55 protein-coding genes, 5 tRNA genes, 1 pseudogene and 1 riboswitch (1 of these 62 running past the window's edge) are annotated in these 57,671 nt (G+C 40.8%); of the genes and pseudogenes, 37 read left to right on the forward strand and 24 right to left on the reverse strand.

The window, feature by feature from the left end; genetic code table 11:
• The first annotated feature begins 88 nt into the window (after nucleotides 1-88).
• From AC1TO9_RS21155 to AC1TO9_RS21175, 5 genes are all read left to right on the forward strand, one after another.
• A tRNA-Asp gene (locus tag AC1TO9_RS21155) sits at nucleotides 89-166 on the forward strand.
• A 28-nt stretch (nucleotides 167-194) separates the two neighbouring features.
• Nucleotides 195-270 (forward strand) — tRNA-Lys (locus tag AC1TO9_RS21160).
• Between the two features lie 15 nt (nucleotides 271-285).
• Nucleotides 286-370, forward strand: a tRNA-Leu gene (locus tag AC1TO9_RS21165).
• Nucleotides 371-420: 50 nt separating this feature from the next.
• Nucleotides 421-494 (forward strand) — tRNA-Pro (locus tag AC1TO9_RS21170).
• A 15-nt stretch (nucleotides 495-509) separates the two neighbouring features.
• Nucleotides 510-580: transfer RNA gene (locus AC1TO9_RS21175), tRNA-Gly, on the forward strand.
• Between the two features lie 179 nt (nucleotides 581-759).
• Here the strand turns inward: AC1TO9_RS21175 and thiE are convergent.
• The 6 genes from thiE to AC1TO9_RS21205 are packed head-to-tail and all read right to left on the reverse strand — an operon-like array spanning nucleotide 760 to nucleotide 5,723.
• The gene (gene thiE, locus AC1TO9_RS21180) at nucleotides 760-1,449 is read right to left on the reverse strand and encodes a thiamine phosphate synthase (protein WP_482060446.1); all 690 of its coding nucleotides are present in this window, start codon (nucleotides 1,447-1,449) and stop codon (nucleotides 760-762) included.
• Nucleotides 1,439-2,260, reverse strand: coding sequence for a bifunctional hydroxymethylpyrimidine kinase/phosphomethylpyrimidine kinase (thiD, locus tag AC1TO9_RS21185; RefSeq protein ID WP_482060447.1), 822 nt, complete (start codon nucleotides 2,258-2,260; stop codon nucleotides 1,439-1,441). The genes thiE and thiD overlap by 11 nt, the downstream gene beginning before the upstream one ends.
• A gap of 58 nt (nucleotides 2,261-2,318) precedes the next feature.
• Nucleotides 2,319-3,113 (reverse strand): hydroxyethylthiazole kinase, encoded by a 795-nt coding sequence (gene thiM / locus AC1TO9_RS21190; RefSeq protein WP_482060448.1) that lies wholly within the window; start codon nucleotides 3,111-3,113, stop codon nucleotides 2,319-2,321.
• Between the two features lie 24 nt (nucleotides 3,114-3,137).
• Nucleotides 3,138-4,151 carry an ABC transporter substrate-binding protein gene (locus AC1TO9_RS21195; RefSeq protein WP_482060449.1) on the reverse strand — a complete coding sequence of 338 codons (1,014 nt, stop codon included), beginning with the start codon at nucleotides 4,149-4,151 and terminating at the stop codon, nucleotides 3,138-3,140.
• Nucleotides 4,152-4,165: 14 nt separating this feature from the next.
• The gene (locus AC1TO9_RS21200) at nucleotides 4,166-4,942 is read right to left on the reverse strand and encodes an ABC transporter permease (protein ID WP_482060450.1); all 777 of its coding nucleotides are present in this window, start codon (nucleotides 4,940-4,942) and stop codon (nucleotides 4,166-4,168) included.
• Nucleotides 4,923-5,723 (reverse strand): ABC transporter ATP-binding protein, encoded by an 801-nt coding sequence (locus AC1TO9_RS21205; RefSeq protein ID WP_482060451.1) that lies wholly within the window; start codon nucleotides 5,721-5,723, stop codon nucleotides 4,923-4,925. The genes AC1TO9_RS21200 and AC1TO9_RS21205 overlap by 20 nt, the downstream gene beginning before the upstream one ends.
• A 94-nt stretch (nucleotides 5,724-5,817) precedes the next feature.
• Nucleotides 5,818-5,921: riboswitch (TPP riboswitch) on the reverse strand.
• A 316-nt stretch (nucleotides 5,922-6,237) separates the two neighbouring features.
• On the opposite strand from AC1TO9_RS21205, the pseudogene AC1TO9_RS21210 reads away from it, so the two are divergent.
• The 3 genes and pseudogenes from AC1TO9_RS21210 (at nucleotide 6,238) to AC1TO9_RS21220 (ending at nucleotide 10,979) form a co-directional block, all read left to right on the forward strand.
• Nucleotides 6,238-8,973: pseudogene (locus AC1TO9_RS21210) on the forward strand (glycoside hydrolase family 9 protein).
• A 234-nt stretch (nucleotides 8,974-9,207) separates the two neighbouring features.
• Entirely contained in the window at nucleotides 9,208-10,074 is an 867-nt protein-coding gene (locus tag AC1TO9_RS21215; protein WP_482060452.1) for a VOC family protein, read from the forward strand.
• Between the two features lie 230 nt (nucleotides 10,075-10,304).
• A complete protein-coding gene (locus AC1TO9_RS21220; protein WP_482054443.1) occupies nucleotides 10,305-10,979 on the forward strand; it encodes a pectate lyase in 675 nt (224 codons plus the stop codon).
• Between the two features lie 72 nt (nucleotides 10,980-11,051).
• On the opposite strand, the gene AC1TO9_RS21225 is transcribed toward AC1TO9_RS21220, so the two are convergent.
• The 5 genes from AC1TO9_RS21225 to qoxA form a co-directional block, all read right to left on the reverse strand.
• Nucleotides 11,052-11,288 (reverse strand): DUF6953 family protein, encoded by a 237-nt coding sequence (locus tag AC1TO9_RS21225; RefSeq protein WP_482054442.1) that lies wholly within the window; start codon nucleotides 11,286-11,288, stop codon nucleotides 11,052-11,054.
• A gap of 130 nt (nucleotides 11,289-11,418) precedes the next feature.
• Entirely contained in the window at nucleotides 11,419-11,706 is a 288-nt protein-coding gene (qoxD, locus tag AC1TO9_RS21230; protein WP_482054512.1) for a cytochrome aa3 quinol oxidase subunit IV, read from the reverse strand.
• 4 nt (nucleotides 11,707-11,710) lie between these two features.
• The gene (gene qoxC / locus AC1TO9_RS21235) at nucleotides 11,711-12,307 is read right to left on the reverse strand and encodes a cytochrome aa3 quinol oxidase subunit III (protein ID WP_482060453.1); all 597 of its coding nucleotides are present in this window, start codon (nucleotides 12,305-12,307) and stop codon (nucleotides 11,711-11,713) included.
• Nucleotides 12,304-14,247 carry a cytochrome aa3 quinol oxidase subunit I gene (gene qoxB, locus AC1TO9_RS21240; protein ID WP_482060454.1) on the reverse strand — a complete coding sequence of 648 codons (1,944 nt, stop codon included), beginning with the start codon at nucleotides 14,245-14,247 and terminating at the stop codon, nucleotides 12,304-12,306. The genes qoxC and qoxB overlap by 4 nt, the downstream gene beginning before the upstream one ends.
• Before the next feature lie 69 nt (nucleotides 14,248-14,316).
• Entirely contained in the window at nucleotides 14,317-15,354 is a 1,038-nt protein-coding gene (qoxA, locus tag AC1TO9_RS21245) for a cytochrome aa3 quinol oxidase subunit II (RefSeq protein ID WP_482054439.1), read from the reverse strand.
• 447 nt (nucleotides 15,355-15,801) lie between these two features.
• On the opposite strand from qoxA, the gene AC1TO9_RS21250 reads away from it, so the two are divergent.
• From AC1TO9_RS21250 to AC1TO9_RS21280, 7 genes are all read left to right on the forward strand, one after another.
• Complete coding sequence (locus AC1TO9_RS21250) at nucleotides 15,802-17,544, forward strand: ABC transporter ATP-binding protein (RefSeq protein ID WP_482054438.1); 1,743 nt, start codon at nucleotides 15,802-15,804, stop codon at nucleotides 17,542-17,544.
• On the forward strand, nucleotides 17,525-19,351 hold the full coding sequence (locus tag AC1TO9_RS21255) for an ABC transporter ATP-binding protein (protein WP_482060455.1): 1,827 nt from the start codon (nucleotides 17,525-17,527) through the stop codon (nucleotides 19,349-19,351). The genes AC1TO9_RS21250 and AC1TO9_RS21255 overlap by 20 nt, the downstream gene beginning before the upstream one ends.
• A 144-nt stretch (nucleotides 19,352-19,495) precedes the next feature.
• On the forward strand, nucleotides 19,496-20,263 hold the full coding sequence (locus AC1TO9_RS21260) for an amino acid ABC transporter substrate-binding protein (RefSeq protein WP_482054436.1): 768 nt from the start codon (nucleotides 19,496-19,498) through the stop codon (nucleotides 20,261-20,263).
• A gap of 75 nt (nucleotides 20,264-20,338) precedes the next feature.
• Nucleotides 20,339-20,998 carry an amino acid ABC transporter permease gene (locus AC1TO9_RS21265; RefSeq protein WP_482054435.1) on the forward strand — a complete coding sequence of 220 codons (660 nt, stop codon included), beginning with the start codon at nucleotides 20,339-20,341 and terminating at the stop codon, nucleotides 20,996-20,998.
• 15 nt (nucleotides 20,999-21,013) lie between these two features.
• On the forward strand, nucleotides 21,014-21,769 hold the full coding sequence (locus AC1TO9_RS21270) for an amino acid ABC transporter ATP-binding protein (RefSeq protein ID WP_482060456.1): 756 nt from the start codon (nucleotides 21,014-21,016) through the stop codon (nucleotides 21,767-21,769).
• A gap of 299 nt (nucleotides 21,770-22,068) precedes the next feature.
• Nucleotides 22,069-22,929: an HAD family hydrolase gene (locus AC1TO9_RS21275; RefSeq protein ID WP_482060457.1), complete on the forward strand. Its 861-nt coding sequence runs from the start codon at nucleotides 22,069-22,071 to the stop codon at nucleotides 22,927-22,929.
• 2 nt (nucleotides 22,930-22,931) lie between these two features.
• On the forward strand, nucleotides 22,932-23,729 hold the full coding sequence (locus AC1TO9_RS21280; protein WP_482060458.1) for an alpha/beta fold hydrolase: 798 nt from the start codon (nucleotides 22,932-22,934) through the stop codon (nucleotides 23,727-23,729).
• A gap of 100 nt (nucleotides 23,730-23,829) precedes the next feature.
• On the opposite strand, the gene AC1TO9_RS21285 is transcribed toward AC1TO9_RS21280, so the two are convergent.
• The 3 genes from AC1TO9_RS21285 to AC1TO9_RS21295 are packed head-to-tail and all read right to left on the reverse strand — an operon-like array spanning nucleotide 23,830 to nucleotide 27,038.
• Nucleotides 23,830-25,584: a CotH kinase family protein gene (locus tag AC1TO9_RS21285; protein WP_482060459.1), complete on the reverse strand. Its 1,755-nt coding sequence runs from the start codon at nucleotides 25,582-25,584 to the stop codon at nucleotides 23,830-23,832.
• A gap of 21 nt (nucleotides 25,585-25,605) precedes the next feature.
• Nucleotides 25,606-26,328 carry a DUF4956 domain-containing protein gene (locus tag AC1TO9_RS21290; protein ID WP_482060460.1) on the reverse strand — a complete coding sequence of 241 codons (723 nt, stop codon included), beginning with the start codon at nucleotides 26,326-26,328 and terminating at the stop codon, nucleotides 25,606-25,608.
• A gap of 2 nt (nucleotides 26,329-26,330) precedes the next feature.
• Nucleotides 26,331-27,038, reverse strand: a complete 708-nt coding sequence (locus AC1TO9_RS21295) for a polyphosphate polymerase domain-containing protein (RefSeq protein ID WP_482054429.1) — start codon at nucleotides 27,036-27,038, stop codon at nucleotides 26,331-26,333.
• Between the two features lie 233 nt (nucleotides 27,039-27,271).
• On the opposite strand from AC1TO9_RS21295, the gene AC1TO9_RS21300 reads away from it, so the two are divergent.
• The 5 genes from AC1TO9_RS21300 (at nucleotide 27,272) to AC1TO9_RS21320 (ending at nucleotide 31,469) form a co-directional block, all read left to right on the forward strand.
• Nucleotides 27,272-28,501: a purple acid phosphatase family protein gene (locus AC1TO9_RS21300; RefSeq protein WP_482054428.1), complete on the forward strand. Its 1,230-nt coding sequence runs from the start codon at nucleotides 27,272-27,274 to the stop codon at nucleotides 28,499-28,501.
• Between the two features lie 538 nt (nucleotides 28,502-29,039).
• Nucleotides 29,040-29,651: a DUF2087 domain-containing protein gene (locus AC1TO9_RS21305; RefSeq protein WP_482054427.1), complete on the forward strand. Its 612-nt coding sequence runs from the start codon at nucleotides 29,040-29,042 to the stop codon at nucleotides 29,649-29,651.
• Between the two features lie 80 nt (nucleotides 29,652-29,731).
• Nucleotides 29,732-30,190, forward strand: coding sequence for a cupin domain-containing protein (locus AC1TO9_RS21310; protein WP_482060461.1), 459 nt, complete (start codon nucleotides 29,732-29,734; stop codon nucleotides 30,188-30,190).
• Nucleotides 30,191-30,239: 49 nt separating this feature from the next.
• Entirely contained in the window at nucleotides 30,240-30,725 is a 486-nt protein-coding gene (locus tag AC1TO9_RS21315) for a hypothetical protein (RefSeq protein ID WP_482060462.1), read from the forward strand.
• Between the two features lie 18 nt (nucleotides 30,726-30,743).
• Entirely contained in the window at nucleotides 30,744-31,469 is a 726-nt protein-coding gene (locus AC1TO9_RS21320) for an HAD family hydrolase (protein ID WP_482060463.1), read from the forward strand.
• Here AC1TO9_RS21320 and AC1TO9_RS21325 read toward each other — a convergent pair.
• The 3 genes from AC1TO9_RS21325 to AC1TO9_RS21335 all read right to left on the reverse strand — a co-directional run bounded on the left by AC1TO9_RS21325 (nucleotide 31,436) and on the right by AC1TO9_RS21335 (nucleotide 32,966).
• A complete protein-coding gene (locus tag AC1TO9_RS21325; protein ID WP_482054423.1) occupies nucleotides 31,436-31,669 on the reverse strand; it encodes a hypothetical protein in 234 nt (77 codons plus the stop codon). The genes AC1TO9_RS21320 and AC1TO9_RS21325 overlap by 34 nt on opposite strands.
• Nucleotides 31,670-31,756: 87 nt before the next feature.
• Complete coding sequence (locus tag AC1TO9_RS21330; RefSeq protein ID WP_482060464.1) at nucleotides 31,757-32,188, reverse strand: threonine/serine exporter family protein; 432 nt, start codon at nucleotides 32,186-32,188, stop codon at nucleotides 31,757-31,759.
• Nucleotides 32,189-32,204: 16 nt separating this feature from the next.
• Complete coding sequence (locus AC1TO9_RS21335) at nucleotides 32,205-32,966, reverse strand: threonine/serine exporter family protein (RefSeq protein ID WP_482060465.1); 762 nt, start codon at nucleotides 32,964-32,966, stop codon at nucleotides 32,205-32,207.
• 245 nt (nucleotides 32,967-33,211) lie between these two features.
• Here AC1TO9_RS21335 and AC1TO9_RS21340 point away from each other — a divergent pair, with 245 nt between their 5' ends.
• The 3 genes from AC1TO9_RS21340 to AC1TO9_RS21350 are packed head-to-tail and all read left to right on the forward strand — an operon-like array spanning nucleotide 33,212 to nucleotide 35,062.
• A complete protein-coding gene (locus AC1TO9_RS21340) occupies nucleotides 33,212-33,622 on the forward strand; it encodes a GntR family transcriptional regulator (RefSeq protein WP_482060466.1) in 411 nt (136 codons plus the stop codon).
• On the forward strand, nucleotides 33,615-34,313 hold the full coding sequence (locus tag AC1TO9_RS21345) for an ABC transporter ATP-binding protein (RefSeq protein WP_482054419.1): 699 nt from the start codon (nucleotides 33,615-33,617) through the stop codon (nucleotides 34,311-34,313). The genes AC1TO9_RS21340 and AC1TO9_RS21345 overlap by 8 nt, the downstream gene beginning before the upstream one ends.
• Nucleotides 34,310-35,062, forward strand: a complete 753-nt coding sequence (locus tag AC1TO9_RS21350; RefSeq protein WP_482054418.1) for a hypothetical protein — start codon at nucleotides 34,310-34,312, stop codon at nucleotides 35,060-35,062. Before AC1TO9_RS21345 ends, AC1TO9_RS21350 begins: the two co-directional genes overlap by 4 nt.
• Nucleotides 35,063-35,130: 68 nt before the next feature.
• On the opposite strand, the gene AC1TO9_RS21355 is transcribed toward AC1TO9_RS21350, so the two are convergent.
• The gene (locus AC1TO9_RS21355) at nucleotides 35,131-36,870 is read right to left on the reverse strand and encodes a methyl-accepting chemotaxis protein (RefSeq protein ID WP_482060467.1); all 1,740 of its coding nucleotides are present in this window, start codon (nucleotides 36,868-36,870) and stop codon (nucleotides 35,131-35,133) included.
• Between the two features lie 223 nt (nucleotides 36,871-37,093).
• On the opposite strand from AC1TO9_RS21355, the gene AC1TO9_RS21360 reads away from it, so the two are divergent.
• The 3 genes from AC1TO9_RS21360 to AC1TO9_RS21370 all read left to right on the forward strand — a co-directional run bounded on the left by AC1TO9_RS21360 (nucleotide 37,094) and on the right by AC1TO9_RS21370 (nucleotide 40,518).
• Entirely contained in the window at nucleotides 37,094-38,263 is a 1,170-nt protein-coding gene (locus AC1TO9_RS21360; protein WP_482054416.1) for a glucose-1-phosphate adenylyltransferase, read from the forward strand.
• A complete protein-coding gene (glgD, locus tag AC1TO9_RS21365) occupies nucleotides 38,260-39,363 on the forward strand; it encodes a glucose-1-phosphate adenylyltransferase subunit GlgD (RefSeq protein WP_482054415.1) in 1,104 nt (367 codons plus the stop codon). Before AC1TO9_RS21360 ends, glgD begins: the two co-directional genes overlap by 4 nt.
• Nucleotides 39,364-39,540: 177 nt before the next feature.
• Complete coding sequence (locus AC1TO9_RS21370; RefSeq protein ID WP_482054414.1) at nucleotides 39,541-40,518, forward strand: aldo/keto reductase; 978 nt, start codon at nucleotides 39,541-39,543, stop codon at nucleotides 40,516-40,518.
• A gap of 114 nt (nucleotides 40,519-40,632) precedes the next feature.
• On the opposite strand, the gene AC1TO9_RS21375 is transcribed toward AC1TO9_RS21370, so the two are convergent.
• Nucleotides 40,633-41,553, reverse strand: coding sequence for an AEC family transporter (locus AC1TO9_RS21375; RefSeq protein ID WP_482060468.1), 921 nt, complete (start codon nucleotides 41,551-41,553; stop codon nucleotides 40,633-40,635).
• A 503-nt stretch (nucleotides 41,554-42,056) separates the two neighbouring features.
• On the opposite strand from AC1TO9_RS21375, the gene AC1TO9_RS21380 reads away from it, so the two are divergent.
• Genes AC1TO9_RS21380 through AC1TO9_RS21390 form a run of 3 tightly spaced genes read left to right on the forward strand, consistent with a single transcriptional unit; the run spans nucleotide 42,057 to nucleotide 44,719 of the window.
• Entirely contained in the window at nucleotides 42,057-42,719 is a 663-nt protein-coding gene (locus tag AC1TO9_RS21380) for a TetR/AcrR family transcriptional regulator (protein WP_482054412.1), read from the forward strand.
• A gap of 45 nt (nucleotides 42,720-42,764) precedes the next feature.
• Nucleotides 42,765-43,967, forward strand: coding sequence for an MFS transporter (locus AC1TO9_RS21385; RefSeq protein ID WP_482060469.1), 1,203 nt, complete (start codon nucleotides 42,765-42,767; stop codon nucleotides 43,965-43,967).
• 14 nt (nucleotides 43,968-43,981) lie between these two features.
• Entirely contained in the window at nucleotides 43,982-44,719 is a 738-nt protein-coding gene (locus tag AC1TO9_RS21390; protein WP_482060470.1) for an alpha/beta hydrolase, read from the forward strand.
• Between the two features lie 181 nt (nucleotides 44,720-44,900).
• Here the strand turns inward: AC1TO9_RS21390 and yhbH are convergent, their stop codons facing one another.
• The 3 genes from yhbH to AC1TO9_RS21405 all read right to left on the reverse strand — a co-directional run bounded on the left by yhbH (nucleotide 44,901) and on the right by AC1TO9_RS21405 (nucleotide 47,469).
• Nucleotides 44,901-46,061 carry a sporulation protein YhbH gene (gene yhbH, locus AC1TO9_RS21395; protein WP_482054409.1) on the reverse strand — a complete coding sequence of 387 codons (1,161 nt, stop codon included), beginning with the start codon at nucleotides 46,059-46,061 and terminating at the stop codon, nucleotides 44,901-44,903.
• 132 nt (nucleotides 46,062-46,193) lie between these two features.
• On the reverse strand, nucleotides 46,194-47,045 hold the full coding sequence (locus tag AC1TO9_RS21400) for a DegV family protein (protein ID WP_482060471.1): 852 nt from the start codon (nucleotides 47,043-47,045) through the stop codon (nucleotides 46,194-46,196).
• 25 nt (nucleotides 47,046-47,070) lie between these two features.
• Entirely contained in the window at nucleotides 47,071-47,469 is a 399-nt protein-coding gene (locus AC1TO9_RS21405; protein ID WP_482060472.1) for a hypothetical protein, read from the reverse strand.
• A 356-nt stretch (nucleotides 47,470-47,825) separates the two neighbouring features.
• Between AC1TO9_RS21405 and AC1TO9_RS21410 the strand changes: the two genes are divergently transcribed.
• Complete coding sequence (locus tag AC1TO9_RS21410; protein ID WP_482054406.1) at nucleotides 47,826-48,203, forward strand: DUF423 domain-containing protein; 378 nt, start codon at nucleotides 47,826-47,828, stop codon at nucleotides 48,201-48,203.
• A gap of 88 nt (nucleotides 48,204-48,291) precedes the next feature.
• On the opposite strand, the gene AC1TO9_RS21415 is transcribed toward AC1TO9_RS21410, so the two are convergent.
• Nucleotides 48,292-48,852 (reverse strand): hypothetical protein, encoded by a 561-nt coding sequence (locus AC1TO9_RS21415; RefSeq protein ID WP_482054405.1) that lies wholly within the window; start codon nucleotides 48,850-48,852, stop codon nucleotides 48,292-48,294.
• A gap of 226 nt (nucleotides 48,853-49,078) precedes the next feature.
• Here AC1TO9_RS21415 and AC1TO9_RS21420 point away from each other — a divergent pair, with 226 nt between their 5' ends.
• The 6 genes from AC1TO9_RS21420 (at nucleotide 49,079) to sufB (ending at nucleotide 54,982) form a co-directional block, all read left to right on the forward strand.
• A complete protein-coding gene (locus tag AC1TO9_RS21420; RefSeq protein WP_482060473.1) occupies nucleotides 49,079-49,543 on the forward strand; it encodes a Dps family protein in 465 nt (154 codons plus the stop codon).
• A gap of 268 nt (nucleotides 49,544-49,811) precedes the next feature.
• Nucleotides 49,812-50,594: a Fe-S cluster assembly ATPase SufC gene (sufC, locus tag AC1TO9_RS21425; RefSeq protein ID WP_482054403.1), complete on the forward strand. Its 783-nt coding sequence runs from the start codon at nucleotides 49,812-49,814 to the stop codon at nucleotides 50,592-50,594.
• A gap of 24 nt (nucleotides 50,595-50,618) precedes the next feature.
• Nucleotides 50,619-51,926, forward strand: coding sequence for a Fe-S cluster assembly protein SufD (sufD, locus tag AC1TO9_RS21430; RefSeq protein ID WP_482060474.1), 1,308 nt, complete (start codon nucleotides 50,619-50,621; stop codon nucleotides 51,924-51,926).
• Entirely contained in the window at nucleotides 51,923-53,143 is a 1,221-nt protein-coding gene (locus tag AC1TO9_RS21435; protein ID WP_482060475.1) for a cysteine desulfurase, read from the forward strand. Before sufD ends, AC1TO9_RS21435 begins: the two co-directional genes overlap by 4 nt.
• The gene (gene sufU / locus AC1TO9_RS21440; RefSeq protein WP_482054400.1) at nucleotides 53,133-53,567 is read left to right on the forward strand and encodes a Fe-S cluster assembly sulfur transfer protein SufU; all 435 of its coding nucleotides are present in this window, start codon (nucleotides 53,133-53,135) and stop codon (nucleotides 53,565-53,567) included. Before AC1TO9_RS21435 ends, sufU begins: the two co-directional genes overlap by 11 nt.
• 17 nt (nucleotides 53,568-53,584) lie before the next feature.
• Complete coding sequence (gene sufB / locus AC1TO9_RS21445) at nucleotides 53,585-54,982, forward strand: Fe-S cluster assembly protein SufB (RefSeq protein ID WP_482054399.1); 1,398 nt, start codon at nucleotides 53,585-53,587, stop codon at nucleotides 54,980-54,982.
• A 594-nt stretch (nucleotides 54,983-55,576) separates the two neighbouring features.
• Here the strand turns inward: sufB and AC1TO9_RS21450 are convergent.
• The gene (locus AC1TO9_RS21450; protein ID WP_482054398.1) at nucleotides 55,577-56,623 is read right to left on the reverse strand and encodes an HD-GYP domain-containing protein; all 1,047 of its coding nucleotides are present in this window, start codon (nucleotides 56,621-56,623) and stop codon (nucleotides 55,577-55,579) included.
• Nucleotides 56,624-56,799: 176 nt separating this feature from the next.
• Between AC1TO9_RS21450 and AC1TO9_RS21455 the strand changes: the two genes are divergently transcribed.
• Nucleotides 56,800-57,671: the 5' portion of a bifunctional metallophosphatase/5'-nucleotidase gene (locus AC1TO9_RS21455; protein WP_482060501.1), read on the forward strand. It continues 568 nt past the right edge of the window; only the first 872 of its 1,440 coding nucleotides appear in the window; its start codon is at nucleotides 56,800-56,802; the stop codon falls past the right edge of the window.

A 57,671-nucleotide genomic window follows, 5' to 3' on the forward strand; every position in this document is an offset into this window, starting at 1 on the left:
CGGGGTGGAGCAGCCCGGTAGCTCGTCGGGCTCATAACCCGAAGGCCGCAGGTTCAAATCCTGCCCCCGCAACCAATTATATTTATGAGGAACCGTGGTGTAGTTGGTCTAACATGCCTGCCTGTCACGCAGGAGATCGCGGGTTCGAATCCCGTCGGTTCCGCCATTATAATTAATCAATGCTTACAAAATATGGGACATTAGCTCAGCTGGTAGAGCACCTGACTCTTAATCAGGGTGTCGAAGGTTCAAGCCCTTCATGTCCCACCATATACTTGCCTATGTGCGCGTGTGGCGGAATTGGCAGACGCACTAGACTTAGGATCTAGCGTCTCACGACGTGGGGGTTCAAGTCCCTCCACGCGCACCATTTTTTTAAATTAGAAGTAGTAGGCAAGGAAATGTAACCCTTCAAAACATCGGGACGTAGCTCAGCTTGGCAGAGCACCTGGTTTGGGTCCAGGGGGTCGCATGTTCAAATCGTGTCGTCCCGATCTCTAATATTACGCGCGGGTGTAGTTCAATGGTAGAACTCCAGCCTTCCAAGCTGATAGCGTGGGTTCGATTCCCATCACCCGCTTATATTGTTTTAAAGCTTGAAACCCTTGTCGCGCAAGGGTTTTTTCTTTGCAAAGAATTCGATATATCGCTGCCTCTCCATAACATTTATGGGGCAGATCATGGGGAAAATCTCAATCTTTTATTAAGTGTTGTTTATACAGTTACTTTAACAATCATCTCGCAATAAACTCGTAAGTGTTATCTCCGATTCCGATTCCGATTACGAGGGAGCACAATCTCGATCTCTCGAATGAAACGAGTAGCTGCATCTCGAACTGAATTAGCGCCAGCAATGGCTGATATGACAGATACTCCATCTGCACCCGCATGAATAACCGATGCTGCATTGTCGATCGTGATTCCACCTATACCTACTAGAGGAATTTGAATTCCCTTTGCGCGTAGTTCTTCTATCAGGGAAGTTCCCTGAACATCCTTTGCATCATCTTTGGATTGTGTCGGGAAGATAGGACCTATACCCAAATAGTTGGCTCCATCACGTAACGCCTGTTGAGCTTCTTCCAACGTGTGGGTAGATACACCGATTATCGCATCAGGACCTAACCTAGCGCGTATGGAGCCGGTAGGTTCATCATCCTGTCCGATATGGACTCCGTCTGCACCAATAGCAATGGCTAGCGAGATGTCGTCGTTGACGATGAAAGGGATATGGTGTTGCCTGCAGAGCTTCTGAAGTCTTGTTGCCAACTCAAGTTTAGCTTGACCCGTGAGGGCACCAGGACCTTTTTCACGAAATTGAAATAAAGTAATTCCGCCTGCAATAGCCTCTGATAATATGTCCACAGGGTTCTTTGGACAATTGATACTCCCCATAATGAAGTAGAGCTTAAGAGATCCGCGAATGGTATCCGAAGGATTAGTTAACATGATCTTCACCTCGCAGTCTTCTCTGATATGCAAAATGATTCGTCGGACCTTGTCCCGCACCAATGCCTAATTGATCTTCGATGGCCGCTTGGATAAAGGTTTTGGCTATTTGTGTAGCTTCAAGCACGGATGTTCCTTTGGCTAATTCTGCTGTAATGGCCGCTGAGTAGGTGCAACCTGTGCCATGAGTATGTCTCGTCTCAATTCTGATATTCTCCATATAAACGTAGTCCTGCCCATCATAGAGTAGATCTACAACTTGCTCTGTCGAAGCATCATGTCCACCTTTCATAATGACATAACGACTGCCCATCTGATGGATGACTTTGGCAGCTTCTTCCCGATCACTCAAGGTACGAATAGACATTTCGGTAAGTATTTCCGCTTCGGGGAGGTTAGGAGTCGTTATTTGAGCTAAGGGTAGTAAATATCGAATGATAGATTGAACTGCTTCTTGTTGCAAAAGAGGAGATCCTCCCTTAGCAACCATAACAGGATCTATGACCAAGTTATGCCAATGGTATTGCTGTACTTTATCTGCGACAATACGAATAATTTCCTCGCTAAACAACATCCCTGTTTTCACGGCGTTCGGCTGTAGATCGTTTCCGATCGCATCTAATTGCATCGTAAGAGCTTCAGAGCTCATAGGGAAGACCCCATGAACACCCAACGTATTCTGTGCTGTCACTGCTGTGATAGCAGACATTCCGTACACACCCAGTTCTTGAAATGTTTTCAGATCAGCCTGAATCCCAGCACCACCACCGCTGTCTGATCCAGCTATAGTTAAGGCTTTATATATGCTCATCTAGGATAACCCCTCTCGGTAGTCTAATTTGTAATTCGTTCTATGTGTAGATAGATGTCTATTGAAGCTTGTGGATTTTCGACCTTTGTTGGAAAGTTTCCGCAGACACCAATGCCAATTGGTTAAGGAATTCAATTTGAAAGCTTCCAGGACCAAGCGCTTCTGTCTTATTAGCAGCTAATTCTGCGGCTACTCCAAAGAAAGCAACGGCTTCGGTAATAGCTTCAATCGAATGTTGTTCACTTACAGCTAGAAAGGCAGCAATGACAGAGCCGAGTAAACATCCAGAGCCGGTGACTTTTGTCATGATAGGGTGACCATTACTAGCGAGGTATGTGGTTTGCCCATCTGTGATAACATCATCCGCTCCCGTAACCACAACGATACAACCTAGCTTATAAGCCGCCTTTTGTGACAGTTGAACCACGTTTCCTTCACCAGTTCCGGCATCCACACCTTTGATGGACCAACTCTCTCCAATCACATGGGCGACCTCAGCAACGTTTCCACGCAGTACAGTTAACTTTATTTCTTGGGAAACTCTTTGTGCAACAGCTGTACGATAGGAGGTAGCTCCAGCGCCAACAGGATCAAATACGATTGGAACATTATTTTCATTAGCTGATTTACCAGCCATGAGAATAGAGTCTACAATATGGGCATTGAGTGTACCCATATTTAGTAGGACAGCGTTAGCAATCTTCGCTACATCGCCAACTTCTTCATGAGCATCTGCCATAAAGGGAGAGGCGCCTAAGGCGAGTAGCCCGTTGGCTGTAAAATTGGTAACTACCGTGTTGGTAATATTGTGTACAAGTGGATTCTGTTGACGTACCCTTTGTAGAAATGTCATGATTAATTTCCTCCTTAAGATGAATTAGAAATTTATAAAGGCATCTTCCGCTTTTACAGTGTTAGGTAGCAGTTTATTTGTAATGAGCCATTGATTGACGTCGTCCCATGATTCAGGTGCTTGATATCCGAAGGCTTGTTCCTTTGCATCCATTAGTGGTAATAGAATCTGAAGACTCTTCGTTTCTATTTCTTTATCTAGCGGTGAAGTCTGATCTTCATGTTCAAAAAGTATGGATAGAGCTTCATCAGGATGCTGTTGTACATACTGTTGTCCTTGTCCAATGGCTGTCACGAACTTCGCGAGTAACTCTTGCTTGTCTTTCAAGCCCTGATCACTAGCGACAAGGACAAGCTCATAATAATCCGGAACACCATAATCCGTAGGATTCAAAGCGACTACAGCGTGACCTTGCTTAGCCAGTATTAGTTGTTCATGATTGATGAATCCACCCATAATAGCATCAACTCTGGCAGTGGAGATGGCTGGAATGAGATCATAACCTACATCGACCAAATGAACGTCTTCAGGATCGCCCCCATCATTTCGTATCATGGTATGTACCATAGCTTCATATAAAGGGATCGAAGAGTATCCAACGGTTAAACCAGCTAAGTCTTGGGGAGATTGAACCGTTCCAAGAGCAGGTAACATAAGATGATTCAAAGGATGTCTCACGATAGCAGCGATCGATTTAACAGGAATATTCTCACCGCGAGCCATAAGTACTTGTGGTTGATAACTTAGGGCTAGATCGACTTTTCCAGCAGCTACTAATTTCAAGGCATCATTGGTATCGGCAGGCATTTGGATATCTAGTTCTATCCCATTTTCCGCGAAATATCCATGTTCTTGTGCTGTATACAAGAAGGAATGAACGGCATTCGGATACCAATCGAGCATAATGCTCAGTTTTTGAGGCTTATTCTCTACGACTGCCGTTGGCTTGTCTGTTACTTGATTAGAGTTAGAAGTATTGCCACAAGCTGTCAGTGAAAAGAGTGCCATTGCCAGTAGAACAGGGATAATTCTTTTCATATTTATATTCATTGTCATTTCGATAAACCTCTCTTCTTTAGAAATTTGTTCTCTAATATTACGATTATCATAAATAAGGAAATCCCAAGTAAAGAAAGTAACAAGATGGACGCAAACATCTCATCTGTATGCATGTTGCTCGACATTCTTCGACTATAATAGCCTAGTCCCTTCGTACCCCCGAGCCATTCACCAATGGTAGCTCCAACGACACAATATACGATGGAGAGTTTCAGTCCCGAGAAGAAGGAAGGTAAGGCCATAGGCATCTCAATGGTGCGGAATAGTTCCCAGCGGTTGGCTCCCATCGTCATGAGTAACTCTGCATACTCGCGATCTCTCTTTTTTAGACCATCATAGGTGCTCACTACAATCGGGAAGAATGCAGTTAGGAAGACCACTGCTACTTTACTCCAAATCGTGTAACCGAACCACATAATGAAGATCGGTGAGAGTGCGATTAAGGGGATGGTCTGACTAATAATCAAGAACGGATAGAGTGCTTTCTCAAGTGGACGCGAAATATGCATACCTATAGCTAGAATAACGCCCCCACTAACAGATAATATAAAACCCAACATAACCTCCTTTAAAGTGGCGATTAAATGCCGACCGATCAATAGATGCCTATGTTCAAATAATGCCCGGGCAATCGAGGTCGGTGAGGGAATAATAAAGGAAGGTACCCAGCCTAAAGTGACAACCGATTCCCAAGTCAGCAGGAGTAGTGTTAAAAGAAGTACAAACCATCCATAATCGTGTGCCCAGCGTTTAAAAAGGCGTATTCTCATGTAATCGTCGCTCCAAGTCTTGCCTCAATTGTATAAAGTGAGGGTCATAGTTCATCTCGTAGTGCCTTGGTCTAGGTAAATTAACGGTCATTTCTTCTATACCTTGAGGACTGTCATGGGACATGAGGTAGATGCGATCACTTAATAGAATGGCTTCTTCCAAATCATGTGTAATGAAAAGGACAGTCTTATGTAGATCATCCCAAAGCTCTAGTAACCAACGATGCATCTCTCTTTTGGTCATTGCGTCAAGTGCACCAAAGGGCTCATCTAATAACATCAGATCTTGCCCTGTTACGAGTGTTCTGAGAAAAGCGACACGTTGTCGCATTCCACCTGATAATTCATCCGGATAGGCATGTTCATATTTCCCTAGACCGAAACGTTCTAGAGTGAACTGAATATCTGCTGTGATCTTCTCTTTATTGCGCTGATCCAGTTCGCGATGAAGTTTTCGATTAAGCTCCCATGGGAGTAAACAATTGTCTAGAACGGTTCTCCAAGGCAGGAGTAGGTCCTTCTGGGGCATGTAAGCCACTGTCCCTAGACGATTGGATGTTCTTGTGCCATGTATATATATTTCTCCGTCCATAGGCTCTAACAGTCCTGCAATCAGCTTAAACAGAGTGCTCTTCCCAGAACCACTAGCTCCTATGACAGAAATGAATTCACCCGCTTGAACATTCATAGACAGTTCCTGAATAATAGGGGATTCGTTCGTACTTGCAAAAGAGTAAGTTAAATTTTGTAATGATAATATCACGGTGATCACCTCGCTCATTGTAAATAAATAAAGACCCAACCATTTCCGAAAGGAAATGAGTGGGTCAAAAAGTTCATTCAGGCAAATAGGTGTGCAAATATATGCATGAGTTGAAGATTTCGTTCCACTTCCCTCCGCTGGTATAATCCAGATCAGGTTCCAAGGGTCCGGAACTTCGCGTTCCATCTCAGTCGTTAGACTCCCCTAGTGAAAAACAAGGTCTTATTTAATTGATAACCTATTTAATATAACACAATTTACAAATAAGTATAGACTCTATTACATTGTAAAGCTAATTTAGATTTTTGATGTGAAGATGTACGGAGCGGTTTATTGAATAAAAGAATAGAAAAATAATTATTTTATGTAAAATATAGTATTATTAAATTTATTATGGTATATTTTTTTACAGGACCAGTGATGAGAGATCTGGGCGCCATGGACAGCGTGTCCTCAACTTTGTAGAAATGAAAGTGAGGTGAAGGCTGTTTTTTGTTATGCGAATTAGCAAATAAGGAGGATGAAATCTGACATGAATGTATGGATGAAGAAAAAAGGAATATTATTATTAAGTTTTATGATTGCGCTTACATTTAGTTGGGATGGGGTATCTCAATCTAAATTGGCTGAAGCAGCTTCTACGGATTATAACTATGCTGAAGCTCTACAGAAATCAATATATTTCTATGAAACTCAACGCTCTGGTATTCTACCGGATAGTAATCGTGTGGAGTGGCGGGGAGATTCTGGGCTTCAGGATGGGGCAGATGTTGGTCAAGATTTAACTGGTGGTTGGTACGATGCAGGTGATCATGTGAAATTTGGTTTTCCAATGGCATATACGGCGTCAATGCTTGCTTGGTCTGTATATGAGTATCGGGAAGGCTACGAGCAAGCAGGGCAGCTTGAGGAAATATTGGATAACATTCGTTGGGCCACGGATTACTTCATGAAAGCCCACACTGCACCGAATGAATTATGGGGACAAGTTGGAAATGGCACGAGTGACCATAAATGGTGGGGACCAGCGGAGGTCATGGTGATGGAACGCCCAGCCTATAAGATTGATGCGACTCATCCAGGATCGGATTTAGCAGGAGAGACAGCCGCTGCCCTTGCATCTGCATCAATCATATTTAAGTAGAGTGATCCTATCTATGCAGCTGAATTGTTAAGACATGCCAAGGAACTGTACAATTTTGCAGATCAATACCGTGGCAAATACTCAGATACAATCACGGATGCGACACAGTACTATAACTCATGGAGCGGATATGCAGATGAGTTGAGCTGGGGTGGAATTTGGCTGTACTTAGCAACAGACGATGAGACCTATCTAGACAAAGCCATTGCCGCAAGTGATTTATGGGGAACGGATCAGCAGGGCAATTGGGATTATAAATGGACCCAGTCCTGGGATGATAAACATTATGGAGCACAGCTGTTGCTGGCTCGCATCACTGGAGAGCAGAAGTTCATTCAGTCTACTGAGAAGAATATGCAATTCTGGACGACAGGTGTGTCCGGTACGGGTGAACGGGTTACGTATACACCGGGTGGTCTGGCTCATTTGGATCAGTGGGGAGCACTCCGTTACTCCGCCAATCAGGTCTTCCTTGCATTTGTCTACTCCGATTGGGTTAGTGACCCAGTAAAGAAAGTGAATGCGCGATTATTCGGGGAATCACAAATACTCTACATGCTCGGTGATAATCCTCGCAATAGCAGTTATGTTATTGGTTATGGCAACAACTCACCGGAACATCCACATCATCGGACCTCACATGGATCTTGGGATGATAGCCAGACGATGCCTGTTAACCATAGACATACGTTATATGGTGCCCTTGTTGGTGGACCATCGAAGACAGACGCTTACACTGATTCGATTGGAGATTATGTTTCGAATGAAGTGGCAACGGATTATAATTCGGCTTTTACAGGTGCACTGGCGAAGATGGTTCTATTACATGGTCAAGGACAGGAGCCGGATTCAGAGTTCCCAACACCAGAAATACGAGAGGATGAAATGTTCGTTGAAGCTGGTGTGAATGCAAGCGGGAGTAATTTCATCGAAATCCGTGCATTGCTGAACAATCGTTCTGGTTGGCCTGCACGTTCTAGCAAAGCGATGTCATTCCATTATTTCGTTGATCTTAGTGAAGCATATGAAGCAGGTTATGATTCTGGGGATATTACGGTTACAGCTGGAGGGTACAATCAAGGTGCAACGGTATCTCCACTGAATGCCTTTGATGAGGCTAATCATATTTATTATACAACGGTAGACTTTACCGGAACCGAGATATATCCGGGAGGGCAATCAGCGTTTAAGAAGGAAGTTCAATTCCGAATAGCGGGACCACTTCATTCGAACTTCTGGAGTAATGCTAATGATTTCTCATTTCATGGTATTGCAGCTGGTGGTGTGCTTCCTGTGAAAAGTCCTAATATTCCAGTATATGATGCAGGTGTTCTGGTATACGGACAATTACCTTCTGGAGGGGGGGACCCAAGTGAACCGACGGTACCTTCGGCTCCACAGGGGGTCAAGGCAGTAGGGGGTAGCGAATCTATTAACTTATCATGGAAGGAAGTAAATAGTGCACAGGGGTATGTGATCAAGCGTTCAGAAGTAAGTGGAGGTCCCTTTACGATCGTAGGTAATGTGACGGGAACCCTATTCAATGATACTGGTTTGAATAATGGAACAACGTATTATTATGTCATCACCTCTGTGAATGTTGTTGGAGAAAGTGTGAACTCGTCACAGGTAAATGCGCAGCCAAGGGAGATAACAATGCCTGTGGAAGGGGATCTCAGGTTAGAGTATCGTACGAACGACACAAATGCGAGTGATAATCAGATCCGTCCACTATTTCGTATCACGAATAGCGGTAATGAGACCATATCACTAAGTGATATTAAGATTCGCTATTACTATACGATTGACGGAGATAGACCGCAACAATTTCACTGTGATTATGCTGCTGTTGGAAGTGGCAATGTAAGTGGAACTTTTGTTCAATTGGATAGTGCCACGGCGGGAGCTGATCATTACGTTGAAATATCGTTCGGCCCTGGAGCTGGAAGTTTGAGTCCAGGTGCAAGCAGTGGGGATATCCAGGTTCGTATCAATAAGAACGATTGGTCTAATTATAATGAAACGGACGATTACTCGTATGATTCGGCCAAAACCTCATATACAGATTCAGCGAAAGTACCAGCATACTTGAGTGGCAATTTAGTGTGGGGACTGGAGCCTTAATAGCTTAATGAGATTGTTAATATTTGTATAGAACGGCTATAGAGCAGCGATGTACTGTCCGGAAAGTTAACCGGGAAGTGGTCGTTGCTTTATTTGATAAATACCATGTGAATTAATCGTTTATTGAAATTCAAATGGACTAAAAAAAATATTTGTGATATATTAAGTATACAAAATAATTATTCCTATTACTTATATAATTTGTTTTATTTCATTTCGAAAGGATGATACCCCATGGTAAAGAAAATACATCCAAGCACACAAATTGGATATGTAAAATTGAAAATTAGTAATTTGAAACGTTCCTTAGTATTTTATACAGAGGTTATTGGCTTACGAGTTTTGAATTTGACAGAGAATACAGCTCAGTTGACAGTGGATGGTAAAGTACCGTTATTGATTCTAGAACAAATTGAGAATGCAGTCATCTTACCGGAAAGATCGGTTGCCGGATTGTATCACTTTGCCATTCTAATGCCTGATCGCATTTCATTAGGCCTATCGCTACGTAACTTGATGAAGCACAACATTCCGGTAGGTCAAGGAGATCATTTGGTCAGCGAAGCGTTGTATATTAGTGACCCAGATGGTAATGGTATCGAGATTTATGCGGATCGTCCAAGGGAAACATGGAAGAGAGATGCACAGGGGCAATATGTGATGACGACCGACCCAGTCGATTCGGAGGCTTTGCTTGCGATATCTGATGGTGAGATCTGGAATGGCTTAGCTGATGGAACGATAATTGGACATGTTCATTTCCATGTATCAGATCTGCAGAAAGCGGAGGAATTTTACTGTAATATACTAGGACTTGACGTTACCGCTCATTATGGTGAGATGGCATTATTCGTATCTGCAGGAGAGTATCATCATCATATTGGCTTAAATACGTGGGCAGGAGTGGGCGCACCATCTGCACCGGCTAATGCGGTCGGATTAGATTACTTCACCTGGGTTCTACCTAACCAGGAAGAGCTTGATACGGTCATTGTGGAATTAAAGAATGCGGGAATTAGTGTTACTTATAGGGATGGTGGTTGGTTCGTGAAAGATCCTTCCAATATTTCAATAAAGCTGGTGAGTCAAAGTTCAGAGTGAAATAACCATTAGAAATACAAAAAATCCGCAAGCATGATGCTTGCGGATTTTATAATGGCTATGTTGTGGTATAAATATATCAATAAATTCATGTAATATATTAGTTTTATAACCATATATAACAAAATGATTATTTCGGAACCATAAATTGTCTGTTAGTCTTAACTCAGATGTAAGCGGGGGTGCACATCCGTTTGTATCAAAAAATAAAATAGTAAAGGATGGTTGTCATGAAAAAAGTATTGAGTCTGGTCTTAGCGACAGGAGTATTGATCTCTCTAATGGGATTTCAACTGGAAGTAAAAGCAGCAACTCCAATTACTGTGAGCACGACGATTGTAGTTGCTGCTGGTGCAACATTTGACGGTAAAGGTCAGACTTATATTGCAAATGCAAGTACACTCGGAGATGGCAGCCAAGCTGAAAATCAAAAGCCAATATTCAGATTAGGAGCGGGTTCCACACTGAAGAATGTGATCATTGGTGCTCCGGGGGCAGATGGTGTACATTGTTATGGCAACGCTACCATTTCGAATGTAACATGGCAGGATGTTGGTGAGGATGCATTAACCCTCAAATCTGCAGGTACAGTTAATATTACGGGTGGTGGAGCATATAAGGCATATGATAAAGTGTTTCAAATGAATGCTGCAGGTACCATTAATATTAAGAATTTTAAAGCTAACGATATTGGGAAACTAGTTCGACAAAATGGTGGCACTTCATACGCGGTTAACATGACACTTGTTGATTCAGATATTTCTAAAGTGAAGGATTCCATTTTTAGAACAGATAGCAGTACAAGCCAAGGAAAAATTACAAATACAAGGTATTCAGGTGTTCCTACACTTTTCAAGGGATTTGCTTCAGGGAAGACAAGTCAGTCTGGCAACACACAATATTAGTGTTATAAAGAAAAGGGTGCTGAAATATTTCAGCACCCTCTTTTCTAACAAGGAAATAAAAAAACTACTTAATTAAGTCCAATACCAGAAAAACCCATCGCGATCCCATGCTGCTTTTCCAGCATGTAATTTCTTGAAAGCTTTCTTTACATCCTTGGAGATGGACTGGTTGCCATTATCATTAACATAAATAAAATGTTCTCCAAAGTGTTCGGTAATATGGCTAACTGCCTCAGTTTGAACTAGTTTTCCAGAAGACCGAACTTCGGTATGCATCCATTCGGCAACTTGTTCTGCTGACCATTCCATTTCATCACTCCTTACTTTTTTAACTCACATTTAGTTTAATATTAACTGACAATGCTAGCTTGTACAATGAAAGATGCAGCTAATCCTACAATGTAGGAAAGCTGCATCTTTCATTGGTATTATATAATTATTAACTGTACCAGCCCCAGATGAAGATGAACAGTGATCCGAAGATCGTAACTAGACCAACAAATAATGCATAGGCAAGGTTGAGGTATAGCTCCTTCTTTGTACTGGCCAGTTCATTAATGTGCATAAATATGAACAGTTGCAAGGAAGCTTGTATCGTAGCCGTTACCGCTAGAATCCCCATTTTAGATGCAAATGGAATGTCCAGTAAGGCGGTTAGGGCAAGGGCAGAAAGGACGAGGGAAGATAGATAGCCCATTACATGGCGAATTGGAAATAGCTGTTTCATCATGTCACATCAGTCCTTTCAGGTAAACGAAACTAAAGATAAAGATCCACACTACGTCTAGGAAATGCCAGTAAAGAGAGAATATAAATGACTTGTTCGTCGTAGCCAATGTGAGGCCTTGTCTCTTCACTTGAATTAAGATGGCTATTCCCCATAGTAGACCAAAGCCAACGTGGGCTCCGTGGGTTCCTAATAACACGAATAGACTGGATACGAAGGCACTAGTTGATAAAGTAGCTCCTTCATGCACATAGGTGAAGAACTCCGCAATTTCAATCCCCAAGAAGGCTAGTCCCATCAGTAGGGTAAGACCCATAAAGACCATCATCGGTTTCTTTAAACCAAGTCGCATACTATGAATCGCAAGTCCAACGGTAAAGCTACTTGTGAGTAGCAAGAATGTTTCGATCAGAACGCCTGGTAGCTCGAATATTTCAGCTCCACTTGGTCCACTAGCATAACGATTCACCAAGACGAAATAGACGGTGAAAAGGGTGGAGAACAGCGCAATTTCTGCTCCTAGAAAGATCCAAAATCCGAAGATTTTATTGCTGTTTTCTTCTGACCCGTACTCAAGCGGTTCTGTGGCATCTATTTTCATAGCGTTTCACCCCGCAATTTCTTTTCTGTTTCCATAATTTCTTGGACGGATACGGTAAATCCATCATCCCTATCGAAAGACATGGAGGCTAGAACGATTAGAATTCCAATCCCCGAGACGATAGCTGGAATCCACCAACTGAATACGAGTGCGAATCCGAATATGAAGAAGACAGCACCAAGAATAACAGGTTTTCCAGTATTGCTTGGTAAATGAATCGGCTTAATTTCTTCATCAAAGATCGGTAAGTTATTGTGTTTAGCAGCCCATAACGCATCTCTTGTTTTAACATTTGGAGTAATGGCGAAGTTGTATGCAGGAATTGGGCTACTTGTTGCCCATTCCAGCGTACGCGCATCCCATGGATCTCCATTCGTTTCGCGAGGGCTGTAACGGATACTATAATAAATATTGTATACAAGAATGGCGAACCCGATAGCAAGACCCAAAGCACCAACGAATGATAGCATATTGAGTGCTCCGAAGCCTGATTCTGCCGAATACGTATACGTCCGACGCGTCATTCCTTTTAGTCCTAGGAAGAATAGTGGGAAGAATGTGACGTTGAAGGAAACGGCAATCCACCAGAATGCATGTTTCCCTAGACGATCATTCATCTTGAAGCCGAATACTTTAGGGAACCAATAATGGAAGCCCGCAATAACGGCAAAGACTGTACCAGGAATTAGAACGTAGTGAAAATGTGCTACTAAGAACATGGTGTTATGGTACTGATAATCGGCACTGGCCATAGCTAACATGACACCGGTAACTCCACCGATTGTAAAGATTGGTATAAAGGCTAGTGAATACAGCATCGGAGTCGTGAAGCTGATTTTACCTTTACGCATCGTGAAGAGCCAGTTAAAGATCTTGACTCCCGTAGGAACGGCAATCGCCATCGTGGTGATGGAGAAGAAACCGTTAATCATAGCACCTTGACCCATTGTATAGAAGTGGTGCGCCCATACTAGGAAGGACAAGAGTGAGATGACGACCATACTCACGACCATAGATGTATAGCCGTATAAGTTCTTCTTCGAGAACGTCGAGATAATTTCACTGTATATCCCGAAAGCAGGAAGAACAACAATGTATACTTCAGGGTGACCCCATACCCAGAATAGGTTAGCCCATAACATGTCCATTCCACCATTAGCCATGGTGAAGAATTGTGATCCGAAAAGTCGGTCGAACATCATCAGAGCAAGTGCAACAGTGAGTACTGGGAAAGCGAATGTAATGATTACACTCGTGATTAGGGAAGACCATGTGAACATTGGCATCCGCATAAGCTTCATGCCAGGTGCACGCATTTTGAGAATAGTCACAATAAAGTTAATCCCTGTTAATAATGTACCAATACCAGAGATCTGAAGTGCGAGAGAGTAATAGTTATTACCTACCGTAGGGCTGAATTCTATACTTGCCAATGGGAAGTAAGCTGTCCAACCTGCATCAGGTGATCCTCCGATAACAAACGAAAGATTCAATAGCATGGCTCCTGCGAAGAATAGCCAGAAGCTAATGGCATTCAATCGCGGGAATGCTACGTCTCTTGCACCGATCTGGAGTGGTACAACGACGTTCATAATTCCAATAACAAATGGCATAGCCATAAATAGAATCATAATCAAACCATGAGTTGTAAAGACCTCATTATAATGTTGTGAATCCAGAAATTTCATCTCTGGAGCGGCAGTCTGTAGCCGCATCATGATAGCATCGACTCCACCACGGAACAACATGATCAGTGCGGAGAGAATGTACATAACCCCGATTTTCTTGTGGTCTACAGTGGTTAGCCATTCACGCCACAGATAACCCCATTTCTTAAAGTAGGTCAGACCGATGATGATTGCAATTGTAGCAAGAACAATACTGGCCATTGCACCGTAAATTAACGGGTCACCGGTAACGAAAAATTCGTCCCATTTCATTAGGATTTGACTCCTTTCGGTTGATATAAATAAACATTAAATTTGGCTAAGGAGTCATGGTAGACTGCCTTAATGCCCTTCGTGACCTGTATGATCTGTGTGTTCGATATCTTGGTTGCTATCTTCAGCTGGAGATTTAGGTAACGGTTCATCTGGATCTATATTAGGAACAGCATCAAACTCGGTTTCTTCAGGACTAGAAGCAGGGTCTGGATGCACATGCTTGTTCTCTTGATGATCTGTATTTCCATTCTCCATATCGGCATGGTTCATATGATCCGCATGGCTACCTGGAGGTGGACTAAAGGTTAAGTGTGTATTGGAATACGTTTTACGTCCCAAATACGATGTAGACAATAAGCCCTTAAATTCAGTTTCATCTAATGTAGGAGCAGTTGCTTTTACTTCATCCACCCATTCCAGATAATCTGCTGGAGGCATGGCAAGTGTCTCAAATTCCATATGTGCAGAACCTTCACCACTGAAGTTCGTATTTCTACCTAAATAAGATCCTGGTACATCAGCGACTAAATTCAACGTATTGATCATGTCGCTCATCGCATATTTCTGTCCAGCCAACTGAGGTACCCAGAAGCTGGTAATAGGTCCGAATGTGTACAATCTTAATTCAATAGCACGATGTGTAGGGATATTCAAATAATTTACAGTTTCAATTCCTTCCTCAGGGTAACTGAAATGCCATTTCCAGTTGGATGAAGATGCATAGATAACCAAAGGTTCTTGATCCTCATAACCGACGGGGACTTTCTCCACCGCGCTTGTTGATTGCAATGTGACTACGGAGAGAACACCTACAATAATAATGGGAATAGTGATCCAAATAACTTCAAGCCATATATTCCCTTCCTCATGTGGAGGAATGTAGTCGTCTTTCGAGTTCTTTGCTCTATATTTCGTCAAGATAACGACGAATAGAACATATACAACAAGTAATACACCAAGCATCATGGCAATAGAGAAAATAATGGTGCTGGATAAGGTTCTGGCAGCCGGACCCTTGGGATCCAAGACGGCTACAGAGCTACATCCAGACATGAGCAAGACAAGGCTCATGAACAGAATAAATAATGATCCTCTTTTTTTCATGATGAACTCCTTCCTTTATAAACTACTATTCATTAATTGCAGATTAACTCGCTAAACACTATTGTAAGAATACTAACTGCACAAAGCAAAAGACATAAACTACTTTAATTGGTAAATTATTGACCAAATATGTCTAACTATCTAACAAAGTGTGATCAAAATGTTACAGCTAGTGAATGATATGACTTTAATCACTATAACGGCGCGATTCTTGGCGAGTTCATAGAATGTTCATTAGTTAGCAAAGTTACTCGGATTGTCACAATTTAAATGCTGGAAAATGTACTTTATTACCAAAAGAGTGTTTATTGATCTCTAAGCGATTACTTTTATTGAGTAGAGTTCCCAAACAGACAGGTAAAAACTTTGTTATAATAAACCAATATCTATTAATGATTTCAGATGGGCCTTATATTGGTGTAAGGTACGACAAGTGGAGGTGCAAATATGCTCATATGTATGTCTTTTTTGAAAAAATATCGAATATCCGCATCCGCTGCCTTATTGATGATGTTAATTGAGCTCTCGGTTGAACTCATGCAACCTTTTATTATTTCTAAAATGATTGATGATGGAATCAGAAAAGGGGATCTCTCCGTAGTTTTGATGTGGGGAGGGGTCTTGGCAGGATTCGCTCTTGTTGCTCTAGGTTCAGGCATATTAAGCTCTTTCTTTGCTGCCCATACGAGCCAAGGATTTGCTTATGATCTGAGGGACAAGTTGTATGCAACAGTACAATCATTTAGTTTGTCAGTGTTTGATCGTTTTGCTTCATCGTCATTAATCACTCGCTTGACCAATGATGTTACACAGCTTCAGAACACTGTATTCATGGGACTCCGAATTATGATGCGAGCACCATTGCTTGTGATTGGTAGCGTAGTAATGGCATTTATTGTGTACGCGAAGTTGGCAATATTGTTAACGCTTACTGTTCCTTTCCTACTTATTTTCTTATTGTGGATGTTAAAGAAAGCTGGAACTTTATTTCAAACGGTTCAAGTTAAACTTGACGATGTGAATCGTGTCATTCAGGAAAATTTGATCGGTATGAGATTAATTAGGGTATTTGGACGTATGAGGTATGAATCGGAACGCTTTGCACGGACAAGCAAGGAATTGATGGAACGTACTATTTCGGTCTTGCGTCTGACGGAACTAACGATGCCCACTATTTTATTGATTATGAATGCTGTCATTCTAGCTGTACTATGGTTCGGACAGATTGAGATCTACACGGGGAATGCTACGATTGGAGAAGTCGTTGCTATCGTCAATTATTCGATGCGGACAGCGGGTGCTTTATCTGTCTTTTCTATGATTGTCGTTAATTTCTCAAGAGCGAAAGCCTCGGCGGGGCGGATTGCTGAAGTGCTTGAAACGAAGAGCGATCTTGTAGAAGAAAATAATGGTAAGAACACTAAGCGTGGTATCCAAGGAAGTGTGGTATTTAAATCTGTAACATTTCGGTATCCTGGAACGAAGTCACCTGTACTTCAAGACATATCATTCAAGGTAAATGCAGGAACTACCATTGCAATCATGGGGATGACGGGCTCTGGAAAGTCCTCATTAGTAGGCCTTATTCTTAGGCTATATGAGCGGGATGAAGGGGTAATTATGATCGACGGGAAGGATATACATTCGCTTGAAATCGAACATTTAAGGGATGCTATTGGTTATGTGCCGCAAGACATCATGCTCTTCTCGGGTACGATACATGATAATATTGCCTGGGGTAAGCCAAACGCAACAAAAGAAGAAATAGTGGAAGCTGCGAAGCTAGCCCAGATACATAATAGTATTATTAAATTTCCGTTAGGATACGACACGATGCTTGGACAAAAGGGGATCAATCTCTCAGGCGGACAGAAACAGCGGTTGACGATTGCGCGATCCTTGGTACGTAAACCAAAGATATTGTTGTTGGATGATAGTACTAGCGCGCTCGATGTACGAACAGAAGCTGCTCTACTTGGAGCCCTTAAGGACGTGTCATGTACGACATTTCTAATTACACAGAAGATTAGCTCAACACATCAGGCCGATTGTATTCTGTTGTTAGACAACGGGCAATTAATTGCGCAGGGAACCCACGAACAATTACTCGCAGATTGTATTCTTTATCAGGATATCTATGAATCACAAAACGAAAAAGGAGGTGTACGTCATGTGGAAGGAGTTAAGTGAACCATTCCGTTATGCTAGACCACTGGCGAATCCCAAGCCCAAAGGGTCTGGAGCCTCCGATTCTGGAAAGCGTATCAAACCGAAAGCAAAGGACTTGTCGGGGACATTTAAAAGATTATGGACCTACTTGTCGCAACGTAAAGGTAGACTTGTACTCGTACTAGCTATGGTATTTCTCAGTTCTGGCTTGGCGTTACTAGGACCGTTTATGATCGGAACCGCTATTGACACATTCATTGAACGACCTGCGGATACGGCTTGGTTGTACTTCCTTGTCGCTCTGGGTATCATTTATCTGCTACATTCGCTCACGCTCTGGCTTCAGAATATTTGGATGATACGTATTGCACAAGAAACGGTATATCGGATGAGACTAGATCTTTTTCGTCATTTACACCGTCTATCAATACCGTTCTTTAGTAAGCGGCAACATGGAGAATTGATGAGTCGATTTACCAATGATATCGATAATGTCAGCTCCACACTGAATAGTTCAGTCATTCAAATCTTCTCAAGTATACTGACATTAGTAGGAACGATTATTGTTATGTTATACCTAAGCCCATTGTTGACATTGCTGACATTCTTGGTCGTACCATTAATGGCACTCGGGATGCGTGCTATTACACGGCGAACAGGCCCATTATTCAAGGAACAACAACGGAATTTAGGGGAATTGAATGGATATGTTGAGGAGACGCTTTCTGGTCAACGTATTATTAAAGCCTTCTCCCAGGAACAAAGGGTTATGATTCAAATGAGTCAACATAATGAGAAGATCAGACAATCGGGATTCTGGGCGCAGACGATATCAGGATTTATTCCGAAACTAATGAATAGTCTCAACAATTTAAGTTTTGCACTGATTGCCGGAGTGGGTGGAATACTTGCCATACGGGGAGAGATATCGATTGGTGTGATCATCATATTCGTTGAGTACGCTAGGCAATTCACAAGACCGCTGAATGATTTGGCGAATCAATGGAACACAATGCTGTCAGCGATTGCTGGGGCAGAGCGCGTGTTCGAGATACTTGACGAGGAAGATGAAGAACAAGACGAGGCAAAAGGAATACTATTAGATGAAGTGAAAGGTGCCGTTAGCTTTTCTAATGTATCATTTGCTTATGATGAAGGAATGGCTACGTTGAGAGACGTGAGCTTTGAAGCTTCACCAGGCGAGATGATTGCATTGGTTGGGCCGACAGGAGCGGGCAAGACATCGCTCATTCAGTTACTTGCTAGATTCTATGAGATAGATTATGGGGAAATTACAATAGACGGACATGATATTAGGACAATTCATCGTGAGAATTTGCGTTCTCATATGGCGTTTGTGCTACAGGATTCATTCCTATTCGAAGGGACGATTCGTGATAATATCCGTTATGGGAAGCTTACTGCAAGTGATGAGGAGGTTGAAGCGGCGGCAAGGTTAGCTAATGCACACTTCTTTATCGAGCGGATGAGTGATGGTTATGATAAGCTTCTTAAGCATGGGGGCGCTGGAATTAGTCAGGGCCAGAAACAATTGATTGCCATTGCAAGAGCAATGCTGGCGGATCCTTCGATTCTAATCTTGGATGAGGCAACCAGCAGTATAGATACAGTGACAGAGATTAAGATACAAGAAGGGCTACAACGATTAATGGAAGGGCGAACTAGCTTCGTTATCGCACATCGATTAAACACCATTCGTAAAGCGGATCAGATACTAGTACTGAAGGATGGACACCTTATCGAGCGTGGGACGCATGAAGAGTTACTCAAGAAAGATGGTTTTTACAATAGTTTATATTTGGCTTAAGTCACACATTGATCGTAAATTTCTAATGAATCCCTCTCGAAATATTCTCTTTACTATGCTATTATAATACTTTGATAACGTGTTAGTGTACTAAAGCGTTTGTGTGAAGTTATTAACTAATAGTATAGGTATAGGGGGAGCGTCATGAGAAAAATAATACAAATATCCGTCCTACTAGGGATGGTTATCATGATTGTGGCTGGATGTTCTGGGTCGAAGAATAGCAATGCATTGGTGGTCGGAATTGATGATAAATTTGCACCGATGGGCTTCAGAGACGAGAATAACGAGCTTACGGGGTTCGATATTGATTACGCAAAGGCAACGCTTGAGAAGATGGGTAAGGAAATTACATTCCAACCGATTGATTGGTCGTCGAAAGAATCTGAGCTTAATAGTGGTCGTATTGATCTGATATGGAACGGATATACGATTACTAATGAACGTAAGGAGAAAGTTCTGTTCACGAAGCCATATTTAGAGAATAGTCAGGTAGCGGTTGTGCTGGCGACATCGGACATTATGAGTCTTAATGACCTATCTGGTAAGAATATTGGACTTCAATCACTCTCATCAGCATCGGATGCTTTAAATGCAAATGCTGTGAAGGATAACATCAAGAGCGTGACTGAATTTCCAGATAATGTTCTGGCACTTAGCGATCTAAAGACAGGCCGGATAGATGCAGTGGTTATTGATGAAGTGGTAGCTAGATATTATATGGCTTTACAAGTCGGTACGTTTAAGTTACTTAATGAATCACTTGCTCCGGAACAATATGGTATCGGTGTGAAGAAGGGCAACGAACAATTACTGAAGGATCTACAAACTGCCTTAGATGAACTGAATGCCGATGGAACTTCGGCAGAAATTTCTGTGAAGTGGTTCGGTTCAGACAAAGTATTGAAATAAGAGAGTTGCCATAATACATGTAGAAAACCGGATAATTCTCATTCCGGTTTTCTTTACTTAGGAGACGAATGAGAAATGAGCTTGGATTATATAATAAGTATCACGAAACCTATGCTGGAGGGAGCGCAGACAACCCTCATTCTATTTATGCTCTCGATCGTACTGTCGATACCGCTAGGATTCATTATCACATTGATCGTCAGAAGCAGGATTAAGCCTGTCGTTTGGATTGCGAATAGTTTCGTTTATGTCGTGAGAGGAACACCGCTGTTACTGCAATTGTTATTTTTCTGTTACGGGCTTCCTACACTGCCAATCATTGGTGAATATCTGGTATTGGATCGATTAGTAGCAGCTTGTCTTGCATTTATACTAAATTATGCGGCTTATTTCGCAGAGATCTTCAGAGGAGGTCTTCTCTCGATAGATAAGGGACAGCACGAAGCATCACAAGTACTTGGTCTTAGCAAGTGGCAGACGATGACTAAGGTGATTGTACCTCAGATGTTCCGAGTTGCCCTACCATCGGTAGCCAACGAGTCCATTACACTTGTGAAAGATACGGCACTTCTATATGCGGTTGCGGTACCGGAATTGTTGTATTATGCCAAGACAGCAGTAAATAGGGATTTCTCGATTATGCCCTTTTTTGTAGCAGGAGTAATCTATTTATTAATGACATTAGCTTTGACACTATTGTTCAAGCTGATAGAGAAACGGTATAAATATGAATAAAAGGAATGTCACAATATGACGTGTATGATAGAAGTAACGAATTTGAAAAAGTCATTTGGAAGTTTGGATGTTCTAGAAAAGGTTAGCTTTTCAGTTCATCTTGGTGAAGTGGTTGCTGTAATAGGCCCATCTGGTTCTGGGAAAAGCACAATGTTACGTAGTCTAGTTCATCTTGAAGAGGTGACAGCTGGTAGCATTCATATACAAGGTGAGGCACTTGTTGAGAATGGGAAGTATCCGAGTGTAGCAAAGATTAAGGCTGTAACATCAGGCATGGGCATGGTGTTTCAAAGTTTTAACCTGTTTCCTCATTTAACAGTCCAAGAGAATTTGGAATTAGCTCCAAAAACACTGAAGAAGTATAGTCTTGCTGAGATTCGCTTGAGAAGCTCTGAATTGTTAAAAAAGGTTGGTCTTGCGGATAAAACAAGCGTATACCCAGCTAATCTGTCAGGGGGACAAAAGCAAAGGGTTGCCATAGCAAGAGCGATGATGATGAATCCTGAGATATTATTGTTCGACGAACCGACCTCTGCCTTAGATCCGGAACTGACGGGTGAGGTGTTACGAGTGATTAAACAATTAGCGGAAGAGAATATGACCATGATCATCGTTACGCATGAGATGAACTTTGCTCGGGATGTAGCGGATCGCGTGATCTTCATGGATAAAGGTGAGATTGCAGAAATGGGAACTCCTGAGCAAATATTTGGAAATCCGAAGTTAGAGCGAACGAAGTCATTTCTGAATAGAGTGGAGATCGAGAGTTAGATTATCAAGATGTCACGAGAATACGTGATGGACCATTCGTAAAGGATGGTCTTATTTTGCGTATATTGGGGTTGGAGTAAGTAGGGTGTTGATAGGGGAGGGAGGGGCGGAAAAGAGGCAGAGTTGAAGAGATAGAGAGGTGAAAAGTTGAAGGAAAGAGAGAGTGGAAGAGTTTGAGGAGTTTGAGGAGTTTGTATGCTCGGCTCGCCGAATAGTTGCATAACGTGTATCTATTTGAGCAGAAAGGGCGAAAGGTGAGGGAATAAATGTTAAAGTAGTAGTTAAAAATGGTGATATGGATGAAATTCGGCTTTTTGAGTAAATTAGATGTGGTTTCTACACCTAAAGTTGCCTTAAGTGGAATTAGGCTGGATTTAGATGTACTTTATGCAGCTACTAGTAAGAAAGAGTTGCAGATGGCAGACGTCCCGAAGATATGTTATGTTCAGGGAAGATTACTCGAAGTTTATCAAGAAAGGATGTATTCATCTATGATAAAAGCAATTATTTTTGATTTTGATGGTACCATTATTGATACAGAAACGGCATGGTACGTAGCTTTTCAAGAGGCATATAAGGAATATGGGGTCGATCTGTCACTGGAATTGTATTCTCAATGTATTGGTACGAATTTAAATGGATTTAATCCGTACGAGTATTTGATTACGGAGAAAAAACTTTCCATTGATGGCGACTCATTCCGAAATGCTATTCAGCTTCGGTATACGAAGCTTATGGAACAAGAAAAGATTCGTCCTGGAGTATTAGAATACCTTGAAGCAGCAAAGAACGCTGGACTTAGAATCGGGTTGGCGTCTAGTTCTTCAATGGAATGGGTAGAGAAATATTTACATCAATTAAATATTCGAGATTACTTCGAATGTATCCGTACTTCAGATCATGTTACACATGTTAAGCCTAATCCTGAGCTTTATTTGCAGACATTAGAATGTCTTCAGGTTAAACCTGATGAAGCTATCGCAATAGAGGATTCAGTGCATGGAGCACGGGCTGCCGCTGATGCAGGAATGCATTGCGTGGTCACGCCGAACCAAGTCACTAGCTTCATGGAATTCGATCCAGTATTTCATAAAGCGGATCAACTTAGTGATGTGGATTTCAATGAGCTTATTCATCATATCTTTACGAATGGTGGGTAGGGATGACACTATATGTGCAAGAAATGGGGAACAAAAATGACCCGATGCTGATTTTTTTACATGGTGGCGGAGTCAGTGGTTGGATGTGGGAAAAGCAGGTGGAGTTTTATCGAGAACATTATTATATATTAGTTCCTGACCTGCCTAGTCACGGTAAGAGTCAAGGTAAGGAATTTACAACCATCAATGATGCAGCACAGGCTATAATTGATGTGATCGAAGATAGAAATAACGGTCAGCCGATTACGGTTGTAGGGTTTTCGCTAGGTGCACAAATCGCTCTAGAAATGTTGAGTATTAGTAGTGAACTTATTCATGGGGCTATCATTATTAGTGGGCTTGTTATACCGATGAAGATGACTCGCTTCATCATCAAACCGTTAGTTCAGATATCTATGCCATTAACGAAGAATAGATCATTCTCAAAGTTACAAGCTAAGGTATTATATATCGGCGAGGAATATTTTGAATTATATTATCGAGATTCTACTTTAATGAGTATGGAATCGCTCCTTAAAATTCTTGATGAGAATATGTCGTATCATATACCAAAAGAATTTAATCGTAGCAAGACAAAGGTCTTAGTCTTGGTTGGAGCTAAAGAGAAAAGAATGATGCTGAAATCTGCCGCTATGATTTGCCAGAGCAATGAATATTGTGAAAGACAGATCATACCAAACATTGGGCACGGAATTTCGTTAGCCAATCCTGTGCTGTTCAATAATATAATGGAGTCCTGGATGAATAAAGGAATGGGTGCTATCAACCAGACTCATATTGAGAAAGAAGAAGTGGAATAAGCCCACCATTTCGCTCAAGGAATTGGATGGGCTTATTCTTTCTATATGAGGGATCGTAGAGCCGAGTACGACAGGGATCACAACTCGTCATGTTTGGAACTTAAAGTCGTTTGCGTTTGTAAAAGGTAATGAACAAACCTGAAAGGAGAAGAACGACCAGTGCAATGCCCGCTGTAAGGGCTTCTTTCACACTACCTTGTGGTTGAGTGTTCTGCTCACCAAAGCCGCCAAAACCACCCATACCATTGGGGCGGTTACCGCCCATACCTCCAGGAAATCCTTCCATACCTTCAGGTAATTCACCACCCATACCTCCAGGGAATCCTTCCATACCTTCGGGTAATTCTCCGCCCATACCAGGGAAGTCGCCTTGGGTATTCCATCCATCAGTTGCAGCTTGCCCTCCTTGATTAGCTTGTTTATCGGTCGGATCGACTTGCCCTAACTGAGCGTTAAGTTCAGTCGGAGCAGCTTGTTCGTTATTACCTGCCATAGCGGGCATATCACGACCGCCACCGCCCATACCATCACGACCACCGCCACCGCCACCCATGCCGCCACCACTTCCAGATCCATCGCCAGAAGATGCAATGGTACCGGCAAGTTGTTGGTCAATGTTGCTCACTTGTGTGTCATTAATGGATATGAGCTTCGTTACTCCGCTTTGATACTCTTCGTACGTGTAGAAGGAAGTCGGATCTTGCTCGACGTAGGATGAGATCATTGCGGAGATATCCTCAACACGTTTACTGAATGCAGAGGTAGACAAGTAACCTTCAGTTGCTGTTTGAATCATTTCGTGATACTTTTCCTTGTACTCGTCGATAGCAAGTAGCTTGGAAACCAAAGGTCGTTCAGCTAAGGCTCCTTGTGTAGGTTCGTCAATCAGCAGATTTGAGCTACCTAATCCTGCAAATGCCATATTATAGTCCCAAGGCAGAATGGAGAAAACACCTTTATTTTCATACAAATAATAATTTTGTTTAAGACCACCTATATAGCTATCTGTATTATTAGTTAGTACATTAAGAGCTATATATCCTAAAGCATCATCAACGTTCAGAACCTTCTCATAATTTGTACCGTTGTTCAGCTCGTCCAACATATCAATAAGAATGTCTTTGTTGGATGATTCAGATTTCAGAGCGAGTCCAGTATAGGATTCTATTTTATCGTCAATCCAGAGAAGGTCGCTCCCGGTGCCAGTCATCTCACCTTTATACAATGCTCCATACGAGTTCCCAAAGTTCGATTTAAGATATTGCTCATCTACTTGCTGTACGGCTAAATAGAACCCCCATAGTTCATCGTTCACATAAATATTCACAAATGAATATCCGGGTGTCGGAAGTCCCATTTCTTCTGCTAGCTCATAAGTCAGGTATTCTCGCATATAACTCGCGTCGCTGTAGTTATTGTTCAAGTTTATTTTACTGATCCCGAAGAGGGTTTGGCTCGATAAGTATTCGTCAAAAGATAGCTTAAAGCTATATCGATCCGAATCCGTCATACTGACAACACTTCGCAAACTAAGGTTTCCTTTCGTACGTATGCCAACATTGTCTAAATGCACCCCGTTATAATCAATAGAAGCAGTCATCATTTCTTCAGCTGAAGCGTTGTCTAACATATTTTGAAAATCTTCTTCATCTAAAGTGATCCTAACATCGATGACTTCATTTTTTGGGAATACTTTCGTAGCTCTTTCCTCATCTGCCTTTGAGTTTTTGGTAGTACTTGCACCTTCGGAATCTTCTATGCTTGCAGTAGGTACAGCTGCTTCACATCCTACCATGGCTATTATGATGGAGATGGAACAGATGCATAGAATAAGCTTTACCATTTTTGCTGTCATCTTGTTATCACCATCCCATCTTTATGATACATAGTCGCCGCTATAGCTAATAAGTACGGCATTCTTAACTCCAATAATTCCCGATAGCTGGTTGACAAAGCTTCCTTCTTTATCATCTAGTCGAAGTTCTAATGTCATTTCTATGTTTCCAGGAGTTACTGTTTTTTGTTTCACATTAAATCGTTTAACGGTTGTATTTAGTTGTTTATGAACAGCTAGTTCACTTACGTCTCCATCACAGTTTACTACGAGTAAGTATGGGGTTTCGATAGATGTCCTTTTGATAAATAGGAACATGACCAAGCCGATAATAATCGAACCAATAGCTGCGAGAGTGAAGAATCCAGCACCGCATACGATACCGACAGAGGCAGCCCAAAAAAGGAAGATTAGATCGGTAGGGTCTTTGATAGGTGTTCTAAAGCGAACTATGGAGAGTGCTCCGACCATACCTAGAGATAGTACTAAGTTAGAATTAATTGCAATAATGATCATAGAAGTTACCAAGCTCATCCCGATGAGGGATACGTTAAAACTTTTGGAATATAGAACACCACTGAATACTCGCTTGTAAAGAAGATATATGAAGAAACCTATTAGAAATGAAACTGCCATCGTGATCAAAATTTTGGAGATGCTGATGTCAGATACAAAGTTATCTGTCACCGATTTCTTAAGTATATCTGAAAAATTTGTAGTGGAGTCTGTCGTTGCCGCAGCCGTTGTAGTTGTTGTAGCACTCATTATTAATAATCCTCCCAAGAGTTCGTTTTTAGAAATTTACGACACATGACGTATTTTGAAGCAGATTGTCTAGTTAATCCCTCAAGCTGTAAAGCGATTCTGATATAATCAGGAATATACTCATCGTATTTCACTTCTAGAATAATCAGATTATCGTCAATCGCACTTATGCAATGCAGGTTTGCGTCGAACATATTAACGGAATGAAGGCCGGTCCTAAGTTCTTTATCAAAAGTAATCCGAACATTCCCATTCACACATACAAAGGGTTCACGCACATAGTCAACAATAACTTTAGGTCGTAGCAAATGGTTCTTCATTTCATTATGCAGTTCAATAAGTAAAGGCTTGTCTGACTGACTTAACACTTCATATTGACCAGATATTAGTTCGTCAGCCAATTTTCTAGTGAGTGGTTCTTTGATTTTAGCTATATAATCTCTGAATTTGATTTTTTTCTCGAAATGAATGACTTGATCACTATTATTGTAAATCCGAATCCGATACTTGAAGCGGTCTCGAACTCCCCCTAATTTTTCATGTAGCGCTTTGTTATTAATATCATCGAAGTATAAACTTCGAATCGCATACTCGCCATTGGGTCCAACATGATCATCTTGCTCTACTAGGTTCTTTAATCTTTGACGGATAAGGTGATACTGATGCTGATTAATGAAAAATTTTAGTTCATTTCGATATTTGAGATTCATATTTTAATCACACCTCTTTTCTTCGTTGCCATTGAAATCATTGTAGCGTCCTAATCTGATTTTTCTCTGAGTGTAAACTGAATGTTAACTGAACATTTCACGTAGAGTTTACATAACTTGATTAGAAAGAGCTGTAATAATTGACTTTGTGTGTGTTAGAACGGTATCGTATCGTAATAAGCGAATGACGGGGCCGTCGTGAAGATGAAGTACATCGGAGGTGCGTAGTGAGGATGCAAAAGGAAATTGTGTGGTTAGGCTTGATCGTTCTGGTGATCATAGCCATTGTCATAGGTCTAGAATGGGTGAAAGAGGAACAAACTGTGAAACCGAAGTCGTTGGTGATGACGATGAAGGATGATGCGCATACAAGCCGTGCATTCACATGGTATACAATAAAATCAGATATGGATTCGGTGCTACAGTTGATTGAGGGTACTGAAGGAAGTTTTGATGGTAATCATGTCATTGAAATTTCAGGAACTACAACAACTATGGATACAGGGATTCATGGAAATCAAGGTGTTCACAAAGCTGAGGCAACTGATCTTGATCCAGGGACAACATATACCTATCGTGTAGGAAGCGGGAAGGACAAAGAGTGGAGTGAACCCGCAAACTTTACAACGGAAGAGAAAGATCTGAACGAGTTCACTTTTATCAATGTTGCAGACTCTCAAGGTGTAACAGAAGCGGACTTTGAACACTGGGGCAAGACATTAGATAAAGCATTTGAGATATTCCCGAATGCGAGATTTATCGTTCATAATGGTGATTTAACGGAAGATCCTGAGGATGAGATTGCATGGGATCATTTTTTTGATAAAGCTACCGAGTGGTTAACGCAAGTGCCATTCATGCCTGTCACTGGGAATCATGAAGAGATAGATGATATGGCAGATCGGTATACGGCCCATTTCAACTTACCGGATAACGGAGCGAAGAACTCAATTGAGGGAACAACTTACTCGTTTGATTACGGTTCAGCACATATTATCGTCTTAAATACGGAATCAAATATTAAAAAGCAAACGAAGTGGTTAGAACAAGTTCTTGCAGGTACGGATAAACCGTGGAAGATTGTAGCTATGCACAGGGGCGCATACGGTGGTAATGCCAATGAGAAAGTAAAAGATTGGGTATCGATCTTTGATAAATACAAAGTGGATCTTGTATTACAAGGTCATAATCACGAATATTCACGTTCTTATCCTTTGCGAGAGGGTGCAATCGTCGGTGATGGCAGTAACGTTGTAAACAATCGTGAAGGGACTGTGTATGTCGTTCCGAATACAGCAGGACAAAAGTTCAATGAGAAGAAGGAAGATCAATTCTATCATCAGGTTCATTTTCAAAATGGGAAACAGATGTTTGCTGGAGTTAAGATCGTAGGCGACACCCTAACGTTTCAGGCCTACGATGTTGTTGGAGAGAAGTTGGACGAGTTGGTTATACAACATTGAGCATGTATATGAATTAGCGGGAATTACTATTTGCGAATTATCAAACCCCAGTGTACAACGAGTTGCGTAGAGTAGGTACAGGTCATAACGGAAATTTGGAAGGATATTATCACAGGGGCATCCCGCTAAGCTCCATCATAAGGAAAGATGCTTCATATATGAAAGTCGCTAGATTAAGATGGAATAGCTGCAGATATAGTACTTACTCGGAAGAAAAGAGTGGGTAACGGTGAAATAGTTGCAGAAAGGGCAGTTAAAACAGGGGGAATAGTGAGAAAAGATGATTTTCCAGTAATTAGATGCCCTTTATGCAACTAAATGTAGTGATAGGGGAATATTTCCGAATTTAAGTGTACTTTATGCATCTGTTGGTGATAGGCGGAGATAGTTGTGAAGGGAATGTAAATAACTCATTCGCCAAGGGCGCCGCAAGGCGCCTTTCTTAAGCTTGACAAAAACAAACTACTTCACTATTATCTAATTTAACTATTATCTAATTAGATTATCACTAAATTAGATGAAATGAGGTATTTAGACGATGCAACTTGATAAATTAGTACGTTATCATAAAGCACTTGCAGATCCAACTAGAATAAAGCTTCTCATCATACTTGCCGATGGTGAATGTAATGGTCAAGTATTAGCTGAGAAGCTTAGTGTTACTCCAGCTACGATAACCCATCATGCTAATAAGTTGCGTGAAGCTAGTCTGATCAAAGAGCGTAGAGATAAGAACACGATTTACTTTTCCTTAGATGATTATTTCATCCACAGTAATTCAAAAGCTATCATCGATGTCATCTACCGAAATACAAGAACAAATGAAGATAATGGAGGCATAGACTCTATGGAAGATTCCCATAAGAAATTACAAGAATCAGTCATAAATAACTTTTTTACGTCAGAAGGAAAAATAAAACAGATACCTGCTCAATTGAAGAAGAAGTTAATCGTTCTTGAGCATCTAGTGAGTCAGTTAGAGAGCGGAAGAAAGTATACTGAGAAGGAAATTAATCTCTTCATTAAACCATTCCACGAAGACTTCGCAACAATTCGTCGGGAGTTCATTATGCACCAATTCATGTATAGGGAAAATGAGATTTATGAACTGAATCCGCGAGAGATGTGGGCAAGATGGGACAGCTTGTAGTAAGATGAAGAGAATATAATAGGAAGTTCAAACAGTCATCTTTTGAACATGTATTTCATATGGAATGGAGAGAATTATAAATGACGAAACAACGATCACCATTGGTACAATTATTGAATCTAGAACCGCATGTTGAAGGTGGTTGGTACAAGGAAATCTGGAAAGCGTCGTATGAAATCCCAAAGGCTGTATTAGGTTCACAATATTCGGGTGCTAGGGCTGCCGCAAGCTCCGTTTATTTCCTACTACATCCAGGTGAAGAATCTGCATGGCATGTCGTGCTATCGGATGAATTATGGTTATATCATTCTGGAAGTCCGATCGAACTGACATTGGGTGGAAAGAGTGACAATCCAGAAGCGGGCGAGAAAATCATTCTTGGTATGGATATTGAGAAGGGACAAGTTCCTCAGGCATTAGTACCGGCTGGTGTATGGCAGACTACGAGAACATTTGGCGATGAGCCAACATTGGTTACTTGTGTAGTCGCTCCAGCTTTTCATTATGATGATTTCAAACTCGTAGAATCATCGAAGTAAGAGGAGCATCCTCTAAGGAATTGGATAATATCCGGGGGAGCGATGACGATTGGAATTATATTTTAAAGACAAATTTTTCAGCTCAGGTGTTTCAGATATAATGAATAATGATGGAGAAGTGGTAGGCAAGATTGACTTGAAGTCGGCCTTCACTTCTTCATTAGAAGTATTTGATAACTACGGACAGATCGTCTGTATGGGGAAGTTTCGTATGTTATTAAATAAATGGGTCATATCTGATGGAAGAGATGGAGAGTTAGGCGTGCTTCGTAGACGAATGAGTTTCCTTACGAAGAAATACGAATATGATGCTGGAAGACGAGGAGTCTTTGAGATCACGTCGCCGGCATTTTCGAAAGAATATAGTATTCAGAGTAGTCATGGTGAGTTCGTAGCTTCTTTTGCTAGAATAAATAGTTGGTTACAAACAGGAGCCTTTCGTTTGCTCAATGAGTCCAAAGATTTAGATAGTTATGAGTTGGTAGCGATTGTTATGGGTGTACATGAGATCCAGAAGAGGGATCAACATAATTAAGTAAGGAGGAAACCTCAATTGGGACAAGTTAACTCACCTATAGGGGTGTTTTTTGATGTGGATGACACGCTCTACGACCATCTGGATCCGCTTCGATTTGCACTGCAGCATGTGCTTACTTTGGGAGAGGATTTCCCTTATGAAACGGTGTATCATCGAGTCAGATATTATAGTGATCTTCTAACGGAGCGTAATCGAGATGTGAATGCTGAAGATGGTGCCCACATACTCGAGGAAATGCGAAGCCAGCGATATATTCTCGCACTTGAAGAGTTTGGGATATCACTTAATAGGGAACAGGCAGAGGCAATCCAGGCACAGTATCTGGGGAAACAATTTGAGATTCAGCCGTTTGCAGGGGCCATTGAATTAATCAAGCATCTGCAGCGTAATGATGTTGTCGTTGGGTTAATTACGAATGGACCTTTAGAACATCAAATGGGCAAAATAAGATCTTTATCATTGGATCATATCATTCCAGCGGATCATATATTTGTGTCAGGTGGTGTGGGCATTGATAAGCCAGATCCACGGTTATTCGCCCATGTGAATAACGTTACAGGAACGACTGCGGAGCATAGTTATTATATCGGTGATACGTGGCGTAACGATGTTGTCGGTGCGATGAATGCAGGATGGAATATGCTGTGGTTCAATCATCGGAATACGCAACCAGAGTCTGATCATATCCCCGATTATATTGTAGGGAACTACGAAGAGATTAGTCGGATTTTATTAAAATAAGCATATAAAAAGGAATCGCTGCTCTCAATGGCTCGATTCCTTTTGTGTTTATTATGGAGTTGTGTGCGTTTCTGTTGTAGTGTGGGCAATGTTTGGACGACAGGATTGATTCCCATCCAAGATCCACGCATAAGCTCTGGATTGATCTTCCCTTGTTTCTCCAGTTTGAGTCGAATTTTCTTAGCTTTACTGGTTGACATGTGTACATTCCTCCTTGGAATTGACTTAACTTCTATTATACGTGATATTCATTGTTATTTAAAGGTGGGTACTATAGGACTCGTAGATCAAGATATAGGAGGAATACTCCTACGGAAAGATTGATTCAGTACTTCTGATAATACGAGACCCAAGGCGATGGATCCAGCGAGTAGGAAGGCTTGAACACCGAACTGAACGGCAGCGGTATAATCATTCTCCACGACACTGCGCATAGCATTATAAGCGAGTCCACCTGGAACCAATGGAATAATGCCTGAGATGCTAAAAATAATTACTGGCATTTTATAAAACTTCGCAAACATCTGGCTAACGATGCCAACCAGGAAAGTGGCTACAAGTGCAGCCAACACATCATCAGTATATCCCAGCAACAAAGTATAGATCATCCAACTTAGTGTGCCAACAAGTCCGCACTGAAGTAGGGATCTGTGGGGGGCGTTGAAGAGAACCGCAAAGGCGGCAGAAGCAATGAAACTGGTAACTATTTGTACCAACATATTGATCAGACCTCTTTCAATGGAGAATAGTGAAAACGACAGCCACACCTGTTCCAATAGCAAAAGCAGTTAGGAACGCCTCAGCACCTCTAGATAGCCCGGAAATAAGATGCCCCGCCATTAAATCGCGTATTGCATTCGTGATAAGTAGACCTGGAACCAGTGGCATGACGGAACCGATAATGATCTTATTCACTGATTGTCCAAATCCTACTGAGGTCAGTAAGAAAGAGACGATTCCAATTAGGAAAGCTGCGATCAATTCGGCGAAAAATTTCACCTTTACTAAGCGGTGTAAATAGATAAAGGTGCTATAACCTAATCCGCCACAAAGCATAGCAGGGACGAAATCAGACCATGTACCTTGGAACATGATGGTGAAGCAAGCACTCGCAATCGAAGCTGCGGCAATTTGGAATGCTATGGAATAGGCGTGAGCCTCTTTGTCAATCTTGCAGAGCATGCTATGTGCTTCTTGAATGGAGAGTTCCCCGTTGCTTAGTTGTCTTGAAATGCCGTTCACTGCATTCACTTTCTGAAGGTCGGTTGTCCGTTCTACGATTCGGATCAGCTTGGCTGATTCAGCGCCATTGGGTTGAAAGATAATTCCGGTTGGCATCACAAAAGTATGTGAGTCTAGAAGATGAAATGAAGATGCAATTCGCGACATCGTATCTTCTACGCGATAAGTTTCAGCCCCACTTTGTAACATTATTTTCCCAGCTAACAGACAAACTTCAACGACTTCGTGAATGGGTTGTTCTACTCTTATTTCCAAGGCGATCATCTCCCTCGTCATGCTATTCATAAGCGATTATCGCATTCAATCTATAAAGACAAAGTCATTATATCATGTGGGAAATATAATGGAGAACATGGGAAGGAAAAGTTGCTGTTTTTTATTATTTATTTGGTGCTGAGGTTTTATTCTTCTAAAGGTTATTAAATAGGCTTTACAACGATACAGTCATAGTGTACTATTTGTCTATAACAGTAACACTGAAGAAGGGAGATTAACTTATTGTGAGTATTGAATTTGACAATAATCAGCCGATCTATTTGCAAATCATGAATTACATCAAAAGACAAATCGTAACAGGTTCATTAAAGGCTGGCGACAAAATAATATCGGTTCGAGAATTAGCAGCTGAATTACAAATTAATCCGAATACGATTCAGCGGACCTTTCAGGAGCTAGAGCGAGAAGAGATTGTTGAGACGAGACGTGGTCTCGGAAGATACGTGACAAATGAAGAATCTAAAATTATGGAGATGAAGAAGGAAATGGCGGGAGATTTGCTAGAGCGATTTATCAAAGGCATGCAGGAACTTGGATTTGCTAATCAAGATATCGTGTCTATCGTATCCGAGGCGGTAACGACAGGTTCTGGATCAGTCCCAGACCAAGAGAGAGGAGTGAACGAGCGTGAATAATTTATTGCAAATAAATGATGTAACGAAGAAGTATGGATCGAAACGTGCTTTGAATGATGTGTCCCTTGAAATCGGAACAGGGAAGATTGTAGGTCTTCTTGGAAGTAATGGAAGCGGGAAGAGTACGCTCATGAAGATGATTTCTGGGTTGTTGCAGCCATCTAAAGGAACGATATCTGTAGCAGGAACGTCTGTGGGGTTGAGCAGCAAAGGATTAGTATCCTTCATGCCAGATCGACCGTTGACGGAATCATGGATGAAGGTCCGAGATGCCCTTTCCTTTTTCCAAGATTTCTATGAAGATTTCGATCGTTCGAAAGCACTTGAAATGCTTCAATTCATGAAACTGAATGAAAGTGACCGTGTCAGTGTGTTGTCCAAAGGGATGAGTGAACGATTACAACTTACACTGGCTTTATCACGTAAAGCACGTCTTTATTTGCTGGATGAGCCGATTGGTGGAGTAGACCCAGTTGCACGAGGCAAGATATTGGATGCGATTGTAGAGTACTACAATGAGGATAGTAGTCTTATTATATCCACCCACCTTGTGCGTGATATTGAGCGAATCTTTGATGAAGTGATCTTTATCCGTGAAGGAGAGATTGTGATGCAAGAAGAAGTGGAGAATATACGAATTAAATATGGAAAAAGCGTTGATGACATGTTTAAAGAGGTGTATGCAGAATGATGAAATTGTTGAAATATGACTTTAAGCGAAATGGAAGCAGGTTACTAGGAGTTATGGCTGTACTTATTCTAGTGCAGGTATCGATAATGCTATTTATTGATAATAAAATGATATTAACAGGGCTCACTATTTCTGCTTATATTATCGCCGGAGTGATTCTGTTTATAACACCGATCCAAACCTTTAGTTATAATCTCAAAGCCTACCACCGTAAATTATTGCCTGTGTACACGTTAAAGTCCATTCTATCGCCTATTGTGATGTGTGGGGTATGTTTATTGGTATTAAGTCTCATGGCGGGCATTCATGGATATGTATATCTGTCGGGTTACGGAGCGATAGATAGCATCATGGATCAAATTAAAATGTATCCCTTAGAAACGGTAATGACTCTGTTCAGTACGGTTTGGATGATTATTAATATATTGATTACTATTTTCTTATCTATCACCATTGCTGCTAGTATCCGTATGAAGGGTAGCACTTGGATAGGAATTTTATTCTTTTTTCTTATTATAAATGGGCTATCTTGGATAGAATCATTGTTTACTAGAGAATCTGATTGGGGCATATTCCAAGCGTTCGCACTTCAAACGGAACCTCTAGAGAATGGTGTATCCACCAGTATGAATCTTAAATCAATGTATGTTTCAGGCAACTTCATAGGAATGTTCATCTTTGAGTTAGTATGTTCCGTTGCCTTTCTGTATATTATGGTGAAACTCATTGATCGAAAAGTAGAAGTGTAATAACAAACAGCCTCGAACGCGGTATTAGCTCGCGTTCGAGGCTGTTGTATTTGTTTCACATTATTTAGTTATACCTTAAAAGCGTCTGTACTTTCCTTTAAGCTCGTTGAAGCATTCTTTAAAGTGTGGGTTAGATCATATAATTGATCGGATATTTCGTTCTGACCTTGTGAAACTTCACTTACAAGTTGCATACGTGAATTTACCTCAGAGGATGAGGTGGATAATGTTTCGACCGAATCAACAATATTGCTCATGCTCGTGGAAATCTCACCAATGGCCAACGTAATTTCACTAACTTGACCAGCTAGAATAGAACTTTGTGATTCTAACTCTTGGAATGTGGTGCTAGACTTTTCAGAAATAACTTTCGTTTCCTGAATAACATTTGAGAAGGTAGTTAGACTTTGTCCACAAGAGGTCATATTCGAATGGATAAGCACTAGATCTGTATTAATCTCCTCAGAAAGTGATTTGGTATTCTCCGATAGTTTACGAATTTCATCAGCAACAACAGCAAATCCTCTTCCATGTTCACCCGCTCTAGCTGCTTCAATCGAGGCATTCAAGGACAATAGATTGGTCTGGGTATTTACATTTTGAATGCCGGACAGGGTCTGTTCGATATGGTTATATCGTTCTGACATCGTATCGAATACTTCCATGAGCTGGTCGAACTCATTACTTGTGCGATCCACTAATTTAACAACTTCATTCATATGCTTGACGCCAACATGTGAAGAATCCTTCATCAATTGCATATTGTCATTAATATATTCACTAGATGCCGTGATTTGCTGAGAACTAGCAGATACTTGCTCGGTTACTGCAGATATAGATGTGGTCTCGTCCAGTTGAGATAAAAGTACGGGTGCACTATTATCAATCTCTTTCTTGACCGTAACAGACGCTTCTTTGTTGTTTTCGGCAATGCCTTCCATACGTTGGGATATATCCATGACATTGTTGCTAATGTCGAGGGTAGATTGAATAGTCATCCGAAGATTAGCTCCCATGACAGCGAGCTTCTGATCTATCGTACCAAATTCATCACCACGATTTAAATTTTCTTCATAAGTGAAATCACTATTTTGATAGGAGTCAATACGCTTCATGATGCCTGATAACCCTTTTCGAATTCTAGTAATAAAGTTCATAATCATCAAGAATGGTGCAATGATAAGAATTGCACTGCTAACAAATATGGCTATGTTGGCTCGAGATACACTTTGGCTTAGACTAGCCTGATTTTCTCGTAATACTTCCTGGAATTTCTCGTTTATCATGGTCTTACTATAAGATAAAACAGATGTGTAGGTATTCATGACTTTCTGTTTCAATATGCTTCGATCGAAGTCCGTTATGTCATCTGTGATCTGCGGCTGAACATCAGTCAAGGTATCATAGACCATATTTAAAACATTAACATAACCCGCAAACGTTTGTTTCGTCAAATTCAAATACTTATCAAATTCGTTGAATTGTAAAGTTAGCGCTTCGATATCCTTAGGTAGCTTATCGATATCTTCCAATAGACTTGCTCGATTATCTCTGTTTCCTGTCTCTAGCATATCGATCATCCATATGAGATCCCGTTGCATTGTATCAGCTACTTCTACGTAACCTTGTTCTTGCTCGATTGCATACTGTGAATCTTTAATGCTGTCTGATACCGCTCGGTTCGATATAATATTGCTAGCTCCTGAGCCAATACTTACAAGTGTTACGACGATTAGCATCAGGATGAGTTGCTGGGTAATCGTTTGATTCTTTCGATAATTCTTGATAGTCTTCAAAAGCTTCTGCATGTGTTTCTCTCCCTTGTATATGTCTATTTAAGTATTATCGGTATAAAAACAAAAAAAATTAAATTTAATATATCTCAATATATGGCCTAAATCCTATAAGAAGGATGGATAGTGTTAATTGGGTGAGAGGGATGGTAGGTGATCCGTACTATGTAGTCATATTCCTGTCCAATTTCTCATATATTTGGAGAAGGATTATATTGTCGTGAGGGAGGGTTATGTGATGAAGGAAAAGGAATGCATAGCCATGTTACTAGCAGGAGGCGAGGGTAAACGCTTAGGTAAATTAACTAGAAAAATAGCAAAGCCTGCCGTGTTCTTTGGTGGCAAGTATCGTATTATCGATTTCACGCTCAGTAATTGTACGAATTCAGGTATTGATACGGTTGGCGTATTAACACAGTATCATCCTCAAGTATTGAATCATTACATTGGCATTGGTAAACCGTGGGATTTAGATCGTAAAGAAGGCGGAGTCTCGATTTTACCTCCATTTATTAAGCGAAAAGGTGGTGATTGGTACAAAGGAACCGCAGATGCTATATATCAGAACATCGATTATATTGAACAATACAATCCTGAATATGTACTAATTATATCGGGTGACCATATTTACAAAATGGATTATGAACGAATGCTCCATTTTCACAAAGAACAAAAGGCTGATGCGACGATCGCAGTCATTGAAGTCGAATGGAAAGATGTGAACCGTTTCGGAATTCTAAGTGTGGATGAAAAGTATAAAGTGACTCATTTTCAAGAGAAACCAAAGGATAGTACAAGCAATCTCGCTTCAATGGGTGTATATATGTATACATGGAAGACGTTGAAACAATACTTGAAGGATGATGCCGTTGATTCGCAATCTAGTCATGATTTCGGAAAAGACATTATTCCTACGATGTTAGAAGATGGTATACAGTTGTCAGCCTATCCTTTCGAGGGATACTGGAAAGATGTAGGGACGATTGAGAGCCTCTGGGAAGCAAATATGGACTTATTGGATGATGAGACTAGTCTAAGACTAGATGATCGTAAATGGCGTATTTACTCTCTGAATCCGAATCAACCTCCCCAATATATCGCAGAGTCCGCGAACATTGTTAATTCTCTTGTAAATGAAGGTTGCATTGTATTTGGAGAAGTGAAACACTCTGTCTTGTTCTATGGTGTTGAGATTGGAGCGGGGAGTGTGATCACTGATTCCGTTATTATGCCTTATGCAAAGATTGGTGAGAATGTAACGATCTACAAAGCGATTGTGGGTGAAGGATCCGTCATTGGGGATGGAAGTATCGTAGGATCACCTGATTCAGCTGAGGTTACGCTTGTAGGTAATCACGAATCAATCCCTTCCGAATTATTACCTAAGAAGGAGCAGATGTCGACATGAAGAATGTTATGGGAATCATCAATATGGTGAATGAGACAGATCAGTTGGAAGAACTTACGTATCATCGAAATATCGGATCAGTTCCGTTTGCTGGTCGCTATCGTCTTATTGATTTCATTCTATCAAGCATGGTTAACTCTGGCATTACAAATGTAGGCATATTTACACATACGAAATATCGCTCATTAATGGATCATCTAGGGTCAGGGAAGGAATGGGATTTAGATCGTAAAAGATCGGGGTTGTTCATTCTTCCTCCTATGAAGGAAGGACTGGAAGGTTCCATTGGAGACCTTCACGCATTAAATGCCCACAGAGATTATTTACATCGAAGTAGCGAGGAATATGTGTTAATCGCACGAAGCTACATGGTATGTAATATCGACTTCAACGGATTACAGGAATTCCACAATAGTACTGGAGCAGACATCACCGTAGTATATAAAGATACGAGTGATGTCGATTCATTCTCCACACGTATTGGAATGGATGATAAAGGTCGAGTGACGTCAATCTGGGAGCCGAATGCATCACCGCATGGTGATAAGGTATCCATGGAGATGTTCTTCCTTAAGAAAAGTCTACTGCTAGATTTAATAGAAGCATCCCTAGCCGAAGGTCATCATAGCTTTATGAAAGATGCGATTCGTGCCAATATGGGTCGACTGAATATTTATGGGTATTCCCACCCTGGGTATCTAGGAGTTATCAATACATTGAATAGCTATTACAAGCACAGTATGAATCTGCTGAATGCGAATGTATGGAGAGAGTTATTCTTTACGCCGGGACTTATATATACGAAGATAAAAGATGAACCTCCAACGCGACATTTAGCTTGCAGTCGCACAAGTAATTCCATGGTGGCCAATGGATGTGTGATTGAAGGTACTGTTGAGAACTCTATTCTATTCCGAGGGGTCCATGTGCGTAAAGGTGCGACTGTAAGAAATAGCATCGTGATGCAGAATGGTATGATCCATGAGAACAGCTCCATCGAACAGGCTATTATTGATAAGGATGTCATCATCAAAGCAGATAGAACCTTAATAGGGCATGAGCGTGCGCCATTTGTTGCTGTGAAAAGGAAAGTTATTTAATAAGAAATCATGAAGCCACATACTTAAAGATGGTACCGTCTTTAAGTGTGTGGTTTCACTGTCGCTAGAATTAACTAGACCGCTCATATAATAAACTTGGAGGATTGTCTTTTAGAAGGACTATTACTTGGTATACTAGAGGTAAGGAACAATAATAGTTTAACAGGAGGATTATAAATGAAAATCATGCCTTTGGAACAACGTGGAATTTCGACCAGTCGACTTGTGCTTGGATGTATGCCGTTTGGAGGTGGGTGGAATCAGGAGCCTATCACACAAGATCATATTCTGAACGCTGAGAAAGCGATAGAAGCTGCGCTCGCCATTGGAGTGACTATGTTTGATCATGCAGATATTTATACGATGGGAAAAGCGGAAGAAACCTTCGGTCGAATATTGAAAAGCAGAGCGGGACTGCGTGAGCAGATCGTTATTCAATCGAAGTGTGGTATCCGACTTGGAGATGCTGATACGACAGAACAGTTCGACTTTTCTAAGGATCATATCTTGAATGCAGTTGATGGTTCACTTAAGAGACTAGGAATTGAATACCTAGATGTATTGTTATTGCATCGTCCAGATCCATTAATGGAACCTGAAGAGGTAGCGGAAGCATTAGGAAAGTTAAAAGCGAGTGGTAAAGTACGTTATTTCGGAGTTTCCAATATGAGCGTTGCTCAAATTAAATTTCTACAGCAAAGTTTGCCTGATCAGCTAGCAGTAAATCAGCTTGAAATGAGCTTGGCTCGTCTGGATTGGATTGACCAAAGCGTATTTGTGAATCAGAAAGCCGGGGCATCTACGAATTTCTCCGAAGGGCTGATGGAATTCTGTCAATTGGAGAAGATACAGATTCAATCATGGGGACCACTTGCACAAGGTAGATTCTCAGGAAGATCCCTAGAGAACGAGCCGGAACGAATTCGCATTACCGCTAAACTGGTTAAGCAAATGGCAAACGATAAAGAAACGACAATGGAGGCTATCGTACTCGGTTGGCTTATGAGACATCCCGCAATGATTCAGCCTGTGTTAGGTACGGCGAACGAGGCACGAATTAAGGCTTGCCAAGATGCTGAGAGGCAGGCGGAACTTATGACTCGGGAAGAATGGTACAAGCTCTATCATAGTGCGAGAGAGCATCAAACCAAATAATATCGTAAGAAATACCGGATCATCTAGATTAGTGGCTATCCATTATATTCATCGGATTTAACTCCACGTCTATATGAAGCTTCTGAGGATCGAGATTTGCTATATATCAGCAACTTAGAAAGTTCTTGCTAGAGAGATCAAGGCTGTAATTGTGATCACATTCAATAAGGTCGAGATTAATACGGTTTGTGCGGCGAAATCGGGTTCGTTATGATACTCTTCAGCCAGAATGGATGAGTTGACACCTGTTGGCATACCTGAAGCGATGAGTAATGCTTGTGCAGGAATTCCTTGTATCCCTAGGGTGAATACAAGGAAACAACCCACTGCGGGTCCGATCAGAAGGCGCACGAATACACTCACATAAACGTCTAGTCGATACAAGTGTAACGGATATTTCACGATTTGTGCTCCAAGTGTTAGCAACGCGATAGCGACCATAGATTGCTGTGCATAGGTTAGCGGTTGTGAGATAAAGACTGGAAGAGGAGCCTTCAGCGCACGAAGAAGCAACCCGATACCTAATGCGTAGGGGACAGGCATTTTGAGAAAACCAATCAATACACTTCTGTAGTTCCCCTTAAGCTTCGCCCCTTGGATAGAGAGAACACCATATGTAAAGGTTAATAAACTCTGAAGTGACATGATGAACGCTTGAATGGAAGCGGCTAATGGGTCACCTTTAAATACTAATGCATTGATCGGCATCCCGTAGTTCCCCGAATTATCCAGCATAATACTATTATTGAATGCAGCCTTCATCCCTTTGCTAAGCTTCATAAAACGGGATAGTAGTGAGCCTATCAAGTAGAGGATAAGTACATATAGTGCGTAGAATAGCGTGATTGTTCCCAGTAGCTCTCCTGAAATATCGGAGTGATACATGCTCATAAAAACGGCAGCAGGTGTAATGCAATAAAAGTTTATTTTGGCTAACGTATATAGGTCTAGACGGAATACACGTTGCATCCAAGACCCAATTCCAATGAGTACGAATACGGGTAATACGACTTCTAGCATGATGTCAGCAATCATAAGTTCAACTTCCTTTGTGAGAGATGGATAAATCAAAGTAACTTTCTCATTATAGCATTCTTTGAGATTATGACTACGAATAATAACTACCCTATGTAGTAGGGTCCCCGCTTACCTTTACTATTCCGAAATCTAAAACTAACAGTGATATTTAGAAATTGTATGAATGATATATTATGCTATTCTGTTTTTGTGTAATTAGAAAAAAAAGTGATAAAGTGATTAAATAATATAATGCACTTTAAATCTTTTTTTTAAATTTATGAAGTGAGGAATAAATCATTGGGGATATTATCAAATCTTAATGGAGATTTTACACCGTAACTTTCACATTAAATGACGATTCCTCAGTTCGTTTGTACAGAGCTGAGGAATTTTGTTATGCAGTTCGTCGATATCCTTTATGATATTTCATATTGAAAAATAATTTAAGGCTGATATAATGAGTTTCAAGTTGATAGTACGACTATCAACTGAATGATTCTAAGAAACAGAGGATATCTATGATGAATTTAAAAAACAAAAGAAAGAACGAGCAAGATCAACAGAAAGAACAGCGAAAGGAAGAGGTGATTCAGGCTGCAATTGCCGTGTTCAAAGTAAACGGAATCGAAAATACGAAAATGACTGAGATTGCCCAACAGGCTGAGGTTGGAGTTGCTTCTGTTTATCGTTATTTCAAGACCAAACCAGAGCTTGTGATTGAAGTCGGTATAAGAAACTGGGAGAGCATCATCACTACCTTTTTTGAGAATTTTAATCAAACGGAGTATACAGCGCTTAAGGGGATTCAAAGGGTTGAATTATTGTTAGAGGTATTCTTAACGCTTTACCAGAACCATAAGGACTTTCTGAGATTTATTGAAGAGTTTGATCATTACATTATGAAAGAAAAGATCTCACCCGATCGATTAGAAATATATGAGAAAACCATATTGAATTTGAAACCTTTCATGATTGAAGCAATGGAAAAGGGTAAAAAGGAAGGAAGTATCAAACCTTCTGTTCATAACGAAGAATTTTACATGACCTTAACCCATACACTGATCAGCTTGTGTCAGAAATTAATTTCGAGGAACTCGATACTGAATAGTGATCAGGATATTGAAGGAGAATTGCAAGTGAAACTCGTGATCGGTATGGCAATAAACTACATAAGCTACTAAACTCGATGCCTAACGATTGCCGAATAAATAAGAAGAGGTGTAGCAATGGATAAAAAATCTTTACCCTATATTATTGGACTTCCCAATTTAGGTGTAGGACTGTTGTGGGCAATGAACATGACTTTAATTCCCATGCTAGTAGCTACGTTTGACGTGAGTAATACAAAGGCTGGTTTTCTGATCACGATGGGTTCTTTTACCGGAATTTTTGTTCAGTACATAGCCGGAGTCTTAAGTGATAGATCTAAATTTAAAATGGGTAGACGAAAGCCATTCATGCTGATGGGGGCGGTTGTTACAACGATATCCATGTGTTTTTTACCCTTTGCACCTAGTTACTGGTCTTTATTTGCTATCGCTTTTATATTCTATTTCAGTTTGAATTTCTATCAAGGTCCCTATTATTCATTGATTCCGGAGACGGTAAAAGAGAGTCAACTGGGGCTTGCTAACGGATTCTCCAAGGTAGTTAGTGTACTGGGTGGTGCGTTTATCTTTATTATTGGCCCTAAGCTGTGGGATAACACAAGCTCATTCAATCAGAATCATAGCTTCCCTTTCATTGTAAGCGCTTTTCTTGGGATACTAACCGTCGTGATTACATTGCTTCTAATTAAGGAGAAACCTGCTAACACGGAACGTAAAGTTACGAAATTAGCTTTTGACTTCTATAAATATCCTTCAGCCATGAAATTGTTTGCGGCTATTTTTTTCATTTATCTTGGATATGGAAGTATAACCCCTTACTTTGTTAAATACTGCATCCAACATTTAAACTTAACTGCGGATACCGCAAGTTTCTCTCTACTATTGCTTACGATAACAGGCGCTTTGTTCGCGTACCCTTTAGGTGTTCTATCCGATAAAATGAAGAGGACAACGGTGATGCTTCTCGGAGTTATTATATTTGTAATTGCGATGTTTGCAGCTATCTTTGTTACGGGGGCATCCGGACTCTACGTAGTAATGTCTGTTATAGGAATCGGGTTTATTGCCATTCAGGTAACCGCTTATGCCATTCTAGCAGAAGTGGTTCCACGGGATCGTTTAGGTGAGTTCATGGGGATTTTCAATTTCTTCGTATCCATTTCGCAATTTATTGCCGGTCTTTTAATGGGTGTTTTACTGGATTCTATCGGATATAAGATTTTCTTCCCATTGGCAGGGTTCTGGATTGTGATTGCAGTATGTATTCTTTTAACTAGTAAAATTGAGAAACCGATAGAGAAAAGTATGTATATTGGATAGGAGTGATATGGCAGATGGAAGATATTGATTTGAAGAAGGAGTTTTTCTTTTCAGGGAATGAAACGGGTTGTCTCTTGATACATGGGTTCACCTCAACACCTGCAGAGATCAGAGAGCTTGGCGAACAGCTCCACAAAGTAGGATATACCGTTCTTGGAGTTCTATTGTCTGGACATGGAACCGTCATAGAGGATATGGAAAATTGTAAATATACAGATTGGATCGAGTCTGTTGCAGAGGGTTATGCTAGGCTACAAGGAATCTGTACCACCATACATGTAATCGGTCACTCTATGGGTGGGGTATTGGCTCTTAATCTAGCAGGTAACTACGAGGTGAACAAAGTAGTGGCTCTTGCGCCAGCCTTAGTTAATAGGGACCCGAAGGCAAAGTATGCTGGCCTAGCCAAGTATTTCATGAAGTATAGCGAATGGGTAGAGAGGGAACGACGAGAAGAAGAGACAAAACACTTATTAGGTTATAGCAAAATACCAGTAAGAAGTGTAGACGAATTAAACAAATTACAACGTATCACGAAAAAGTCATTAAAAAAAATTACACAACCTATATTGATCATTCATGCCAAGCAAGATAACACGATTCATCAAAAAGGGATTGATATATTAGCCAATGGTGTCTCGTCAAAGGAAATTAAAAAGACTTATTTAGATCATTGCGGTCACAACATCACCATAGAATGCGAGAAGGATAAAGTGTTTAAAGAGGTTATTGATTTTTTGAAAGGTGCTTAAGATTACGAAGATTATAAGGCGCTTATTGATTGCGTTATGGAGCAGGGGATTGAATTTGTGAATCCTTTCCTCTAACCATAGTACAGCATACATGAGTCCTCATCTCGTTGAAAGTGGAGCATAATCCGAAACAAGCCACATGAAAGTATATACTCCATGTGGCTTGGTACTGTCTATGCTATTAACTCTGCACACCCTCACGTTTTTGAAAGAAGCTCTTCAATGCTTGATATACCTCGCCCTTCTCCTTAATAACATAATACATAAATTGCTCGACTTTTATATTGCGATAGGCAGACATCAATGTACTGCTTCGATTGTATTGATTCACTTCTCCATAACCGAATACATTACTTACTTTGAGTAACTCTCCGATTAGCTTGACACAACGATCATTGTCGGATGATAAATTATCTCCATCTGAGAAGTGAAAAGGATAAATATTGAATTTAGAAGGAGGATATCGTTGATCAATAATTTCGAGTGCTTTCTGGTAGGCTGATGAACAGATGGTACCGCCACTTTCACCGCGTGTGAAGAACTCATTCTCCGTAACTTCTTTGGCTTCTGTATGATGTGCGATGAACACAATCTCAACCCTTTCATACTGCTTACGTAAGAATCGATTCATCCAGAAGAAGAAGCTCCGAGCACAATATTTCTCGAAAGAACCCATAGATCCAGAAGTATCCATCATCGCTATGATGACTGCATTGGATTCAGGTACTACAATGTCATCCCATGTTTTATACCTTAAGTCATCTGGATTTATATTATGAATGCCAGGATTTCCAGTTGTAGCATTTCTGCGTAAATTTTCTAGAATCGTTCTTTTTTTATCGAGATTAGACATCATACCTTTTTTGCGAACATCATTAAATACAATCTTGTGGGTCTCGACCTGCTCTTTATCTTTCTGTTGTAAGTTGGGAAGTGCTAATTCTTCAAAAAGCATATTCTCAATTTCTTCAATGCTGATCTCCGCATCAACGGTATCTAGCCCTGGCTGGTCACCTGCTTTATCTCCTTTGCCAGGCTTCTGTACAGGATCGCGACCGAGTATATCTCCAACCTGGCTTTCTCCATCACCCTGTCCAATGTGTTTTTGTTTCTGATAATTATAAATAAAGCGATATTCATCCAAGCTGCGGATTGGAACTTTGATGATCTGTTTGCCATCGGACATAATAATATTCTCTTCAGTAATGAGATCGGGCAAGTTTTGTTTAATGACATCCCGCACTTTTTGTTGATGTCGGACTTGGTCTTGATAGCCTTTTCGATGTAGAGACCAGTCTTCGCGGGAAACGACGAACGAATAAGGTTGGTGTGACATTGACATGACGGAGCACCTCCCACTGCAATATGCGGTAAGTATAGTTGTTAGTAAGTATATTCACTGAAAGGTATGATATGTGCAAAAACGACTTCCCTGATCTTTGGTAGACCAGTGAAGTCGTCTTTTGGATTACCTCTATTGAGGTTTCTTGGAATACATGATACCGATGGTTTGCGGTCCACAATGGCAAGAAACGACACAGCCTGCGGTGGCAAGTGCTACCTTAGCATTCGTATGCTGTTGAAGACTGGCTTGGACACGAAGGGCATCTTCTTCTGCTAAAGAATGAACGACGAAAATGAGATCCTGATCCATAAGGTCTTTCTTATTAAGGGCATTTTGTAATAGCAGATCCACAGCTTTATCACGTTTTCCGCGAATCCGATCAGATGGAGTCATTTTACCCTCTGACACTTTAATAATAGGACGAATCTTTAGAAGGCTACCGATGAGGTTCTGCATACCAGAGCAGCGCCCACCTTTGTATAGGTATTCGAGCGTATCTACAACGAACTCGGCTTCTATTTCAGGTCTTACAGCTTCCAAAAGTGTGACGATTTCCTCTAATGAGCTTCCAGATTCAGCAGCGTGAACGGCTTTCATAACTAAAAGTCCAATGGAAGAAGATAAGTTCAAAGAATCGAAGACAGTAATCTGGTCTGCTGGGAATTCATCAGCAGCAATGATTGCATTCTGATAAGTTGCAGAAAGCTCTGAAGAAAGACTGATGAATAGAATCTGATCACCTTGCTCTATGTAGGGAGTGAATGCAGCAATAAAGTCAGCAGGTGATGGGGCGGCCGTTTTAGGTAGGATTCCATTCACAGATACCTTCTGGTAGAGATCAGCAGGGGTAATCTCTAAGCCATCTTTCAATGACTGTTGTTCAAAAACAACATATAATGGCACGATGCCAATATTGAATTGTTCAATCCAAGAGGCAGGTAAATCACTAGTACTATCTGCAAAAATTTTAATATTTGGCATGTGATTCTCCCTTGTTATATATGGATTATGTTGTAGCGTTTATGACAGCGAATATAAAAAATGCAGCTATACATAGCACAATGACACCGTTCAAAATTAAGCCTAATATCGCAAATATCTTCTTTCTATTCTTTAAGAACACGCCAACAATACCTAGAATAAAACCAATCACATTTAATAATACGAATAATAAAGCAAGTATAACAACACCACCTACGATCTGAAACAGTTCCTCACTTGAATCAGGAAGACCTTCACCATTTAAATAAGGTGAGATCATGGCGCCTATTAGAGCGGCAGCAGCTATATAACCTAATAAACTGACCATACTTAGCACAAAGGAAGCGATGCCAAGTCCAGAATGTTTAAGTGGGGCTGGTATTGGCTCAGGTGTTGGGCGATGTAGTTCAATAGGGTCCATCATTGATCTCTCCTTAACAATATTAATTTTAGAGGTTGTTCAAAAAGTCACCTTTTGATCACGAAGTATATCAAGAAGCTTACTCGACATCGAAGATTGAATTCAGTCGGTCCTTCCGGTGCTCACGTAGGTACTGCCTACGCTCCGCTCCTCACTCCCTATCTTCATCCAATCTTCTCGGTGCTGAAAATCTAACTTTTTGAACTCGCACTTACTTATATTAATACTTTTCCATATTTGACTGGAAAAATCAAGGATTGTTATTTTTAATTACCTTAAAAAGGAAGGTGGTAAACGATTAAGCTATAAGTTATTATAGCTAAAGGGGATTAGATTATAGGAAGAGGAGTTGGACTTTCTTGCGACAAGGATTTATGAAGTGGGGAATTATTGTGATGGCCCTCTCTGTTATGATTGGGGCTTTTGGCGCGCATTTATTAGAGCCTAGAATTGGTGAGGCAGCAATAGGTGTATATGAGACAGGTGTACAATATCATATGATTCATGGACTTGCTCTTATTCTAGTGGGATTAACAGCCGGGCAAATTGGAGAAGTTAGAAGACTGTACTGGGCAGGTTGCTTGTTTATAGTTGGAATAGTTCTATTCTCGGGCAGCTTGTACGTATTGAGCATAAGTGGTATCAAAGTATTGGGAGCCATTACCCCTATTGGTGGCATAGCTTTTATTGCGGGTTGGATCTACTTCTTATTAGCGATTGTTCAATACAAGAAATGATCATTCATCCCAATAAGAAACGGCTGTGTTGTCCTTAATAATGGACGACATGGCCGTTTCTTAATGGTTGCATGAATGCTAAATTAATCTAACTATCGAAGGAATCAATTTCATTCAGGTTAAAGTTATACACTTGTTTCTCATCAACATGATACACATTAATAAATTGCTTATCTTCATCGAAATTCAATATGCGACATGGAATATTGATGTGTTGACCCTTGCGATTAGCTACTAAACGTACTAGTCGATTGTCTATAATAGATGATCTAATCCAGTTTCTAGGATCATCAATTGGTTTAGTGTTTGGGTCAATAAGCTTTGGATTGGAAGTGGCGCGTTGAATATTAGACTTAACGATCTTAGATTGAGCGGCTACCTTCTCGCCTTTACCAACTTTATTGTTACTGAATGCTGCGGAGTGGAATACGTTTGTTTGGGTGATTGGTGGATTATTCTTTAATTCTAGAAGGGTATCTATAATTCCGCCAAGTTTAATGCCAGACTTCACTTTGAAATCTAGTATATGCTCATTTTGATTGATCATTTCAACTAACAACTGAAGTGCAATAGCATTAGATTGATTCTTGATTAATATATCGACATTGAATAAAAAACCTGTATCCTCATTGTCTTGTGTAATATCCATATGTCCCCCAACCTATCATTGAAATCTTATATCATTTCTAGACTATACCATTAAAATGGAAAATAAAATAGTCCTTATGACATGGGTCAAAAGAAATGAATGTCAACATTTGTACATTATTAAGAATGGAATAATACATTCCATGTTTCAAATGGTAGGGAATAGGGGTAATATATAGTTATGAGCAAATCTTATCTAATCATTTATAGAAAAGGAAGCGATTAACATGACAAAGGTAACTTCAGTTAAATCAGCAGATACAACGTTAGAACAAGTATTAAATCAACAAGTAGCTAATTTAAACGTATTATATGTAAAGGCACATAATTATCACTGGTATGTTCGCGGTGAGAAGTTCTTTACATTACATGAGAAATTTGAAGAAATATATAATGATATCACTTTGAAGATGGATGAAGTGGCTGAACGCTTATTGACGATTAAAGGAAGTCCAGTAGCAACAATGAAGGAATTTCTGGAGATTACTACAATTCAAGAAGCTGAAGGTAAAGAAGACGCAGCTAAAATGGTACAAAATATGATTGAAGACCTAGCTACGATCTCAGAAGAAGTAGTCGAAGGAATCCAATTGGCAGAACAATCGACTGATCATGTCACAGCGGACATCTTGATTGGTATCAAAGGTGACTTTGAGAAGCATATGTGGATGCTGCGTTCTTTTTTGGGATAATTTAAGTAAGAGATACAGTTATGAATGATGATCGTTGGGCTTGGCTGATCCACTTGGCCAAGCCTATTTTGCTTATCTATCGGTCATTCCGAAGCGATCAATAATGACTATATAAAAAGAATTAAGTGAGAATCATTGAGAATCAAATGGATTTAGTTTAGAATGAGTATAAAGAACGTAACACATGCTTGAAATTGGAGCGATAAATCCATTTCAAATATAGTTTTTATTTTTACCAACTATCAAAATAACGGAGGGAATAACAAATATGACTACAAATTTCGTCATTGAAGGACTTAAAGCATCAATCGAAGGTAAAGAAATATTAAAAGGTATCAACTTGGAGATGAAGGGTGGAGAAATCCACGCAATCATGGGTCCAAACGGTACAGGTAAGAGTACGTTAGCTTCTGCTTTGATGGGACATCCTAAGTATGAAGTTAGTGAAGGTAAAGTGTTATTGAATGGGGAAGATGTTCTTGAGATGGCTGTTGATGAACGCGCTCGTGCTGGACTTTTTCTAGGAATGCAGTATCCAAGTGAAATTAGCGGAGTAACGAACTCCGATTTCCTTCGCAGTGCAATGAACACACGTCGCGAAGAAGGAAGCGAAATATCATTGATTAGATTCATTCGTCAAATGGAAGCTAAGATGAAAGAACTTGAAATGAACCCAGAGTTTCTTCATCGTTATTTGAACGAAGGTTTCTCAGGTGGAGAAAAGAAGCGTAACGAAATTCTGCAAATGATGATGCTAGATCCTAAAATTGTTATTCTGGATGAGATTGACTCAGGTCTGGATATCGATGCATTGAGAATTGTTGCAAATGGTGTGAACGCGATGAGAAATGAAGATCGTGGATTCCTTATTATTACTCACTATCAACGCCTGTTGAGCTATGTTAAGCCTGATTTCGTCCATGTGATGATGAATGGTGTTATTGTGAAATCCGGTGGACCTGAGTTGGCTGAACGTTTGGAAGCTGATGGTTATGATTGGATCAAGGTAGAGCTTGGCATTGAAGACGAAACCGTAGGGCAAGAAGCGTAAATATAACGGGAGGAGGACATTGAAATGACAACACAAACCATTCTTCCGGTTAACACCGAAAGTATAGCAACAATATCGAAACGTAATAATGAGCCAGGTTGGTTAACTGAACTACGTTTAAAAGGATTGGAGTTAGCCAGTCAATTGGAACTTCCTCGTCTAGAGAAGACGAGAATAGATCGTTGGAACACGCAAGCTTACGGAGCATATCAAGATTCGACTGTGATTGATTCTATCGAGAAGCTTCCAGCTACGGTGCAAGGATTGATTAAAGATCAAGGATTACAAGATAGTCTTATCGTTCAGCATAATTCTGGCGTAGTATATTCTAAGCTATCTTCTGAATTGACTGATCAAGGTGTTATCTTTATGGATCTTCATACAGCGGCAAGTAAACATGAAGAATTAGTGAAGAGTTACTTGCATAAAGCGATTGGAATGGAAGAAAACTACATTACTGCTTTACATGCTGCGCTTTGGAACGGTGGAGTATTCCTATATGTACCTAAGAACGTAGAAGTTACGATACCACTTCAAGCTATTTTTCTAACGGATGAAGGACAGGCAACCTTTGCGCCACACGTATTAATTATCGCAGATACGAACAGTAACGTAACTTACGTTGATAATTATGTATCGGGTGAGCTTGAAGCGGAAGTTGTTCTTAATGGCTCTGTTGAAGTGTTCGCAAAAGCTGGAGCGAAGGTTCGTTATGCTACTGTGCATCAATTGGGTAAAGAAGTGACAGAATTAACTTATCGTCGTGCTATCTTGGACAACGATGCTGTAATCGAATGGATCGTTGGTGAGATGAACGATGGGAATACGATGAGTGATACGAATTCTATCCTCAAAGGGAATGGATCATCTTCTGATTCTAAGATCATCGCTGTTGGATCAGGAGCACAGAAGCTTAATTATACGACCAAAGCACAGCATTTCGGCAAGAACACGCCTAGCCAAATGATTACACGTGCTGTATTACGTGAGGAATCCACAGCAATTATCAATGGGATTACGAAAATTGAACATGGCGCTTCCGGAGCAGACGGTCAGCAGACGGAAAAAGTGTTAATGCTTAGTCCGAAAGCACGTGGGGATGCGAATCCATTGCTTCTAATTGATGAAGACGATGTAACGGCAGGTCACGCAGCATCTGTTGGGCAAGTGAATGCGGAACAAGTCTATTACTTAATGTCCCGTGGTATTACGCGTTCAGAAGCAGAAGCTTTGATTATTTATGGCTTCTTGGCTCCAGTAGTATCTCAGATTCCACTGGAAGGCTTGCAGACTCAGCTTCAATCCCTTGTTGAAAGGAAGCTAGGACGATGAACCTTCATGTACGGGAGCAATTTCCTATTCTGCAGCAGGAGATCAACGGACATCCGTTAGTTTATCTGGATAGCGCAGCTACATCTCAGAAGCCTCGTGTTGTTATTGATGCAATGCAGCATTATTATGAGTGGGATAATGCGAACGTTCATCGTGGGGTGCATACTCTAGGTAGCCGTGCTACAGATGCCTATGAAGGTGCGCGTGAGAAGGTAGCTCGCTTCATTAATGCCCGAAGTACACAAGAAATTATATTCACTCGTGGGACAACAACGGCATTAAATTTGGTTGCTACATCTTATGCTCGTGCGGTATGTCGTGAAGGCGACGAAATTGTAATTACACCTATGGAACATCATAGTAATCTCATTCCGTGGCAGCAGGTGGCCAAAGCTACTGGTGCTACGCTCAAATATATTACGTTACAACCAGATGGATCAGTTGATCTGGCTGAAGTTGAGAAATCGGTAACAGCTCAGACTAAAATTGTATCCATCGCACATGTATCCAATGTCATGGGAGTCGTGAATCCCGTGAAAAAAATTGCTGAGATCGCCCATCGCCACGGTGCTATTCTTGTGGTAGATGGAGCTCAAAGCACGCCACATATGAAAGTGGATGTTCAAGACTTGGATAGTGATTTCTATGCATTCTCTTCTCATAAAATGTGTGGTCCAACTGGTATCGGTGTACTTTACGGTAAGAAGGCACTGCTTGAGTTCATGGAGCCAGTTGAATTCGGGGGAGAAATGATCGATGAGGTAGGTCTTCATGACTCGACATGGAAGGAACTACCTTGGAAGTTCGAAGGCGGAACCCCTATTATTGCAGGTGCTGTAGGATTAGGTGCAGCGATTGATTTCCTGAATGAGATTGGAATGGATAATATCGAACGCCATGAGGTTCAACTAGCAACATATGCTATGGACCGACTGTCTGAGATTAAAGGGATTTCACTGTATGGACCTCGCAAACGGGAAGTAGGGCTGATAACCTTTAATTTAGGTGAGGTTCATCCTCATGATGTAGCTACTGTATTGGATGCTAGTGGAATAGCTGTTCGAGCTGGACATCATTGCTGCCAGCCGCTCATGCGTTGGTTGAATGTGAATTCGACCGTTCGTGCAAGCTTCTACTTATACAACACAGAAGAAGATATTAACCGTCTCGTTAGTGCCTTAATCCAGACAAAGGAGTATTTCGGCGATGAAACTTGATGACTTATACCGTCAGGTAATTATGGATCATTATAAGAATCCTCGTAATAAAGGAAAGTTCGAAGAGGGCGCTATAACGGTGGATTTAAATAATCCTACTTGTGGCGACAAGATTTCGCTGCAACTCAAGGTCAATGATGGAATCGTTGAAGATGCTAGATATACGGGTGATGGGTGTTCCATTAGTATGTCGTCTGCCTCGATGATGACAGCTGCAGTGAAAGGTAAAACCCTGGAAGAAGCGAAGGAAATGATTGCACGTTTTTCAGAGCTTATGCTAGGTAAAGACGTTCAATTTGATGAATACGAAGATATTGAAGCCTTATCTGGAGTGAATAAGTTCCCTGCACGCATTAAATGCGCAACGCTCTCTTGGAATGCACTACGCAAAGTGATTGATGAGGAACAATTCAATAAATTATGATAGGGAGATGAATGAATATGGCTAAGAAATCACCAGAGTTAGAAGAATATAAATATGGCTTTCGCGATGAACATGAATCTATTTTTAAGACTGGAAAAGGTTTGACTCGTGAAGTTGTTATGGAAATATCTCGTATTAAGAATGAACCTGAATGGATGCTTGATTTCCGTCTAAAGGCACTGGAACAGTTCGAGAAAATGCCAATGCCAACTTGGGGTGGAAATATGGATGATTTGGATTTCAATGAAATCCAATACTTCGTAAGAGCTTCCGATAAACAAAGTAAGACATGGGAAGAGGTACCTTCTGAAATCAAGGAAACATTCGATAAGCTAGGAATCCCTGAAGCAGAACAGAAGTTTCTAGCTGGGGTATCTGCACAATATGAATCAGAAGTGGTCTATCATAGCATGCAAGAAGATCTTGAAGCACAAGGTGTTATCTTCATGGATATGGATACAGCACTTAGAGAGCATCCTGAGATTGTTAAGGAATATATTAGTACAGTGATTCCAACAACGGATAACAAGTTCTCAGCTTTGAACAGTGCGGTATGGTCGGGAGGAAGCTTTATATACGTACCTAAGGGTGTTGTATGTGAAATGCCTCTACAAGCATACTTCCGTATTAACTCTGAGAATATGGGGCAATTCGAACGTACGTTGATTATCGCGGATGAAGACAGCCATGTTCACTATGTAGAAGGCTGTACAGCGCCAATATACAGCACGAATTCTCTGCATAGTGCCGTTGTAGAAATTGTCGTTAAGAAGAATGCACGGGTACGTTATACGACAATTCAGAACTGGGCACCGAATATCTACAACCTGGTTACAAAACGTGCTGTAGCAGAAGAGAATGCTACGATGGAATGGGTAGATGGTAACATCGGTTCCAAACTAACGATGAAATATCCTTCTGTTATTCTTAAGGGCCGTGGAGCCAAAGGAATGGTTCTATCCATTGCGATTGCAGGTAAAGGTCAGCATCAGGATGCAGGGGCGAAAATGATTCATTTAGCACCCGATACGACATCTACGATTGTATCTAAATCCATCAGTAAGCATGGTGGTAAGGTAACTTATCGTGGTCTAGCTTCCTTTGGACGTCAAGCAACAGGGGCTAAGTCTAATATCCAGTGCGATACGTTGATTCTAGATAACGAATCCACTTCGGATACAATTCCATATAATGAGATTATGAATGATAATATTATATTGGAGCATGAGGCTACAGTATCTAAGGTGTCTGAAGAACAACTCTTCTATTTAATGAGCCGTGGTCTTACAGAGGCTGATGCCACTCAAATGATCATTATGGGCTTCATTGAACCATTTACCAAAGAACTTCCAATGGAGTATGCGGTAGAAATGAACCGTCTGATCAAGTTCGAGATGGAAGGTTCTATCGGGTAAGTTTTGTATGGTAAGGGTTATCAACCTTCAATGAGGGTTGATAACCCTTTTGATCTATTTGAGTAGCGAGGGAAATCATCCGTGCCGAATTCGTGCCAATTCAAGTTACGCCCTTTGTGAGTGCGTGGACTGAAATGTACCAATCATATTTTTCTCTTAGTGTAGGAGGCGAACTTTTTAAGTTCGTCTTCTTTTTTTACATAATATAAGTTTTTTCGGACCTTTAGATGTATCCCACGTGAATTGCAGAGGAAGGAAGACTACGGGAACGGAATAAGTGCCTAAACAACACTTAAATTAGCAGAATAGGCAAGCTTGCGAGAAATAATTGCAAAATGACAGTTAAAACTGAGAGAATCGCGGAAAAATGGGTTTTTCGAGAAATTAGATGTCTTTTAAGCAACTAAAGTGGGGGAAAGAGGAATAGTGATGGGTTTAGAGGACTGTACTTCCGTTAGAAATCTGATGCCGCACCCATTGCGCGATACGCTGAGTGCACTGACCGTGCCCCCACGCCCACCGCGCTGAGATCATGATTCGCATCTAAAATAACAGGATCCCAGTTCTTAAGGAGCCTGCTACTGTGAGTTGAAATCAAACGATGATTTGTTCGATGGATAAATGACGTTCGATGGATAGATCCAAGAAGTTTGCGTCGACCTGGACGAGAGGTCGAGAGAAGTCTTGATTATTAGTCATGATGATGGTTCCGGAATCTCCAGAGGATAGCAGTACTTCCTTACCAATGAAATTGGGAAGTATATGTCTAATAAAAGCTTGCGTAGGTTTGCCATTTAATTTCCCAAAGCTAAGATTATAAATCTCTTTAAGAACAGATAATAATTCTTGGTTGGACTGATAGACTCGGGGAGTAGTCATCGCGCTGAATGTATCAGCAACGGCCGTAATTTGTGAGAATGGATGGATGTTATGTTCATTGATTCTAAGAGGATAACCACTACCATCATCACGTTCATGATGCTGTAGAGCAACTAGTGCCAATACTTCATCCATTGAAGAATTACGAATGATCTCGTATCCATAAGTGGTATGAAGTTTGATTGTTTCATATTCTTCAGGTGTTAATTTAGTAGGCGTATGAAGTAATTCTGAAGGTACTCTACATTTTCCTATATCGTGTAAATATCCGGCTTTACCTGCTATATAGGCATCCTTCTTAGAGTATCCAATCCAAGATGCAATATAGTATGACAGCATTCCAACCTGCATGGAATGATAGTATGTATAATCATCCTTCTGGTCAAGCACTAGCAATAAAGAAACAACGTCTTTATTCTCTATTAATTGATCAACTAAAGGATGCATGATGTCGTCAATCACAGTATTATTGATGGATCCTGTTCTAAGTGCTTCTAAATAGATGTTCTCAAATCCGTCAACCGCTTGTTCTATATCAGGTTTAGCTCTAGAGAGAGCTTCTTCCTTCTTAGTTAAATCCTTTATAGGATCCGCTACATGGAAAGTTTGGACATCCACAAAGTCGACTCCATGCATCAATAGCTTATTAATCTCGGGTGATCCTAATGCAGTACTTTTAGGTAAGACGTGTAAACCATGATCACTAAAAGTGTCAGCTAGCAAAATATCCCCAGGTTTTAAATCGGTTACATGAACTCTCAAGTGAAGTCTCCTCTCGTAAAAATGATGCATCAAGTGTATCATATCAAGAAAAAAATGGATTTACAATAAGTATTAGAAAGGTAGCATAATCTAAATGGATGTACCACAAATTTGTAGTAAATGGTATGATTGGAAATGGAATTTTAATGAAGTGAAAGTAGGAGGGGATCCATATCATACGACCCATTCACAATGAAAGGTTAACGATATTACATACGAATGATATTCATAGCCATTTTGAAATGGTAAGTTCGATTGCCGCACTCGTATCCAAGGAAAGAGATATTGCCTCAGACACGCCCCTTCTTCTATTGGATATTGGAGACCATATGGACCGTACTGCAGTAGAAACAGAAGGAAGTATGGGGCAAGCGAATACGGATATTATAAATCTCACAAACTATGATGCGATTACGATCGGTAATAATGAGGGTCTTACCTTTACACCAGATTTGTTAGAGAAAGCCTATAGCGGATTGTTGTGTCCTGTCGTCTGTTGTAACATTCGGGAAGTGAAAAGTGGACTTTGCCCTGACTGGATGAAGGAACAGATCATCATATCAAAAGGTGATATTAAGGTTGGAATTGTTGGAGTTACCGCTGCTTTTGATGAGTTCTATAGATTGATGGGTTGGGAAGCACTTCATCCTGAACAAATGTTGCAGGAGCAGATCGCTTCATTAAGACCGCAAGTGGATGTGCTTATTGTTCTTTCTCATCTAGGGATTGCTGCTGATCGTGAACTAGCCTCCAATATAAAAGGAATAGATATTATACTTGGTGGACACACTCACCACCTACTGGAGGAACCCTTGCTTATCGGAGATACTAGTATTTGTGGAGCTGGTAAGTTCGGTCAGTATGTGGGAAAAGTGATTATGGAACGAAAACCAGATGGTACATTTGGAGTGGTGTGGGGGGGATGTCTGTCCGTGGACCCTCTTCAAAAGGATACAGATGTGACTATGGCATTGGATATTCATCGTATTCAAGCGGTGAAGGCTCTGCAACGTACCGTTATAGTATCAGATCATATATTGCCATTAAA

The sequence above is a fragment of the Paenibacillus sp. Y916 genome, assembly GCF_056786435.1.

What these genes read in the sequence shown, in the direction of transcription:
- thiE (WP_482060446.1), bottom strand. Translation starts at nt 1,449, where the DNA reads ATGTTAACTAATCCTTCGGATACCATTCGCGGATCTCTTAAGCTCTAC.
- thiD (WP_482060447.1), bottom strand. Translation starts at nt 2,260, where the DNA reads ATGAGCATATATAAAGCCTTAACTATAGCTGGATCAGACAGCGGTGGT.
- thiM (WP_482060448.1), bottom strand. Translation starts at nt 3,113, where the DNA reads ATGACATTTCTACAAAGGGTACGTCAACAGAATCCACTTGTACACAAT.
- AC1TO9_RS21195 (WP_482060449.1), bottom strand. Translation starts at nt 4,151, where the DNA reads ATGAAAAGAATTATCCCTGTTCTACTGGCAATGGCACTCTTTTCACTG.
- AC1TO9_RS21200 (WP_482060450.1), bottom strand. Translation starts at nt 4,942, where the DNA reads ATGAGAATACGCCTTTTTAAACGCTGGGCACACGATTATGGATGGTTT.
- AC1TO9_RS21205 (WP_482060451.1), bottom strand. Translation starts at nt 5,723, where the DNA reads ATGAGCGAGGTGATCACCGTGATATTATCATTACAAAATTTAACTTAC.
- AC1TO9_RS21215 (WP_482060452.1), top strand. Translation starts at nt 9,208, where the DNA reads ATGGTAAAGAAAATACATCCAAGCACACAAATTGGATATGTAAAATTG.
- AC1TO9_RS21220 (WP_482054443.1), top strand. Translation starts at nt 10,305, where the DNA reads ATGAAAAAAGTATTGAGTCTGGTCTTAGCGACAGGAGTATTGATCTCT.
- AC1TO9_RS21225 (WP_482054442.1), bottom strand. Translation starts at nt 11,288, where the DNA reads ATGGAATGGTCAGCAGAACAAGTTGCCGAATGGATGCATACCGAAGTT.
- qoxD (WP_482054512.1), bottom strand. Translation starts at nt 11,706, where the DNA reads ATGAAACAGCTATTTCCAATTCGCCATGTAATGGGCTATCTATCTTCC.
- qoxC (WP_482060453.1), bottom strand. Translation starts at nt 12,307, where the DNA reads ATGAAAATAGATGCCACAGAACCGCTTGAGTACGGGTCAGAAGAAAAC.
- qoxB (WP_482060454.1), bottom strand. Translation starts at nt 14,247, where the DNA reads ATGAAATGGGACGAATTTTTCGTTACCGGTGACCCGTTAATTTACGGT.
- qoxA (WP_482054439.1), bottom strand. Translation starts at nt 15,354, where the DNA reads ATGAAAAAAAGAGGATCATTATTTATTCTGTTCATGAGCCTTGTCTTG.
- AC1TO9_RS21250 (WP_482054438.1), top strand. Translation starts at nt 15,802, where the DNA reads ATGCTCATATGTATGTCTTTTTTGAAAAAATATCGAATATCCGCATCC.
- AC1TO9_RS21255 (WP_482060455.1), top strand. Translation starts at nt 17,525, where the DNA reads ATGTGGAAGGAGTTAAGTGAACCATTCCGTTATGCTAGACCACTGGCG.
- AC1TO9_RS21260 (WP_482054436.1), top strand. Translation starts at nt 19,496, where the DNA reads ATGAGAAAAATAATACAAATATCCGTCCTACTAGGGATGGTTATCATG.
- AC1TO9_RS21265 (WP_482054435.1), top strand. Translation starts at nt 20,339, where the DNA reads ATGAGCTTGGATTATATAATAAGTATCACGAAACCTATGCTGGAGGGA.
- AC1TO9_RS21270 (WP_482060456.1), top strand. Translation starts at nt 21,014, where the DNA reads ATGACGTGTATGATAGAAGTAACGAATTTGAAAAAGTCATTTGGAAGT.
- AC1TO9_RS21275 (WP_482060457.1), top strand. Translation starts at nt 22,069, where the DNA reads ATGAAATTCGGCTTTTTGAGTAAATTAGATGTGGTTTCTACACCTAAA.
- AC1TO9_RS21280 (WP_482060458.1), top strand. Translation starts at nt 22,932, where the DNA reads ATGACACTATATGTGCAAGAAATGGGGAACAAAAATGACCCGATGCTG.
- AC1TO9_RS21285 (WP_482060459.1), bottom strand. Translation starts at nt 25,584, where the DNA reads ATGACAGCAAAAATGGTAAAGCTTATTCTATGCATCTGTTCCATCTCC.
- AC1TO9_RS21290 (WP_482060460.1), bottom strand. Translation starts at nt 26,328, where the DNA reads ATGAGTGCTACAACAACTACAACGGCTGCGGCAACGACAGACTCCACT.
- AC1TO9_RS21295 (WP_482054429.1), bottom strand. Translation starts at nt 27,038, where the DNA reads ATGAATCTCAAATATCGAAATGAACTAAAATTTTTCATTAATCAGCAT.
- AC1TO9_RS21300 (WP_482054428.1), top strand. Translation starts at nt 27,272, where the DNA reads ATGCAAAAGGAAATTGTGTGGTTAGGCTTGATCGTTCTGGTGATCATA.
- AC1TO9_RS21305 (WP_482054427.1), top strand. Translation starts at nt 29,040, where the DNA reads ATGCAACTTGATAAATTAGTACGTTATCATAAAGCACTTGCAGATCCA.
- AC1TO9_RS21310 (WP_482060461.1), top strand. Translation starts at nt 29,732, where the DNA reads ATGACGAAACAACGATCACCATTGGTACAATTATTGAATCTAGAACCG.
- AC1TO9_RS21325 (WP_482054423.1), bottom strand. Translation starts at nt 31,669, where the DNA reads ATGTCAACCAGTAAAGCTAAGAAAATTCGACTCAAACTGGAGAAACAA.
- AC1TO9_RS21330 (WP_482060464.1), bottom strand. Translation starts at nt 32,188, where the DNA reads ATGTTGGTACAAATAGTTACCAGTTTCATTGCTTCTGCCGCCTTTGCG.
- AC1TO9_RS21350 (WP_482054418.1), top strand. Translation starts at nt 34,310, where the DNA reads ATGATGAAATTGTTGAAATATGACTTTAAGCGAAATGGAAGCAGGTTA.
- AC1TO9_RS21355 (WP_482060467.1), bottom strand. Translation starts at nt 36,870, where the DNA reads ATGCAGAAGCTTTTGAAGACTATCAAGAATTATCGAAAGAATCAAACG.
- AC1TO9_RS21360 (WP_482054416.1), top strand. Translation starts at nt 37,094, where the DNA reads ATGAAGGAAAAGGAATGCATAGCCATGTTACTAGCAGGAGGCGAGGGT.
- glgD (WP_482054415.1), top strand. Translation starts at nt 38,260, where the DNA reads ATGAAGAATGTTATGGGAATCATCAATATGGTGAATGAGACAGATCAG.
- AC1TO9_RS21370 (WP_482054414.1), top strand. Translation starts at nt 39,541, where the DNA reads ATGAAAATCATGCCTTTGGAACAACGTGGAATTTCGACCAGTCGACTT.
- AC1TO9_RS21375 (WP_482060468.1), bottom strand. Translation starts at nt 41,553, where the DNA reads ATGATTGCTGACATCATGCTAGAAGTCGTATTACCCGTATTCGTACTC.
- AC1TO9_RS21380 (WP_482054412.1), top strand. Translation starts at nt 42,057, where the DNA reads ATGATGAATTTAAAAAACAAAAGAAAGAACGAGCAAGATCAACAGAAA.
- AC1TO9_RS21385 (WP_482060469.1), top strand. Translation starts at nt 42,765, where the DNA reads ATGGATAAAAAATCTTTACCCTATATTATTGGACTTCCCAATTTAGGT.
- AC1TO9_RS21390 (WP_482060470.1), top strand. Translation starts at nt 43,982, where the DNA reads ATGGAAGATATTGATTTGAAGAAGGAGTTTTTCTTTTCAGGGAATGAA.
- yhbH (WP_482054409.1), bottom strand. Translation starts at nt 46,061, where the DNA reads ATGTCAATGTCACACCAACCTTATTCGTTCGTCGTTTCCCGCGAAGAC.
- AC1TO9_RS21400 (WP_482060471.1), bottom strand. Translation starts at nt 47,045, where the DNA reads ATGCCAAATATTAAAATTTTTGCAGATAGTACTAGTGATTTACCTGCC.
- AC1TO9_RS21405 (WP_482060472.1), bottom strand. Translation starts at nt 47,469, where the DNA reads ATGATGGACCCTATTGAACTACATCGCCCAACACCTGAGCCAATACCA.
- AC1TO9_RS21415 (WP_482054405.1), bottom strand. Translation starts at nt 48,852, where the DNA reads ATGGATATTACACAAGACAATGAGGATACAGGTTTTTTATTCAATGTC.
- AC1TO9_RS21420 (WP_482060473.1), top strand. Translation starts at nt 49,079, where the DNA reads ATGACAAAGGTAACTTCAGTTAAATCAGCAGATACAACGTTAGAACAA.
- sufC (WP_482054403.1), top strand. Translation starts at nt 49,812, where the DNA reads ATGACTACAAATTTCGTCATTGAAGGACTTAAAGCATCAATCGAAGGT.
- sufD (WP_482060474.1), top strand. Translation starts at nt 50,619, where the DNA reads ATGACAACACAAACCATTCTTCCGGTTAACACCGAAAGTATAGCAACA.
- AC1TO9_RS21435 (WP_482060475.1), top strand. Translation starts at nt 51,923, where the DNA reads ATGAACCTTCATGTACGGGAGCAATTTCCTATTCTGCAGCAGGAGATC.
- sufU (WP_482054400.1), top strand. Translation starts at nt 53,133, where the DNA reads ATGAAACTTGATGACTTATACCGTCAGGTAATTATGGATCATTATAAG.
- sufB (WP_482054399.1), top strand. Translation starts at nt 53,585, where the DNA reads ATGGCTAAGAAATCACCAGAGTTAGAAGAATATAAATATGGCTTTCGC.